Origin of the sequence: Pseudomonas parafulva NBRC 16636 = DSM 17004 (genome assembly GCF_000730645.1) — a bacterium.
GTDB lineage: Bacteria > Pseudomonadota > Gammaproteobacteria > Pseudomonadales > Pseudomonadaceae > Aquipseudomonas > Aquipseudomonas parafulva.
The window spans coordinates 1-57671 of record NZ_BBIU01000016.1; the positions used below are offsets into that span (position 1 = coordinate 1).

Below are 57671 nucleotides of genomic sequence, written 5' to 3' on the forward strand. Positions count from 1 at the left end.
TAACCCCGTTAATCGCTTAACTCATTGAATCTAAAGGAGTTTTGCGTTCCGTTGTCGCTGGAAGTGGGGCGCATTATAAGGTGATTCGAGAGGGCGTCAACCGTTTATTTCGGTGTATTGGAATAATAACGGTTGTAGCCGGGCTGAGGCGGCCACCTGCACGCCGTCACCCACCCCTGCCCCGCCCCCGCACAACCCGAGGCAGAACCCTGGAAACCACAGGAACCCTCAATACCATCAGCAAGGCGCCCACACATGCATAGATCGCCCACTCCCTCAGGTCCGAACGCACGATCCACAAATAGTGCAGCAGCCCCAGGCCGAGTATCACATAGACCGAGCGGTGCAGCCTTTTCCAGCGGGCGCCCAGCCGGCGTTGGCTGTAACGGTTCGAGGTAACCGCTAGCGCCAGCAGCCCAATGAACCCGAGCGTACCCACAATAATGTAGGGCCGTTTGCGCAGCTCAACTGCCAGCTGCCCCCAGTCCAGCCCCAAGATGAAGAACAGGTACGCCAGCACGTGCAACACGATGTAGGCAAATACCCACAACCCCAACTGTCGCCGGATCACCACCCAGCCCGCCCAACCGGTGATTCTCTGCAGGGGCGTCATGCTCAGCGTCACCAGCAGGAATGTCAGCGCACCAAGCCCAAGACGGTCCATCAAGATCTTGCCTGGGTCAGGGCCCAGCAGGTTCATCGCTGCCTCATACAGCCACCAACCCGGGAACAGGCAACCCACCGCGAAAATGGCCAGGCGTAACCAGGGGTAGCGCATCAGTAGTTCTTCCGCAGGTCGAGCCCGGCATACAACGACGCCACTTCATCGGCATAACCATTGAACATCTGTGTCTGCCGTACATTCGGGCTGAACAACCCGCTGGGCAGCCGCCGTTCACGTGCCTGGCTCCAGCGAGGGTGGTCCACAGTGGGGTTCACGTTGGCGTAGAAGCCATATTCATCGGGTGCGAGCCCTTCCCAAGTGGTGCCCGGCTGTTCGGCTACCAGGCTGATACGCACGATCGACTTGATGCTCTTGAAACCGTACTTCCACGGCACCACCAGGCGCAGAGGCGCACCGTTCTGGTTGGGCAGCTCACGGCCGTACATGCCGACCGCAAGAATCGCCAGCGGGTGCATTGCCTCATCCAGGCGCAGCCCTTCCCTGTAAGGCCAGTCGATCAGGGCGAAGCCGGACCGCTGCCCAGGCATGTGCTCCGGGTCTTTGAGTGTTTCGAAGCGCACGAAACGCGCTTTGGACGTTGGCTGCACCTGCTTGAGTATCTGGGCCAGCGGAAAGCCCAGCCAGGGTATGACCATCGACCATGCCTCCACGCAGCGCAACCGATAGATACGTTCCTCGAGCTGGTAGGGTTTGACGAAGTCTTCCAGTGCATAGCACCCAGGCTTGGCCACCTCGCCATCGACCACGATGCTCCAGGGCTCGGTTTGCAGGCTGTCGCCATTGGCCGCCGGGTCACCCTTGTCAGGGCCGAACTCATAGAAGTTGTTGTAATGGGTGGCGTCCTTGTAAGGCGTGATCGCCTCTGCGTCAGCCGTTACTGCCTGCCAGCGGGTATCGGGCAGTTTGTCGGTGAACCACCCTGGCGCGCTTCCGGCCTGGACATCGGCATAGCGCGAGGCTTCGGCCGCGCTCGCGCCGCGCGGCAAAGCGCCCAGGGCCAAGCCAGCCAGCGAACCGCCGACAAGCGCACGACGAGAAAGGTAGATGCCTTCGGGTGTGATCTCCGATGCCTTGCACTCGGAAGACCTGGGAAGCTTGATAAGCATGAGCGGCTCCACAGTACTGGATAACGGATGTACCAGTAGGACTATGGAGCCGGAGGGTTATTCCATCATTAAATGTTTGTCACGCCTTTCGCCGGCGTGCCCGCAGCAGGAACTGGATTGGCCCCGAGGCGGCATAGGCGAGGAAGATCAGCAACAGAATGCGCGGCGGGTCACTGAATACCACGGCAAACACCAGCACCACGGCAAGGATGGCCACGAATGGCACACGACCTTTCAGGTCCAGTTCCTTGAAGCTGTTGTACTTGATGTTGCTCACCATCAGCATGCCAGCAGCAGCCACCAGCAGCGCCACCAGGAACGAGAGCTTGGAGCCCTGGATACCATAGTCGCTGAAAGCCCAGACGGTACCGGCAACCACACCTGCAGCCGCCGGGCTGGCCAGGCCGATGAAGTAACGCTTGTCGGCCGTGCCCACCTGTGTATTGAAGCGCGCCAGGCGCAGCGCAGCGCCGGCCACATAGATGAAGGCGACCATCCAGCCGACCTTGCCCATGTCACCCAGTGCCCAGCCGAAGGCGAGCAGTGCCGGGGCCACGCCGAAGGCGACCATGTCGGACAGCGAGTCATACTCGGCGCCAAAGGCGCTTTGTGTGTTGGTCATGCGGGCCACGCGGCCATCGAGGCCGTCAAGCACCATGGCGACGAAAATCGCGATGGCGGCGAATGCGAAATACTTGCTCGCTTCGCGCGGGTCACCGGCACTGAGCGCGCTCTGGGCGCTCATCGAGCTGATGATGGAGTAGAAACCGGCAAACAGGTTGGCGGTGGTGAACAGGTTGGGCAGCAGGTAGATGCCACGGTGGCGCACCTTGCGCCCTTCGGCGTCATGCCCTTCTTCAACGTGCTCATCGACAGGTAGCAGGCTTTCGGCGTCGGAGGGCTTGTTCGGCTCTTCGGGACGTTCGCTCATGGAGGGTACCTTGCAACAGGGTGGAAAAGGTTCGACACGGGCCTGCTAAACAGGTTCTGACGGCAGGCCACTGGTCTGCTTTATACCAGAAGCTGGCTGCCAGAACGAAAAAACGCGGCCGAGGCCGCGTTTTTTAATCATTCGACAAACCTTAGTTCTTGGTCTTGTCGACGATTTTGTTAGCCGAGATCCACGGCATCATCGAACGCAGTTGCTCGCCGATGATTTCGATGCCGTGAGCGGCGTTGTTGCGGCGCTTGGCGGTCATCGATGGGTAGTTGGTAGCACCTTCGGAGATGAACATCTTCGCGTATTCGCCGTCCTGGATGCGCTTGAGTGCATTGCGCATGGCCTTGCGGGATTCTTCGTTGATGACTTCCGGGCCGGTGACGTACTCACCGTATTCGGCGTTGTTGGAGATCGAGTAGTTCATGTTGGCGATGCCGCCTTCGTACATGAGGTCAACGATCAGCTTCAGTTCGTGCAGGCACTCGAAGTAGGCCATTTCAGGCGCGTAGCCTGCTTCGACCAGGGTTTCGAAACCGGCTTTGACCAGCTCGACGGTACCGCCGCACAGAACAGCCTGCTCGCCGAACAGGTCGGTTTCGGTCTCGTCCTTGAAGGTGGTTTCGATGATGCCGGTACGGCCACCACCTACACCCGAAGCGTAGGACAGGGCAACGTTCTTGGCATTGCCGGAGGCGTCCTGGTAGATGGCGATCAGGTCAGGGATACCGCCGCCCTTGACGAACTCGGAACGCACGGTGTGGCCCGGTGCCTTCGGCGCGATCATGATCACGTCGAGGTCTGCACGCGGAACAACCTGGTTGTAGTGGATCGAGAAGCCGTGGGAGAAGGCCAGGGTAGCGCCCTTCTTGATGTTCGGCTCGATTTCGTTCTTGTACAGCGCGCCCTGGAACTCGTCCGGGGTCAGGATCATGACCAGGTCAGCCGCAGCGACAGCGGTGGCAACGTCGGCAACTTTCAGGCCGTGGGCTTCAGCCTTGGCAACGGTAGCCGAACCTTTACGCAGACCGACGGTAACGTCTACACCGGAGTCCTTCAGGTTGCACGCTTGTGCGTGGCCCTGGGAACCGTAGCCGATGATGGCGACTTTCTTGCCCTGGATGATGGAAAGGTCGCAGTCTTTATCGTAGAAAACTTTCATGAAATACCCCTGGTTATATCTCGGCCCCTGCGGAGCCATCGCTAATTTGTTGTTGAATTCAGATGCTGAGCACTTTGTCGCCACGGGCGATGCCGGTAACGCCGCTGCGCACGGTTTCGAGAATCGATGCGGTGCCGATGGCCTGGATGAAGCTGTCCAGTTTGTCGCTGGTCCCACTCAGTTGCACGGTGTACACACTGGCAGTGACATCGACGATCTGGCCACGGAAGATATCCGTGGTGCGCTTGATCTCGGCACGCTGGGCACCGGTGGCCTTGACCTTGACCAGCATCAGTTCGCGCTCGATATGGGCGCTTTCCGACAGATCGACCAGCTTGACCACCTCGACCAGCTTGTTCAGGTTCTTGGTGATCTGTTCGATCACTTCATCATGGCCAACGGTGGTCAGCGTCAGACGCGACAACGTCGGGTCCTCGGTCGGCGCCACGGTCAGGCTTTCGATGTTGTAGTTGCGCTGGGAGAACAGGCCGACCACACGGGACAAGGCACCGGGTTCGTTTTCCAGCAGCAGGGAAATGATATGCCGCATATCAGGTACGCTCCGTCTTGCTCAGCCACATGTCACGCATCGAGCCATCCTTGATCTGCATCGGATAGACGTGCTCGCTGCGGTCGATCGCGATGTCGATGAACACCAGGCGATCCTTCATCGCGAAGGCTTCCTCGAGCTTGGGCTTGAGGTCCTTCAGGCTGGTGATGCGGATACCCACGTGGCCATAGGCCTCGGCCAGCTTGATGAAGTCAGGCAGCGACTCGACATACGAGTGGGAGTGACGACCGTTGTAGGCCATGTCCTGCCACTGGCGCACCATGCCCAGCACGCCGTTGTTCATGTTCACGATCTTGACCGGCAGGCCATACTGCATGCAGGTGGACAGCTCCTGGATATTCATCTGGATGCTGCCTTCACCGGTAACGCAGGCCACGTCCTGGTCCGGGAAGTTGAGCTTGATGCCCATCGCCGCCGGAAAGCCAAAGCCCATGGTGCCCAGGCCACCGGAGTTGATCCAGCGGTTAGGCTTGTTGAAGCGATAGTACTGGGCAGCGAACATCTGGTGCTGGCCCACGTCCGACGTCACGAAAGCATCGCCGTTGGTCACTTCGCACAGGGTCTGGATGACCTTCTGCGGCTTGATGACGTTGCCATCGCCCTTGTCGTACGGGAACAGTTCGCCATCACCGCGCCATTCGTCGATCTGCTTCCACCAGGCGTCCAGCGAGGCCTTGTCAGGCTGCTCGCCGATTTCCTTGAGGATACCGAGCATTTCGCCCAGCACGCTGTCGACCGGGCCTACGATAGGCACATCGGCCTTGATCATCTTGGAGATCGAGGCAGGGTCGATGTCGATGTGGATGATCTTGGCGTTCGGGCAGAACTTGGCCGGGCCGTTGACCACACGGTCGTCGAACCGCGCACCGACTGCAAAGATGACGTCGGCATTGTGCATGGCCATGTTGGCCGTGAAGCTGCCGTGCATACCGAGCATGCCGAGGAACTGGCGGTCGGTACCCGGGAAGCCGCCCAAGCCCATCAGGGTGTTGGTGACCGGCAGGTTCAACGACTTGGCGATTTCCGTCAGGGCCTCAGAGCCACCACCCAGAATCACACCGCCACCGGCATAGACGATCGGGCGCTTGGCCGCCAGCAGCATTTCAGCAGCCTTGCGGATCTGCCCGGAGTGCCCACGGACGGCCGGGCTGTAGGAGCGCAGCTTGACCTTCTTCGGGTAGACGTACTCGAACTTTTCAGCCGGGTTGGTCATATCTTTTGGAATGTCGACCACGACCGGGCCTGGGCGACCGGATTGCGCCAGGTAGAACGCCTTTTTCAGAATCTCCGGGATCTCGGTGGGGTTCTTGATCATGAAGCTGTGCTTCACGATAGGCCGCGAGATACCGATCATGTCGGTTTCCTGGAAGGCATCGGTACCGACCATGGTGCTGGGCACCTGGCCAGACAGGATGACCATCGGGATCGAGTCCATGTAGGCCGTGGCGATGCCAGTGATGGCATTGGTCGCCCCCGGGCCGGACGTTACCAGCACCACGCCGGCCTTGCCGGTGGCGCGGGCGTAGCCGTCCGCCATATGGGTGGCCGCCTGCTCGTGACGAACCAGGATGTGCTCGACTTCCGGTTCTTTGAACAGCGCGTCATAGACATGCAGGAGAGCACCACCAGGGTACCCGTAGATGTGCTTAACGCCTTCGTCACGCAAGAAGCGGACGACCATCTCAGCGCCAGATAAAAGCTCCACGTTGTTCACCTCTAAAACGCCAGAATACCGCCCCAACCGGGCGGGTCTTAATAGGTTTACTGCCAAGCAGAGCATGAGCGAACGTCAGCACTGACTGAGCAAGTATTGGGAGCCCCCAGAGTGTTGCGGGGTTTTCCCACCCAGCGCGAGGTAACGCGTTGCGGGGTGTAACAGGTCGGCGCGGGTGTGCGCCTCATGATCTGCTCAGCGGGTCTGCTTCTGGCAGTCCCTCTAAAGCGGAGATTGGATTCTTGTGATTAAGCGCCTACAAGTCAAGAAAAATTATTGCCAATTTTTCCTCAAGATGAATTCCTGCCACCACTAAAAATCTCTTAAGCAGCAGAAATAATAAGATTTCCACAAAAAAGGGCCACAATCTGCGGCCCTTGAAGGAAAATTGGAAGAAATCAGGCTTTAGCAGCGATCAATTGGTCAAACACTGCCAGCAGCCGGCGCAGCTCCCGGCTTTGCTCGGGCCGGTCGGCAAACACGGTTTCGGCCATTACCAGAATGCCCGAGGCGTTGGGCAGCGGGTGGCCCAGCTCGATGATGATCTTCATGCGAGGCAGGAAAATCCATTGCATCCACTGCTCGAAGCTCAGGGTATCGACGGCGAACGGTACCGTGCTCTCCAGTGCCTCGTCACTCGGCGCTTCATCGCCCCACCAGCCCTGCACCTGCATTTCGCGCTCGATCAGCATCAGGTGATCAGCGATGTCGAGCACCCGCTGCTCGACTGTCACGAACTCACCCGCGCTTTCTGCCGCGCCAATGCAGCACCGGCACTGTCACCCTGCTTGTCGCGGGCCTGGGCAATGGTGTTCCACAACTCGGCCTGCAGGCTGGGGCGGCCATTGGCGTACGTCAGGGCGCGACGGGCCAGCTGCTCGGCTTGCGCCGCATCCCCCTGCGACAGACGCACCTGCGCCAGGCGGTAGAGCACCTGCGGCTCGCGCGGTGCAATGCGCTGCGCCCGCTCCAGGCTCGAGGCGGCGCCGTTGAAGTCGCCGCTGCCCTGCTGCGACTGGGCGGTGGTCAGCAAGGCCAGTACGGGGCCGTCCAACTGCTCGTCAGCCGAAAGCCCGCCACTGGTACTGCTGCGCGGGATGCCGGTCGGCGCGCTGCTGGCCTTGGGGGCGCTCATCGACGCGATGTCGAACGGCTCGTCGGCGATCGGGTTGGGGTCGGTGGCCACGGGCGCCGAGGCAGCCGGCTCCGAAGTGATCGGCCCTGCCGAAACAGGCCCGGTGCTGATGGGCGCTGCGCCGTTGGAGGCTGGGAAGGTCTGGATGCCGGAGGCACCCGCGCCCTGCGGGATCATCACGGTGACCCCGGAGTCTTCAGGCAGGGTTTGCGCTTGCGCGGTGCCCGCGTTGTAGCCGCCGGTCGGGCGTTTGGCCGTGACGCGTTCGCTATTGGATACGCGGGTACTGGAATCGACCACCGGGATATTGCCACGCGGGACGCTGGCGCACCCCTGGAGCACTGCCAGCGCCGTCACGGCAGGAAACAGCCACTTGTTCACGTCACACCTCTTCAATGCAGCCTGTGCTTAATTCATCCAGCCCTTGACCCAGTCCATGACCGACTCAGCCGGATTCTGCTCGCCGCCACAGGCCGCGCCGGCGGGCGGTTCGCTCCCGCGAATATACGGCATCTGCACCGCTCCCGGACAGCTGCTATCCGACCCCTGGCCGCTGTTGGGGTCGATCCACGCCTGCACCACGTTGTCGGGTTGGGGCATGTCCAGAGGCAGCGGGTCCGCCTTCTTCATGAAGCTGGTCCACACCTGCAGCGCACCCGTGGCACCTGTGAACGGGGTCTTGCCATTGTCGTCACGGCCCATCCATACCACCGCCAGCAGGTCCTGGCTGAAACCGGAGAACCAGCTGTCACGGGAATCGTTACTGGTACCGGTCTTGCCGGCCAGGGTCAGCGTGCGCGGCAGGGTGTTGTACACCGAGCGGCCAGTACCTTCGCGCATCACCCGCTGCATGGCGTTCTGCACCAGGTAGATGGCCGCCGGGTCGAAGGTTTGCTGGATCTGGAACGGGTAGCGCTTGAGCGGTTCGCCCTCAGCCGTGAGCACGCTGCGGATACCGCGCATTGGCGTGTTGAAGCCACCGTTGGCAATGGTCTGGTACATGGTCGCCACCTGCACCGGCGACATGCCGCCAGCGCCCAGCAGCATCGCGGGGAATGCTGGCCAGTCAACATCCACCCCGAGGCGACCGATGGTCTTGATCACGTTCGGCACGCCTACTTCCAGGCCAAGCTTGGCGGTGGACAGGTTGTAGGAGTTGGCCAGGCCCTGGTACAGGTAGATGGTGCCGTGTGGACGCCGGTCGTAGTTTTGTGGGCGCCATACCTGGCCGTTGGCGGCTTTGACCGAGAACGGCTCGTCCTGCACCCAGCTGGTGAGCGTGTACTTGCTGGGCTGCTCCAGCGCGGTGAGGTACACCGCCGGCTTGACCAGTGAGCCGATCGGGCGCACCGCATCGATCGCCCGGTTGAAGCCAGCGAAGCCCGCCTGGCGGCTGCCGATCATCGCCTGCACCTCACCGGTTTCCGGGTTGGTGACCACCATCGCCGACTCCACCTCATCGGCACCCTTGCGCCCGGCCAGGCGCTTGAAGGTCTCGTTCATCGAGGTTTCGGCCTTCATCTGCAGGATGGGGTCGAAGCTGGTGAAGATCCGCAGGCCTTCTTCGGTCAAGTCCTCATCGCGGTAATCCTGGCGCAACTGGCGCTTGACCAGGTCCAGGAAGGCCGGGAACGAGCTGTCGGCCAGGCTGCCGCGTGCGGTCACACCCAACGGCATCTTTTTCGCGGCATCCACTTCGGCCTGGCTGGCTACACCTTGTTCGGCAACCAGGTCGAGTACCAGGTTACGCCGGGCCAGTGCGCGGTCCGGGTAACGGCGCGGGTTGTAGTAGGACGGCCCTTTGACCATGCCGACCAGCAGCGCGATCTGGTGCAGCTTGAGCTCCGACAGCGGCTGGCTGAAGAAGAACTGGCTGGCCAGGCCAAACCCATGCACCGCACGCTGGCCGTCCTGGCCGACGAACACCTCGTTGAGGTAGGCCTCGAGGATTTCACGCTTGTCATAGTGCAGCTCAAGCAGCATGGCCATCATGGCTTCAGTGAGCTTGCGGCTCAGGCTGCGCTCGCTGGTGAGGTAGAAGTTTTTCACCAACTGCTGGGTGAGGGTACTGCCGCCCTGGCGCATCGAGCCGGACGAAGTATTGACCCACATGGCCCGGGCGATGGACTTGGGCGAGACACCGAAGTGGCTGTAGAAGTCGCGGTCCTCGGTGGCCACCAGGGTTTCGACCAGGTACTTGGGCACCTGGTCGATCTTGATCAGAATGCGGTCTTCGAGGTTTTTCGGGTAGATACCACCGATCATCAGCGGCTCCAGGCGCACCACGTCAACGGCCTTGCCGTTGGCGCCGGACAGGCCCGCCACATAGTCGCCGGAGAACCGCACCCGCACGAACTGTGCAGGCTCCATCCCCTCATAGAACTGGAAGCCACGGGTATTGAGGTCGACGGTGTTGCCGTTGACCGCTGCCGCGCCGGGGCCGTTGGCGGCACTTTCACGCCGGTAGCCCAGTGCATCGAGCTCGGTCAGGAAGTCGTCCTTGCTCAGCTTCTGCCCGGTGAATAGTTCCAGTGGCCGGGCATACACCTTGGCCGGGATCGTCCAGCGCTTGCCAGAAAACTTTTCCTGGACGACAGCATCGAGGTAAACCGCGAAGCCGGCGACGATCACCAGGGCCACCAGGCTGAGCTTCAAGGCCCAGCCCAGCCAGGCACGGGAGCGGCCGGTCGGGCGTTTTTGAGGGGTACGGGGATTTCGGGTTCGAGTCATGGCGGCGGATTATACGCACTTTACGGAGGCTGGGCAGACGGCCCGGCGGTAGGCAGGGACGGCACCATTGACCATAATGGCGCATTCGAATTCCCTGCCCCCGGAAGGATTGCCCGTGAGCCAAGCCCTGATCAATGCGCTGCAGAACCCCGCCCTGTACCCCCACCCCGTGGAGGGGTTCCAACTCATCGAGACGCATATCTCCTGGGTGCTGCTCACCGGCGAGTTCGCCTACAAGATCAAGAAGCCGATGAACTTCGGCTTTCTCGATTTCACCGGCCTGGACCAGCGCCAGCATTTTTGTAACGAAGAATTGCGCCTGAACCAGCGCCTGACCGAAGGCCTGTACCTGGACGTGCTGCCCATCACCGGCTCTGCCGAGGCCCCCCACCTGGGCGGGGAAGGCCAGGCTATCGAATATGCACTGAAAATGCGCCAGTTCCCCCAAGGCCAGATGCTGTCCACTCTGCAAGCCAATGGCGAACTGACCGCCGAACACATCGACCAGATGGCCCGTCAAATCGCAGAATTCCACCTGCAAGCCCCACGGGTACCGGTTGATCACCCACTGGGCACCCCAGACAGCGTCATGGCGCCCGTGGAACAGAACTTCGAGCAGATTCGCCCGTTCCTGAGTGACGCGGCCGACCTGCAGCAGCTTGACGCCTTGCAAGCCTGGGCGCGCAGCAGCTTTGATCGCTTGCACGGCCTGCTGGAGGAGCGCAAGGCCAATGGCTTCATCCGTGAGTGCCACGGCGATATCCACCTGGGCAATGCCACCTTGATCGACGGCAAGGTGGTGATTTTCGACTGCATCGAGTTCAACGAGCCCTTCCGCCTGACCGACGTCTATGCCGATACCGGTTTCCTGGCCATGGACCTTGAGGACCGTGGGCTCAAGAGCCTGGCGCGGCGCTTCATCAGCCAGTACCTGGAGCTGACCGGCGATTACGAAGGCCTGGAACTGCTTAATTTCTACAAAGCCTACCGTGCGCTGGTAAGGGCCAAGGTCGCCTTGTTCAGCATGCCTGCCGATGCCACCGGCGTGCAGCGCGCAACCACCCTGCGCACCTACCGCAATTACGCCAACCTGGCCGAAAGCTACAGCGCCATCCCTTCGCGCATGCTGGCCATCACCCACGGTGTATCGGCGGTGGGCAAAAGTCACGTCGCCATGCGCATGGTCGAAGCCCTCGGTGCCGTGCGTGTTCGCTCGGACGTAGAACGCAAGCGCCTGTTCGGTGAACAGCAGCAGGCGTCTACCGGCCAACTGAGCGCCGGCATCTATGATCAGGGGGCCAGTGCAGCCACCTATCAGCGCCTTCACCAGCTGGCCGCCACCATTCTGCGTGCAGGTTTCCCGGTAGTACTGGACGCCACCTACCTCAAGCGCGAACAACGCCAGGCTGCGGCAGAGGTGGCCAGCCAGACCGGCGTGCCGTTGCTGATCCTGGATTGCCAGGCCCCGGATGCGGTGATCGCCAGTTGGTTGCAACAGCGCCAGGCCGATGCCAGCGACCCGTCGGACGCCACCTTGGAGGTGATCAAGGCCCAGCAGGCCAGCCGCGAGCCGCTGGACGCCCAGGAAGCCGGGCACAGCATGCCCGTCGATACACAGGTTGGCAGCAGCATGGACCAGGTGATCGAGCAGATCCGCCAGCGCCTGCCAGGGCTCTAACCGCCCAATGCCCCTCGCCGGTACCGATGCCGGCGAGGCATCCCACGCAGCCTTGGCAAAAGGCCGCGCATTTTTCATCCCCCGCTACACTGCTCATTGACCTGCTCGCGATTTATCCACAGGACCCGTTCAGCCATCGCAAGGAGGCTTGATGAACGATGAGTTGCAGCACCTGAAAAACCTTGGCAAAACCTCTGCCCAATGGCTGCATGCAGCCGGCATCCACAGCGTATCCGACCTGCGCAGGCTCGGTGCAGTTGGCGCATATCAAGCGGTAAAGACACGAGGTTTTCGTGCATCCAAGGTGCTGCTGTACGCCATCGAGGGGGCTTTGCTGGACATGCACTGGAACGACCTGCCCCCTGAACGCAAGGAAGCCCTCAACCGCCAACTGGATGCCAAGGCCCCCGCACAAAAAAAAGCAAAATAATCGCAGAAAGGGGATTGACGCTGTAATGAGAATCGTTATGATTATCACAACTGGTCGCGAGACTGGTTGGATAACCTCAGAGCCCCTGGTTCGGACTCTCAGATTATCTCCTCATCAGGCTAATCACGGTTATTGACCCGGCACTTTGCCGGGTCTTTTTTTGCCCAGGATTTTTCAAAGCTGCCTACCCGGCAACGGATCAATCACCTACCGGGCAATGATCAGGGGATGCCCCCGCTCAGGATGCGCCTGCACCAGCACGTCGATCCCATATACCGCCTTCAATGCGGCCGGTGTCAGCACGGCCTGCGGCGTGGAGAATGCATGGCAGCGCCCCTGCTCCAACAACAGGATGCGGTCGCAGTAACGCGCCGCCAGGTTGAGGTCGTGCAGAATCACCAGCACTGCCGCCCCTTGGTCGGCGAAGCGGCGCACCGCATCCAGCGTGGTGTGCTGGTGCAAGGGATCGAGCATCGATGTGGGTTCATCGAGCAACAGGGTGGCGCCGTCCTGCCCCGGCCATAATTGCGCCAGCACCCGAGCAAGGTGCACCCGCTGGCGCTCGCCGCCCGACAGCGCCAGGTAGCTGCGATCGAGCAGGTGCAATGCATCTGCAGCCTGCAGCGCTGCCTCGACGATCTGCGCGTCTCGGCGCTGCCCGGTCGCGTGGGGCAGTCGCCCCATGGCCACCACTTCGTCCACCCTGAAGGCAAAGTCCAGGCTGGCGACCTGTGGCAACACGGCCAGCCGTTGTGCGCGAGCCTGCCCAGGCCAGTCGCCCAGCGCCCTTCCCTGCAAAGTCACGTGGCCACGGTCAGGCTGAAGTTCGCCGCACAGCACGCTCAGCAGGCTGCTCTTGCCGGCACCGTTGGGGCCGAGTACACCGACCACTTGCCCAGGCAGCAACTGCAGGTCAATGCCGTGCAACACCGGCTGGTTGCCCCGGCGCAGGTACAGGCCCTCGACTTGCAGCATCAGGTGCGCCCCCTAATCAGCAGAACCAGAAAAAACGGCGCACCGATAAAGGCGGTGACGATGCCGATGGGCAGTTCCGCTGGGGCGAGCAACAGCCGCGCAACAAGGTCGGCCAGCAGCATCAGCACACCGCCTGCCAGCAGTGAAGCGGGCAACACCACGCGGTGATCCGGCCCTGCCAGCAGCCGCACCAGGTGCGGCACAACCAACCCAACGAACCCGATCAGCCCCGCCGCAGCCACGGCTGCCCCGACGCCCAGCGCCGTACAGAACACCAGCTCGCGCTTCAGCCGCTCCACATCGATACCCAAATGGCGAGCCTCCGACTCACCCAGCAGCAATGCGTTGAGCGCCCCGGCCCGGCGCGGCAACCACGCCGCCACGGCGACAGCCACCAGCAGCAACGGCCACACCCGCTCGTAGCTGGCGCCATTGAGGCTACCAAGGTTCCAGAACGTCAGGGTGCGCAGGGTAGCGTCGTCTGCCAGGTAGCTGAACAGCCCCACGGCAGCCCCCCCGAGCGCCGTCATCGCGACGCCGGCCAGCAACATCGTGGCCACGCTGGTCTGACCGTCGCGTCGCCCTAGTCGATATACCAGTGCAGTGACGGCCAGCCCTCCCAGAAACGCACAGAGCGACAGCAGGTATGGGGCCAGCGCCTCTGGCATGCCCCCCAACCAACTGCCACCGACGATGGCCACCGCCGCCCCTACCGCAGCACCCGCCGCCACACCCACCAGCCCCGGGTCCGCCAACGGGTTGCGGAAAAGCCCCTGCATGGCGACCCCCGACAATGCCAGTACTGCACCTACTGCCAGGCCGAGCAGGGTACGCGGTACACGGATTTGCCCAAGGATCATCTGTGCTTGCTGCAAACCGTCCTCGGCGATAGGCAAACCCAGCAGGCGCAGGCCCGCGCGCAGGGTGTCCAGCAGGGGCAGGCTGACAGGCCCCAGCGCCAGGGACAGCCACACCGAGAGCAGGCACAGCCCGCCCAGGCAGACGAACAAGGTGCGGGGCCGAACACGCGGCCTCATGGGTTGGAGGGGGTTGGAGTTGCCGGGTAGAACGAGGTAGCCAATGCCTGCAGCGTGCTTGGCAGGCGCGGCCCCAACCCTCCCACGAGCAAGGTCGGGTCCAATGACACCAGGCGTTTCTCACGCACAGCGCGTGAAGCGGCCAGTGCCGGGTTTTCTTTCAGCAAGGCTTGTAGAGCCTGCTCATCGGCAAGCGCGCGATCGGAGAACACGATCACATCCGGGTCCAGGGCCGCCAGCGTTTCGTTGGAAAAGTTCTTGTAACCCTGGTGTTCTGCCAGGTTGCGCCCGCCCGCCTGAGTCAGTACCCAGTCCCCCGCAGTGCCTTGCCCTGCAACAAGCGGCTTGGCCCCGGCATGCCCGACCAACAGCAACACACCTGGTGCCGGCCGCTCGGCCTGGGCGTCACGCACCTGCGCGTGAAGGGCATCGAGCTGCTGACGGTAGTTTGCCGCCAAGGCCTGCGCCTGTGCCTGCGCACCCAGTAACTGGCCGAGCCGCGCGAGGTTCTGGTCCACCGCCTGTACCTCAGCCTTGCTTGAAAACAGCTCAACCTGCACACCGGCCTTGCGGATTTGCGTCAGCACCGGCGGCGGTCCCATTTCTTCGGTGCCCACCAGTACATCCGGGCGCAGGCTCAGGATGCCTTCAGCAGACAACTGCCGCTGATACCCTACACTCGGTAGCGCCTTCAACGACGGCGGGTGCTGGCTGGTGGTATCCACACCCACCAGGTGTGCCTCTCCGCCCAGTGCGCTGATCCACTCGCTCAAGGCCCCACCAGCGCTCACCCAGCGTTGGGGCAATTCAGCCGCCAGCCCATGGCCAGAAAGCACAAGGCCAGCGCACAGGGCGAGCGGAGCAAATAGAAAGCGCATCATCGGTTTCCTTTCAAAGGCTGGCCACACGCCTTGTAGCGCGGGGCATTACTGCGCACCATAGGCGGCCGGACGCAGTGAGAACGGGCCATTTGATAATGGTTCGCATTGAAGCGTCAAGCCACCTTCTGTATCACGAGCTTTTCGCCATGCATTACCTTTGCCCCTCCCAAGGCCTGGCCGAAGGCCAAAGCCGCGCTTTCAGCGTAGACGACCTGCTGTTGCTGGGTGTGCGACGACAAGGCCAGGTCTACCTGTACCGCAACAACTGCCCGCACCGGGGCATACCGCTCAACAGCCTCAAGGAGACCTTCCTCGATGACAGTGCCAGCCTTATCTATTGCACGCACCATGGCGCACTGTTTCTGATCGAAACCGGCGAATGCGTGGCCGGGCCCTGCGAGGGCGAGCAATTGCAAGCCCTGGGCTGCGTGGAAAACAGCCAGGGCATCTGGCTCAAGGTGTGAGCAGCACCGGCAGGCGCCGGTCGATGACAATGCCCTCGGCATCCAGGCGCGTGCCATAGGCCAGCACCTCCACCCCGGCGGCTACCGCCGCCTGCAGCGCTTCGGCGTAGGCTGCATCGATTTCCCGAGCCGGGCGCACCGCATCAATGCCGGTCAGGTTGACGCAATAAAACTGCACCGCCCGAATGCCTTGCCGTGCCAGGGTGGCCAGCTCGCGCAGATGCTTGGCACCCCGCTGGGTCACCGCGTCCGGGAACGCCGCCGTTGTACTGTCGGGGTAGCCCAGGGTGACGCTTTTCACTTCGACATAGGCCGGTGCGCCTTCAAACTCCAGGCGAAAGTCGATGCGGCTGCCCTCGTCGCCATAGGCCACTTCCCGGCGCAAGGCGGTGAACCCGGCCAGTTCCACGATGGTGCCTGCACGCAGGGCCTCTTCCACCAGCCCGTTGGCGCGTCCAGTGTTCACGCATGCCAGGCGGCCCTGGGGTGTTTCGCTGATTTCCCAGGTGCCTGGCAACTTGCGCTTGGGGTCGTTGGAGCGGCTGAACCACACCCGCCCACCTTCACCCATGCAATTGAGCATCGAGCCCGTGTTCGGGCAGTGGAGGGTCATCAGCTCGCCACTGGCTGTTTCGATATCCGCCAGAAACCGCTTGTAGCGGCGCAGCAGGCGGCCTTCTTCGAGTGCTGGAGAAAACCGCATCAGCCTTGCCAGCTCTGCAAGCCACGGGCGATTCGCTGCACGGCTTGTTCCAGACGCGCCAGGTTCTGGGTGTAGGCAAAGCGCACATGATGGCCGGCCAGGTGGCGACCAAAGTCCAGCCCCGGCGTGAAAGCGACGTGCTCGGTTTCCAGAAAATGCCGGCAGAAGGCGAATGCGTCCCCACCGAACGCACTGATGTCGGCGTACAGATAGAACGCGCCCTGGGGTTCAACGGCAATGCCGAAGCCCAATTCACGCAATGCCGGCAGCAGGTAATCCCGCCGGCGGGCAAACTCGGCGCGGCGCGTTTCGAAAATGGCCAGGGCTTCGGGTTCGAAACATGCCAGTGCCGCATGCTGAGCCATGCTGGGCGCACTGATGTAGAGGTTTTGCGCCAGTTTCTCGAGGTCGGCAACGGCCGCCGGCGGCGCCACCAGCCAGCCAAGGCGCCAGCCGGTCATACCGAAATATTTGGAAAAACTGTTCAGCACGAACGCCGAGTCATCCACCTCCAGCACGCTTGCGGCATCCATACCGTAGGTCAGGCCATGGTAAATCTCGTCCACCACCAGGTGCCCATGGCGCTCGCGTGTGGCACCGGCCAGGCTGGCCAGTTCGTCACGGCCCAGCACTGTACCCGTAGGGTTGGCAGGCGACGCCACCAGGGCGCCCACCGTGTTCTCGTCCCAATGCTGGTGCACCAGCCCCGCCGTCAACTGGTAGTTCACCTCTGGCCCCACGGGCACCAGCTGCGCCGCGCCCTCGACCAGGCGCAGAAAGTGGCGATTGCAGGGGTAGCCCGGGTCTGCCAGCAACCAGTGTTTGCCGGGGTCTACCAGCAAGCTGCTGGCCAGCAACAAAGCACCCGAACCGCCTGGGGTGATCAGGATGCGCTCGGGGTCGATGCTCAGGCCGTAACGCTGGCCATAGAAGCCGGCGATGGCCTGTCGCAGTGCGGGCAGGCCACGGGCCGCCGTGTAGCGGGTATGCCCCGCTGCCAGGGCCGCCTGGCCGGCCGCGACGATGGGGGCGGCCGTGGTGAAGTCCGGCTCGCCGATCTCCAGGTGGATCACATCATGGCCCTCTGCCTGCAGCTCGTTGGCCCGAGCCAGCAGCGCCATGACATGGAAGGGTTCGATGGCGCGGCTGCGCGCACTGTAGGGGTGAGCCATGTCCTTCTCTCAATTGCAGACTAAACTGCAGATTCTACCCCTGTGAACGATCGAACGTCCCGCTCGCGCGGCTGTCAGTAAGCAGGATCGGGCGGGGTAGCGCACCCCCGATGTATCTGGTAAGTTCGGCGGCTCGCAGTCGCAGGGCCGGCGGTCGCCGGAGACGGAGCATCCTGCGCATTGGATCAGATGAGTGAGAGGCGGTCTATTCATGTCCACCGTAGAAAAGCAAAAAACCGGTCAAACCATGTACGGTGTCGAGCCCTATAAAGAGACCAAAGGCGAAGAGTACATGGGCGAGCCCATGCGCATGCACTTCACCAAGATTCTCACTGGCTGGAAGCAGGAGCTGATGATCGGCGTCGACAAGACCGTCGACCATATGAAGGAAGAGGCAGCCAACTTCGCGGACCCTGCAGACCGTGCATCCCAGGAAGAGGAATTTGCCCTGGAACTGCGCAACCGCGACCGCGAGCGCAAGCTGATCAAGAAAATCGACAAGACCCTGCAAAAGATTCAGGACGAAGAGTACGGCTGGTGTGAATCCTGCGGCATCGAAATCGGCCTGCGCCGTCTCGAGGCCCGCCCGACCGCCGATCTGTGCTTCGACTGCAAGGAAATTGCCGAGAAGAAGGAAAAGACTGTCGGCAAAGGCTGACCGTCTTTTCATCCGAACAGGGCGCATCATGCGCCCTGTTTCATTTATATGCCCAGCCAGACCATGACCGACTCCCGATACATTGGGCGCTTCGCCCCAACGCCCAGTGGTTTTCTCCATTTCGGCTCGCTGGTGGCTGCCCTCGCCTCCTGGCTCGACGCACGTGCAGTCAACGGCCGCTGGCTGCTGCGCATGGAAGACACCGACCCCCCAAGGGAAATGCCCGGCGCCCGCGATGCCATCCTGCAGACCCTGGAGCGTTACGGCCTGGAGTGGGACGGCGAAGTGGTATTCCAGAGCGAGCGGCATGAGGCTTATGCCAATGTGGTTGACCGCCTGTTCAACATGGGGCTGGCGTATGCCTGCACCTGCTCGCGCAAGCAGCTGGAAGGCTACAACGGCATCTACCCGGGCTTTTGCCGTAACGCCGGGTACAGCCGCGAGGGCGCGGCCATCCGGCTGCGCGTACCCGAGCTGATCTACCGCTTCACCGACCGGGTACAAGGGCCGTTCCAGCAGCATCTGGGCCGTGAGGTGGGGGACTTCGTGATCCAGCGCCGTGATGGCTTGTACGCCTATCAACTGGCCGTGGTACTGGACGATGCCTGGCAGGGGGTGACCGACATCGTGCGCGGTGCCGACCTGCTCGACAACACCCCGCGCCAGCTTTACCTGCAAGAGTTGCTGGGCTTTTCGCAACCGCGCTACCTGCACATTCCGCTGATCGTGCAGCCGGATGGGCACAAGCTGGGCAAGTCGTACCGCTCGCCGCCATTGCAGGCCGAGCAGGCCACCCCGCTGTTGCTGCGGGCGCTGCGGGCACTGGGGCAAGAGGCGCCCCCTGAACTGCTGTTGGCCACACCGGCGCAGGTGTTGGCAGTGGCCCGCGAGCAATGGCGGCCGCAGGCAATCGCGCAGCGGACCACGGTGCCCGAAGCGGATTTACACTAGCCGGCCATGTGGTTCCGCGGGGGCGGGCTCGCCCGCGACCGGCCCGCCACACGCAAGCCACACAGAAATAAAAAGCCCAGCAAATTCAAACCCTTGGCTAACACCATCGATTCCCGCTAGCATCCGCCCAGCCATTTGCGCCAATAATAGGTTCACGCCCTCAGCGCCCAACCCTCGAGGCCAGCATGTACATCTATCGTTTGGTCCTGCTTCTGGTCGTGGGGATCTACCTGTTCTCCCCGGCCATCATGGACTGGTGGATCGAACCGACCGGAGCCTGGTACCGCCCCTACCTGCTCTGGCTGATCCTGATCGTCGTCACCTTCATCCTGCAGAGCCAACGAGATGCCGATGAGCTTTAGCCTCACCCAGATGATCCTGATCAGCGCCGGCTACCTCATGGTGCTGTTCGGCGTGGCCTGGGTCAGCGAGCGGGGGCTGATCCCGCGCTCGATCATCCGCCATCCACTGACCTACACCCTGTCGCTGGGCGTCTACGCCAGCGCCTGGGCGTTCTACGGTTCGGTGGGGCTCGCCTACCAATACGGTTATGGTTTTCTGGCCTGTTACCTGGGGGTTTCGGGGGCATTCCTGCTGGCGCCTGTGCTGCTGTACCCGATTCTGAAGATCACCCGCACCTACCAGCTGTCTTCGCTGGCCGACCTGCTGGCGTTTCGTTTCCGCAGTACCTGGGCGGGCGCCCTCACCACCGTCATCATGCTGATCGGCGTACTGCCATTGCTGGCCCTGCAGATCCAGGCGGTGGCGGACTCCATCAGTATCCTCACGGGTGAACCGGTCAAGGCCAGGGTAGCCCTGGCATTCTGTGCATTGATCACCTTGTTCACCATCTTTTTCGGCTCACGGCACATTGCCACCCGCGAAAAGCACGAAGGCCTGGTGTTCGCCATCGCCTTCGAGTCGGTGATCAAGCTGCTGGCCCTGGGCGGTATCGGCCTGTACGCCCTGTATGGCGTGTTCGGTGGCCCGCACGGGCTGGAAGTGTGGCTGCTGCAGAACCAGACGGCCCTGGCCGCCCTGCACACACCGCTGCAGGAAGGCCCATGGCGCACCCTGCTGCTGGTGTTCTTCGCCTCGGCCATCGTCATGCCGCACATGTACCACATGGCGTTTACTGAAAACCTCAACCCGCGCTCGCTGGTCAGTGCCAGCTGGGGCCTGCCCCTGTTCCTGCTGCTGATGAGCCTGGCGGTGCCACTGGTGCTGTGGGCCGGGCTGCGCCTGGGGGCCAGTACCAACCCGGAATACTTCACCCTGGGGCTAGGCATTGCTGCCAATAACCAGGCCCTGGCGTTGCTGGCCTATGTGGGCGGGTTGTCGGCGGCCAGTGGCCTGATCATCGTCACGACCCTGGCGCTGTCGGGTATGGCCCTCAACCACCTCGTACTGCCGCTGTACCAGCCGCCGGCCGAGGGCAACATCTACCGCTGGTTGAAGTGGACTCGCCGGGCGCTGATCGTTGCCATCATCACCGCCGGCTTCATGTTCTACCTCACCCAGAGCAACCACCAGAGCCTGGCCAACCTCGGCATCGTCGCCTTCGTCGCCACCTTGCAGTTCCTGCCAGGCGTGCTCTCGGTGCTGTACTGGCCTACGGCCAACCGTCGCGGGTTCATTGCCGGGCTGCTGGCCGGCACCCTGGTATGGATGGGCACCATGCTGTTACCGCTGCTGGGTAACCTGCAAGGCTTCTACATCCCGCTGCTGGACATGATCTACGTACTGGATGACACCAGTTGGCACATGGCCGCCATCGCTTCGCTGGCCGCCAACGTGCTGCTGTTCACCCTGATCTCGCTGTTCACCAACGCCAGTAACGAGGAGATGGGCGCGGCCGAAGCCTGCGCCGTGGACAACGTACGCCGCCCTCAGCGCCGCGAGCTGCACGCCGCCTCCCCGCAGGAATTCGCCACCCAGCTGGCCAAACCCCTGGGTGCCAAGGCCGCGCAAAAAGAGGTGGAGCAGGCGTTGCGCGACCTGTACCTGCCGTTCGACGAGCGCCGCCCGTATGCGCTGCGCCGTTTGCGCGATCGCATCGAGGCCAACCTGTCAGGCCTGATGGGGCCGAGCGTGGCGCAGGACATGGTCGAGACGTTCCTGCCCTACAAGTCCGGTAACGATAACTACGTGACCGAGGACATCCACTTCATCGAAAGCCGGCTCGAGGACTACCACTCACGCCTCACCGGCCTTGCCGCCGAACTCGACGCCCTGCGCCGCTACCATCGCCAGACCTTGCAAGAGCTGCCCATGGGTGTTTGCTCGCTGGCCAAGGACCAGGAGATCCTGATGTGGAACAAGGCCATGGAGGAGCTGACCGGCATCGCCGCCAAGCATGTGGTGGGTTCGCGCCTGATCACCATCGACGAACCCTGGCGCGGGTTGCTGCTGGGCTTCATCAACGTCCCCGACGAACACCTGCACAAGCAGCGCCTGGCCCTCGATGGCCAACCGCGCTGGCTGAACCTGCACAAAGCTGCCATCGACGAGCCGCTGGCCCCGGGTAACAGCGGCCTGGTGCTGCTGGTGGAAGACCTCACCGACACCCAGGCGCTGGAGGACAAGCTGGTGCACTCCGAGCGCCTGGCCAGCATCGGCCGCCTGGCGGCGGGTGTGGCGCACGAAATCGGCAACCCCATCACTGGCATTGCCTGCCTCGCCCAGAACCTGCGCGAAGAGCGCGAAGGCGACGGCGAAATCATCGAGTTGTCCAGCCAGATCCTTGAACAGACCAAGCGTGTCTCGCGCATCGTGCAGTTGCTGATGAGCTTTGCCCATGCGGGCGGCAGCCACCAGAACAGCGAGGAGCCCGTGTGCCTGGCGGAGGTGGCGCAGGACGCCATTGGCCTGCTGGCCCTGAACCGGCGCAATTTCGAGGTGCAGTTCTTCAACCTGTGCGACCCGGACCACTGGGCCGAAGGCGACCCACAGCGCCTGGCGCAGGTACTGATCAACCTGCTGTCCAACGCCCGTGATGCTTCGCCGCCCGGCAGCGCCGTGCGGGTGCGCAGTACCGCGTGCGAGCACACCGTTGACCTGATCGTCGAAGACGAAGGCAGCGGTATCCCGAAGAACATCATGGACCGCCTCTTCGAACCGTTCTTCACCACCAAGGACCCGGGCGAGGGAACCGGACTGGGGCTCGCGCTGGTCTATTCCATCGTGGAAGAGCATTATGGACAAATTACCATCGACAGCCCGGCCGACACCGAACGGCAACGTGGCACACGGATCCGCGTGACCCTGCCCCGGCATGTCGTAGCGACGTCCCCTGACATTCGAGACCGTCGAGAGAATTGAATCAATGCCGCATATTCTGATCGTCGAAGACGAAACCATCATCCGCTCGGCCCTGCGTCGCCTGCTTGAGCGGAACCAGTACCAGGTCAGCGAAGCCGGCTCGGTGCAGGAAGCCCAGGAACGCTTCAGCATTGCCACCTTCGACCTGATCGTCAGCGACCTGCGCCTGCCCGGCGCCCCTGGCACGGAGCTGATCAAGCTTGGGCAGGGTACCCCGGTACTGATCATGACCAGCTACGCCAGCCTGCGCTCGGCCGTGGATTCGATGAAGATGGGTGCGGTTGACTATATCGCCAAGCCGTTCGATCACGACGAAATGCTCCAGGCCGTAGCACGCATCCTGCGCGACCGGCAGAACGCCCCGGCACCTGCGCCGGTGGCTGAGCCACGGCCCGCGGCCGGCAAGGCGGCGGCCGCAGACAAGAGCGCAGCGGCCTCGGCCAATGGCGAGATCGGCATCATCGGCTCGTGCCCGCCGATGCAGGACATGTTCAGCAAGATCCGCAAGGTGGCACCCACCGATTCCAATGTACTGATCCAAGGTGAATCGGGTACCGGCAAAGAGCTCGTTGCCCGCGCCCTGCACAACCTGTCGCGCCGCGCCAAGGCACCGATGATTTCGGTGAACTGCGCCGCCATCCCCGAAACGTTGATCGAGTCCGAGCTGTTCGGCCACGAAAAAGGCGCGTTCACTGGCGCCAGCGCCGGCCGGGCTGGCCTGGTAGAAGCGGCGGACGGCGGCACACTGTTCCTTGACGAAATCGGCGAGCTGCCCCTGGAAGCCCAAGCCCGCCTGCTGCGGGTGCTGCAAGAAGGTGAAATTCGCCGGGTGGGTTCTGTGCAATCGCAGAAGGTGGACGTTCGCCTTATCGCCGCCACGCACCGTGACCTGAAGAACCTGGCCAAGGCCGGCCAGTTCCGTGAAGACCTTTATTACCGCCTGCACGTTATCGCCCTGAAGCTGCCGGCCCTGCGCGAGCGCGGCAGCGATGTGAACGAAATCGCCAGTGCCTTCCTGGCACGGCAAAGTGCCCGTATTGGCCGTGACGACCTGCAGTTCTCGCCAGAGGCCGAGCAAGCCATCCGTCATTACAGCTGGCCGGGCAACGTGCGGGAGCTGGAAAACGCGGTCGAGCGGGCGGTGATCCTCAGCGAGAGCCCGGAGATCTCCGCAGAGCTGCTGGGCATCGACATCGAGTTGAGCGATCTTGAAGAAGATGAACTGCTGGACAACGCACTGACCGTCGCCAGCGCCGGCAATGCCAGCCATGAGCCTACCGAGGACTTGTCATTGGAAGACTACTTCCAGCATTTCGTGCTGGAGCACCAGGACCACATGACCGAAACCGAGCTGGCACGCAAGCTTGGTGTCAGCCGCAAGTGCCTGTGGGAACGCCGCCAGCGCCTGGGCATTCCGCGGCGCAAGAGCAACGCAACCAGCGAGTGACCCCATCACCGCGGGTGCCTGCCGGGTATGCTCCCCGATAGGCACTCGCGACTTTCCCCCCTGCAGGTCCCTTCCCCACACTACCCACCGTAAAAATCTGTTACCTACCCCCTGCCGACGTAACAGTAACGAGGCGTTCGGTAACGAAATTTCTACATTTCACCCGCCCCCGCTCCCCGCGAAAAACCCCAAACCCCCGTATTTACTGGCGCTGCCAAAGTTGGCACGGCTCCTGCTATATGCTTAGTACAAAAACAATAACAAGCACTGCAACCCACAATAAGAACAAGACGAAACGGCTCACGCACAATAAGAACAAGACGGCGGAGGCGCAGCTAACTGATTCTTTTGGAGAGGATGGATGTTTGGGGCTTGCCCCACGATCAGGCAGAGAACAACAAAAACTGCACTAAAAAGCAGCGCCTGAACTGATTGGATCGACAGATCAACATGGCATCAGCGACCAAAGCAATCCGTTTGCTCTTTACCCCTGGTTTGGGGGTGGTCCACAAGCTTCGAGCTTGATGGCAGGGCACTCAACAAAAACAAGAAGCCCGTACAAAAACAATAAGAGCACGCAACGACTTCTTGGGGAGCTTAGGCTCCCCTTGTCGTTTCTACCCTTCTGGCAGGCATTCTGCGACCGCCTACACCATCCCGTCAGTAAATGCTAGAATCCCCGCCCATCATGCGGCCATTCTCTTATCCTTGGCCGAACATTCCTTCAAACAGTGCATCCCATGCTGAAGAAGCTGTTCCAGTCGTTCCGCCCGCCCGTGACGGGCCAGCATCACAGGCGCACCACGCCTGAGGTGATCAACAAGAGCCAGCATTCGCTGCAGCGCCACCAGTTCAGTCGCCACGCGGTCAATATCGTGGAGCGCCTGCAAAGCGCCGGCTACCAGGCTTACCTGGTGGGTGGCTGTGTCCGCGACCTGATGCTAGGCATCACACCCAAAGACTTCGACGTCGCTACCAGCGCCACGCCCGAGCAGGTGCGGGCCGAGTTCCGCAATGCGCGCATCATCGGCCGGCGTTTTAAATTGGTTCACGTGCACTTTGGCCGTGAAATCATCGAGGTCGCCACGTTCCGTGCGCCGCACTCCGAGGACGACCAGAGTGACAGCCACCGTTCGTCGCATAATGCCAACGGCCGCATTCTGCGCGACAACGTATACGGCACCCTGGAGGAAGACGCGCAGCGCCGCGACTTCACCATCAATGCCTTGTACTACGACCCGGTCAGCGAGCGCATCCTGGACTACGCCAACGGCGTGCACGATGTGCGCAATCGCCTGTTGCGCCTGATCGGCGACCCCACCCATCGCTACCAGGAAGACCCTGTACGCATGCTGCGTGCTGTGCGCTTCGCAGCCAAGCTCGACTTCGGCATCGAAAAACATACCGTGCAGCCTATCCGCGAACTGGCTCCGCTGCTGCGGGAAATCCCGCCAGCGCGCCTGTTCGAAGAAAGCCTGAAGCTGTTCCTGTCCGGCCACGGCGCGCTCGCCTTTGAAATGCTGGTAGATCTGCAGCTTTTCGAGCCGCTGTTCCCCGCCAGCGCGCATGCCTTGGACGAACGCCCCACCTACACCCACACGCTGATCAGCCAGGCACTCAACAATACCGACCTGCGCGTCAAACAAGGCAAACCGGTCACCCCGGCGTTCCTGTTCGCCGCGCTGTTGTGGCCTGCCCTACCAGCCCGTGTACTGCACCTGCAAAGCCAGGGTGTGCCGCCTATTCCGGCCATGAACGGCGCGGCCCACGACCTGATCGCCGAGCAGTGCGCGCGCATTGCCATCCCCAAGCGCTTCACCCTGCCTATTCGCGAAATCTGGGACATGCAGGAGCGCCTGCCGCGACGCAGTGGCAAGCGTGCCGACATGCTGCTGGACAACCCGCGCTTCCGCGCCGGTTACGACTTCCTGCTGCTGCGGGAAAGTGCCGGTGAAGAAACCGACGAGCTCGGCCAGTGGTGGACTGACTACCAGGACGCCAACGACAGCGAACGTCGCGACATGATCCGAGACCTTGGCAGCCGGGACGAAGCCGGCGGTACGCGCAAACGCAAACGTAGCGGCAGCAAACGCAAGCGTGGTGGCGAAGAGGCATTCGAGTGACAGTTCGCGCCTACATCGGCCTGGGCAGTAACCTGGACGCACCCGCACACCAGTTGCGCAGTGCGTTGCAGGCACTTGGCGAGATCGCGACAAGCCGCCTGGTCTCGGCCTCGGCGTTGTACACCAGCGACTCCTTGCTGCCCGGCCAGCCGCGTTACACCAACGCCGTTGCCGCGCTGGACACCGCCCTGGCGCCCCTGGCCCTGCTCGATGCGTTGCAGGCCATCGAGAACGACCAGGGCCGCGTACGCAAGGAACGCTGGGGCCCGCGTACGCTGGACCTGGATATCCTGCTGTTCGGCGACCAGGTGCTCGACCTGCCGCGCCTGCAAGTACCCCACTACCATATGCATGCACGGCCTTTCGTGCTGTACCCCTTGGCTGAGCTGGTACCCGCCGATTTTCAGCTGGCCGATGGCCGCCGCCTCGCACAACTGCTTGAGGCGTGCCCGTACGCGGGGCTGGAACGCCTGTAACCAGTGCCCTTCGCCGCCCATACGCGGCCCGGTAACGCCAGTAACACCCTGATCGTAACAATGCGGTAACAGGGTGATTGACTTCCCCCACCTCGCTCACGACTATAGGCGTCCCGTGTGGCACCCTGATGCCGCGCACCCGTATAAACCCGTATCTAGGCCCGGACGGACCTGTGCCCGAACATCACACGCGATGATGTGCCGCTCCGGAAAATGACTACACAGGTTGAACGCAGTCGTTTCCTACAGCGCCTGAACGAGGAATTTTCTACATGCCTGAAGTAACCCTTTCCACCCTCAATGGCCTCAAAGCCAAGGGTGAAAAAATCACCATGCTGACCTGCTACGACGCGACGTTCGCCAAGGCCGCCAGCCAGGCCGGTGTCGAAGTGCTGCTGGTGGGCGACTCCCTTGGCATGGTCCTGCAAGGCCACGACAGCACCCTGCCGGTCAGCACCGCAGACATGGCCTACCACACAGCCTGCGTGAAACGGGGCAACCACGGCGCGCTGATCCTTGCCGACCTTCCGTTCATGGCACATGCCACTCCGGAAGCGGCCTTTACCAACAGCGCCGCCCTGATGCAGGCAGGTGCACATATGGTCAAGATCGAGGGCGCCGCATGGTTGGCCGAAACCATCACCCAGCTGGCCCAACGGGGCGTGCCGGTGTGCGCCCACCTGGGCCTGACGCCGCAGACCGTCAACGTTCTGGGCGGCTACAAGGTGCAAGGCCGTGAGGAAGCCCAGGCGGCCCAGCTGCGGGCCGATGCCAAAGCCCTGGAGCAGGCAGGCGCCGCCATGCTGTTGCTTGAGTGCGTGCCCAGCGAACTGGCTGCGCAGATCACCCAGGCCGCCGGCGTGCCGGTTATCGGCATTGGTGCGGGCAGCGCCACTGACGGGCAGGTGCTGGTGCTGCACGATATGCTGGGGTTGTCGCTCAGTGGCCGGGTGGCCAGGTTCGTTAAAAACTTCATGCACGGCCAGCCAGATATCGACAGCGCCCTTGCAGCCTATGTGCAGGCAGTCAAACAGGTCAGCTTCCCAGCCAGCGAACACGGGTTCAGCGCATGAATACAGTCAAGACCGTTCGCGAACTGCGCGCAGCCGTGGCCAGGGCCCGCAGCGAAGGCAAGCGTGTCGGGTTCGTGCCCACCATGGGCAACCTGCACAGCGGCCACGCCGCGCTGGTGGTAAAGGCCGCGCAGTGCGCCGATTTCGTGGTGGCGAGCATCTTCGTCAACCCGCTGCAATTCGGCGCCAATGAAGACCTGGACACGTACCCGCGCACCTTGGCTGCAGACCAGCAGCTGCTGGTGGAATCGGGTTGCAACCTGCTGTTCGCCCCAGCCGTTCAGGAGATGTACCCCGACGGCGCCAGCGTGCAGACCCGGGTCAGCGTACCGCAGCTGTCCGAAGGCCTGTGCGGCGCCAGCCGGCCAGGCCACTTCGAAGGTGTGGCCACCGTGGTCAGCAAGCTGTTCAACATGGTGCAGCCGGACCTCGCTGTTTTCGGCGAAAAGGACTACCAGCAGTTGGCGGTGATACGCGCCATGGTCCGCGACCTGAACATGCCCATCCAGATCATCGGCCAGCCAACCGTACGCGCCGAGGATGGCCTGGCACTGTCCTCACGCAATGGCTACCTCACGCCGGAGCAGCGGGCTCAAGCCCCCGCCCTGTACCGTATTCTGCAGCACCTGGGCGCGGCCATCGCGCGTGGGCAGCGCGATTTCGCGACGCTGACAGCCGACGGGCAAGCGCAATTGAACGCGGCCGGCCTGCGGCCGGACTACCTGGAAGTGCGTCATGCCGTGAGCCTGCGCCCGGCGCTGCCCGATGACCGCGACCTGGTGCTGATCGCCGCCGCTTACCTGGGCACCACCCGGCTGATCGATAATCTCTACCTGCATGTTGAAGACAAAACCGCGTAGGTGTCTTTTCGGATTGGCCTTACACCTGGGTAAGGCCTTTCCTACAGCCGCCCTGACGCGCTGCCGGCCCTGCAAAAGCTTCATCCAAATCCCCCGGTGATACCCATTCCCAGCGCGAGGCCTTTGCCTATAATGGTGCCAGTCTGAACGCGGCAATGACTGCCGTGTCCAAGGCAACACAATGCACAAGGGACCCCGCGCAATGGCGTATTACCGTAACCCACACGATGTCACGGCCCTGCCCGCCTGGCAGGCGCTTCAGCAACACCGCGATGCCATGCAAGGTTTCAGCATGCGTGAGGCATTCGCCGCCGATCCCCAGCGTTTCGAGCAGTTTTCCCTGAGCTCCTGTGGCCTGTTCCTGGACTACTCGAAAAACCTGATCACCGAGCAAACCCGCGACCTGCTGGTGAACCTGGCCAAGGAAGTGGGCCTGCAGGACGCCATCACCTCGATGTTCAATGGCGAGATCATCAACGCATCCGAAGGCCGCCCGGTGTTGCACACCGCACTGCGCCGCCCGGTCGGCGACAAGCTGAGCGTCAACGGCGTGAACGTCATGCCGGAAGTGCACAAAGTGCTCAACCAGATCACCGAACTGGTCGGCCGCATCCACGACGGCCTGTGGCGCGGCTACAGCGAAAAACCGATCACCGATGTGGTCAACATCGGTATCGGTGGCTCCTTCCTCGGCCCGGAGCTGGTGTCCGAAGCGTTGCTGCCCTACGCCCAGCGGGGGGTACGCTGCCATTACCTGGCCAATATCGACGGCAGCGAATTCCACGAGCTGTCGGCCAGCCTGCGTGCCGAAACCACCCTGTTCATCGTCTCGTCCAAGTCGTTCAACACGCTGGAAACCTTGAAAAACGCCATGGCGGCGCGTACTTGGTACCTGGCCCAGGGCGGCTCGGAAGCCGAGCTCTACCGCCACTTCATCGCCGTATCCAGCAACAAGGCTGCGGCCGTGGCCTTCGGTATCCGGGAAGAAAACATCTTCCCGATGTGGGACTGGGTGGGTGGGCGTTATTCCCTGTGGTCGGCCATCGGCCTGCCCATTGCACTGGCCATCGGCACTGCCAACTTCAAGGAACTGCTGTCTGGCGCCTACACCATGGACCAGCATTTCCAGACCGCGCCGTTCGAGAAGAACATGCCGGTGCTGCTGGCCTTGCTTGGCGTTTGGTACGGCAACTTCTGGGGCGCCAGCAGCCACGCGATCCTGCCCTACGACCACTACCTGCGTAATATCACCAAGCACCTGCAGCAGCTGGACATGGAGTCCAACGGCAAGAGCGTGCTGCAGGATGGCTCACCGGTGAAGACCGAAACCGGCCCGGTGATCTGGGGGGGTGTGGGCTGCAACGGCCAGCATGCCTATCACCAGTTGCTGCACCAGGGCACCCACTTGATCCCCGCCGATTTCATTGTCCCGGTGGTGAGCTTCAACCCGGTCGCCGACCATCATCAATGGCTTTACGCCAACTGCCTGTCCCAGAGCCAGGCCCTGATGCTCGGCAAAACCCGTGAAGAAGCCGAAGCAGAACTGCGAGCCAAGGGCATGGACGAAGCAGACATCGCCAAACTGGCGCCGCACAAGGTCATCCCGGGCAACCGCCCAAGCAACACGTTGGTGGTCGAACGCATCAGCCCTCGCCGCCTGGGTGCGCTGGTAGCCATGTACGAGCACAAGGTGTTCGTGCAGAGCGTGGTCTGGGGTATCAACGCCTTCGACCAGTGGGGCGTGGAGCTGGGTAAAGAGTTGGGCAAGGGTGTTTACGAGCGCCTGGTCGGCAGCACTGAAACCACCGCTGACGATGGCTCCACTCAGGGCCTGATCAACTACTTCCGCGGCCGCCATCGCGGCTAGTCCCTACCTGTTCCCACCGGTGCCCCACAGGCTTTTGTAGCTGTGTGTTGCAACCGGTGGGAGCAGGTTGAACACCCCCTTCCACTACACTGTCTTATCGAATAGCCGTTGCCGTCCATCGCCCCTTACAAGAGCAGGACCACCGCCATGTTCGATCTGCGCAAATACCCGCAAGCCCTGGCCGTCAGCCAGGCAGCCGCTTTATCCCCAGACGACTACCGCCGCCTCTACCGCCAGTCGGTCGACGACCCAGACACCTTCTGGGCCGAACAAGCCAAGCGCCTGCACTGGATCAAACCCTGGCAGCAGGTGCAGCAGTGTGACCTGAACACGGGCGATGCCCGCTGGTTTGCAGGCGGCCAGCTCAACGTCAGCTACAACTGCATTGATCGCCACCTGGCCCAGCGCGGGGATCAGACTGCCCTGCTGTGGGAGGGTGACGACCCGGCCGATGCCAAGGCCATCACCTACCGCGAACTGCACCTGCACGTGTGCCGCCTGGCCAATGCCTTGAAAGCGCGCGGCGTGAAAAAGGGCGACCGCATCTGCATCTACATGCCCATGATCCCTGAGGCGGCCTTTGCCATGCTGGCCTGTACGCGCATCGGCGCAGTGCATTCGGTGGTATTCGGCGGCTTTTCCCCGGATGCATTGCGTGACCGTATTCTGGATGCCGACTGCCGTACCGTCATCACCGCCGACGAAGGCGTGCGCGGTAGCAAACGCATCCCCCTCAAACAGAACGTCGACAAGGCCCTGGCCAGCTGCCCCGGCGTAAGCACAGTGGTTGTGGTACAGCGCACGGGCGGCGAGGTTGACTGGAGCGAGGGCCGCGACCTCTGGTACCACCAGGCTACCGAGCACGCCGGTGACCACTGCCAGCCCGAAGCCATGGATGCGGAGGACCCATTGTTCATCCTCTACACCTCCGGCAGCACGGGTAAACCCAAGGGTGTACTGCATACCACCGCCGGTTATCTGCTGCAGGCGGCCCTGACCTTCAAGGTGGTGTTCGACTACCGCGACGGCGATGTGTTCTGGTGCACGGCCGATGTGGGCTGGGTGACCGGTCACAGCTACATTGTCTATGGCCCACTGGCCAACGGTGCCATTTCGCTGATGTATGAAGGCGTGCCCAACTACCCGGACAGCTCACGGTTCTGGCAGGTGGTGGACAAGCACCAGGTGAATATCTTCTATACCGCGCCTACGGCCTTGCGCGCCCTGATGCGCGAAGGCTCAGCGCCATTGCAAGGCACCTCACGCCAGAGCCTGCGGCTGCTGGGTACCGTTGGCGAGCCGATCAACCCGGAGGCTTGGCAGTGGTACTTCGAGGAAGTCGGGCAGCAGCGCTGCCCCATCGTCGACACGTGGTGGCAAACCGAGACCGGCGGCATCATGCTTACCCCGCTGCCCGGCAACCCCACCCTCAAACCGGGTTGCGCCACCCAGCCCATGTTCGGCGTGCAACCTGTGCTGCTGGATGAGCAGGGCCAGGTCATCGAAGGGCCCGGGGCGGGCCTGCTGGTCATCAAGGCCAGCTGGCCGGCGCAAATCCGCAGCGTCTACGGCGACCACACACGCATGGTCGAGACCTACTTCAAACCGATGCCGGGTTACTACTTCACCGGCGACGGCGCCCGCCGCGACGCCGACGGTGACTACTGGATCACCGGGCGCATCGATGATGTGATCAACGTCTCGGGGCACCGCATCGGCACCGCCGAGGTGGAGAGCGCGCTGGTGCTGCATGACAGCGTTGCCGAAGCCGCCGTGGTCGGCTACCCCCATGACCTCAAGGGCCAGGGCGTTTATGCCTTCGTCACTACCATGAACGGGGTTACACCGGGTGATGCATTGAAGGCAGAACTGCTGGCATTGGTCAGCAAGGAGATCGGCAGCTTCGCACGGCCCGAATTGATCCAGTGGGCACCCGCACTGCCCAAGACCCGCTCGGGCAAGATCATGCGGCGTATACTGCGCAAGATCGCCTGCAACGAACTGGATAGCCTGGGGGATACCTCCACCCTGGCCGACCCAGGCGTGGTACAGGGCTTGATCGACACCCGTCTCAATCAGTAACCGGCGGCCACCTGGCCGCCCTGCACCCCAGATCGCCATGGAAGCCCTACGCCGCCGCATTGAAAAACAGGTCATGAGCCTTACCGGGCTGGCTTTGGGCCAGCTCGACCTGGAGTCACCCAAGGGCGACCCTGGCCTGTTCGGCCCCCACAGCCTCTGCTGGCGGGTGCATGGCGACTTCCCGAGCATGCTGGTGGGCGGCATCAGCGCCCTGATGCTGCAATTGCTGCACCCTCTGGCGCTGGCCGGCGTGTGGGACCATTCCAATTTCCGTCATGACCTGCTGGGCCGGCTGCGGCGCACCAGCCAGTTCATCTCTGGCACTACGTTCGGCGCCACCGCCGATGCCGAATGGCTGATAGAGAAGGTGCGCCAGATTCACCTGCAGGTCACCGGCCATGCGCCTGATGGCCGCCCTTACGCCGCCAGCGACCCACAATTGCTGACCTGGGTGCACGTGGCCGAAGTGAGCAGCTTTCTGGCGGCGCACCTGCGCTACCGCGACCCGCACCTGTCAGTTGCTGACCAGGACGCGTACTACGGCGAAATCGCACTGGTCGCGGAGCGCCTAGGGGCCCGCGACGTACCACGCACCTGCCGGCAGGTGGAGGATTATCTCCAGCATATGCGCCCTCAGCTCAGCTGCGATGCACGCAGCCACGAGGTGGTCCGCATCCTGCTCGATGCCCCAGCCCCTAGCCGCCTGGCGCAACCGGTGGGCAAACTGATGCTGCACGCCGGCATCGACCTGATGCCTGCCTGGGCGCAGCAATTATTGGGCCTGGAGCACGGCCCCCTGCAGCAGCGCATGATCCGGCTGGGCCTGCAACGCACCGCGCCAGTGCTGCGCTGGGCGATGCGCGATGGCTCGGCCCACCGCGCCCGCAGGCGCATGGGCATTGAGTAAGCGCTGCCGCCCGCTCAGCGGAACTGATTTAACGTGCCATACTCCAACCACCCCCTGCCCGCACAGACGAAGCGATACATGTACAAAGGATTGATGCGCGCCGCTGGCGCACTGCTGGCCTTGGTCGCCCTCTACAGCCTGCTCGGCTTCTTCATCCTCCCCGGTGTAGCCCTGCGTATCGCCAATCAACAACTGGCCCAGTACGCCACCGTACCAGCGCACCTGCAACGGCTCGAATTCAACCCGTTCAGCCTGGAACTTACCCTGTGGGGCCTGCAGATCGGTGAACCGGGCAAGGAACAGCTGGCCTTCGAGAAGCTCTACGCCAACCTGTCACTGGACAGCCTGTGGACCGGCGCCCTGCACCTGGAGGCAGTGGAACTGGCCAAGCTGCGCAACGAGGTGCTGTTCGCCAAGGACGGCACGCTCAACCTGGCGCGCCTGTTCAAGCTCCCCGCCGGCGACGCCAAGGCAGATGAGCCACCGGGCAAGCCGTTCCCCCTGCGTATTGGCAGCATCAAGCTTGAACAAGGCTACCTGCGCTTCGAGGACCAGCGCCCAAGCGAGCCCATCGAGTTTCTCTACGACAACATGAACCTGGAGCTGAAGAACCTCAGCACCCTGCCCGACGACAATGCCGACATGACCTTGGTTGCGAACGGCCCCAACGGCGGACGCATCGATTGGCAAGGCACCCTCAGCCTGTCCCCCATCGCTTCCGAAGGCACGTTGAAGGTCACCGATGGCAAGATGAAGTTGTTCTGGCCTTACGTGCGCGATGCTGTTCCGCTTGTGCTCGAGGACGGCAAGCTGAGCCTGAATACGCACTACCGCCTGAACCTGGCAAAAAAGACCGAGTTGGTGCTGGAAAACGCCTCGCTGCGGATTGCACCGTTCGCCATCAAGGCCCCCGATGGACGCCCCCTGGCGCGCCTGGCCAACCTGGATTTGAGTGAAACCACAGTCGACCTGGTCAAGCAGCGGGTGACCGTTGGCAAGGTCCGCAGCGACAAGCTGGAAACCTGGGCCGCCCTGGAAAAGGACGGCCAGCTCGACTGGCAGAAGCTGTTCGCCAGCCAGCCGGCCAAGGCCACGCCCAAGGAAAAGGCCGAACCGGCGGCTGCCGGGCCCGCCCCTGAACAGCCGGCCGCTACCCAGCCCAGCACGCCTTGGCAGGTGCTTCTGAAGGACGTGCAGTTGCGCAATTACCTGGTGCACCTGGCCGACCGCACCCAGAAGGAACCGGTGGCCCTCGACCTAGGCCCGCTCAATGCCGACTTGCAAGGCTTCGACAGCCTCAACAAGACGCCCTTCAAGGTCAGGCTCGACACCGGGGTCGGCAAGCAAGGCAAGCTGCAGGCCAGCGGGCAGGTGAACCTGGCGCCGGTATGGGCAAAACTGGACGTAAACACCCACGATATCGACCTGCGCCTTGCGCAAGCCTACATCAGCCCTTACATCCTGCTGGAGCTGCGCAGCGGCATGCTAGCCAGCGACCTCAAGGTGGATCTGAAGAACACTGCCCCGCTGGCCTTGACGGTCACGGGCAAGGCGCAGGTGAGCCAGTTGCACACGCTGGATACCATCAAGAGCCGTGACTTCGTGAAATGGCAAGAAGTCGACGTTGATGGGCTCTCTTACGTGCACGGTGATGCGCTGTCGATCGACAAGGTCACCCTGCAACAGCCTTATGCGCGCTTCATCATCAACGAGGACCGCACCACCAACATCAACGACCTGCTGATTCCACAGCCAGCCAGCGCCCCGGCGACGGTACAGGCCAAGCCTGCTGCTGCCAGCAAAGGCGACAAGCCGCTGGGTGTGCATATTGGCCAGATCGTGATCAACGACGGTTCGGCGAATTTCGCCGACCTCTCCCTCACGCCCAACTTCGCCACGGCTGCGCAACAGTTGAACGGGCAAATCGGCACCATTGATAACCGTAAACCGCTGCCCGCCAAGGTGGAAGTCCAGGGCAAGGTCGACCGCTACGCACCGGTCACCATCAAAGGTGCCCTCAACCCGTTCGACCCACTCGCAAGCCTGGATATCGCTACCAGCTTCAAGCGCGTGGAGTTGACCACCCTCACCCCCTACTCAGGCAAGTTCGCAGGCTATCGCATTCGCAAGGGCCGGCTGAACCTGGACCTGCATTACCTGATCACCAAGGGCCAGCTGAAGGCCGAGAACAAGGTGGTGGTGGAGCAATTGCAGCTTGGGGAGAAGGTCGACAGCCCGGATGCCGTCGACTTGCCAATCCGGCTGGCGGTAGCGCTTTTGAAAGACACCCAAGGCAAGATTTCCATCGAGCTGCCGGTGTCGGGCGACCTCAACAACCCACAGTTCAGTGTAATGCCCATCGTCTGGCAGACCTTGCGTAACCTGGTGCTGCGCGCGGCCCAGGCGCCGTTCAAGTTCATCGGCGGGCTGATCGCCGGCGGCGGTTCGCAAGACCTCGGCACCGTGGCCTTCGCACCCGGTTCCAGCGAGTTGGGCGGTGATGCCCAGGCGTCACTGGACAAGCTAGCCGAAGCGTTGAAAAAACGCCCGGAATTGCGCCTTGAGATCGAGGGTACCAGCGCCCAGGCCAGTGACGGGCCGTTGATTGCCCAGCAGCGCCTGGAGCGTGAGTACCAGGCAACCTGGTACAAGATCCTGCAGCGGCGCGGCGACAAGGTACCGGCCAACGCCTCGATGCTGGCGGTAGACGATGGCGACAAGCCGGCAATGCTCGAGGGCATCTACCGCACCCGCCTGAAACAGCAGCCACCCGCCGAGTGGGAACAGCTTGGGCGTGACGAACGGGCGGCACGGCTGCGCGAGGCGGTGATCAAGTCGTGGTCGGAAAGCACCGCATTACTGCGCACGTTGGGCCAGGAGCGAGCCAGCAGTATCAAGGATTACCTGGTGGACAAGGGCAAGCTGCAAGATGACCGGGTGTATTTCATTGATACCAGCCTTGGCAAGCCGGAGCAGGATGGGCGGGTTGTGACACCGCTGCATCTGGATGCGGAGTAACGGGTTGGCCAACTAGACCGTAAACCAAGCAGGCAAAAAAAATCCGATACCAGAAGCTGGTATCGGATTTTTTGTTTAGCCAAATCCATTTGGCCAGCGGGACAATCCTTATTCTGCTTTCAGGCCGTCGGCAGAGACTGCCTTGACGCCTTTGATTTTCTTGGTGATGGCAACGGCCATCTCTTTCTGGGAGTCGGTTACCGCTACGTCCGAAGACAGCGATACCACACCCTTGTTGGTTTCGACTTTGATGTCGCTACCTGGAATGCCTTTTTCGGTCAGCAGATCAGCTTTGACCTTGGTGGTGATCCAGGTGTCGGAAGTAGCTTCTTTGGCTTTGGTGGCCTCACCAGCTGCAAGCATCATTGGCGCTTGAGTGGCCTGGGCTGCGAAAGCGGCGTTAGCCATGGTCAGGGTCAGAGCGGTAGCAGTAGCGGCAGCGATGGCGAACTTCTTCATGTGAGTCACTCCTGTTTTTCGAAAGGTCTGCGCCCTGTGTCCTGGCGGCAGATACAAGACTAGTTGCAGGGGCTGTGCCAGCTTTCAGAATTGTTATTTCTGCTTATATATCAATTACTTACATAAAGTAACGAATCGCCTGTATCGTGCATTCTGCAATCTGCACGATAAAACTGCATGCAAGATGCAAGTCCGCTAAAGGTTCCGCAGCGGTCATAAAAAAAGGGCCCCGATCGGGGCCCTTTTCTACCGCGTTGTCGCTATTCAGACGCCGGAAGCTTTCGCCGCAGCTACGTCTTTGATCGACAGCTTGATACGGCCGCGGTTGTCCACGTCCAGTACCAGTACTTCAACTTCCTGGCCTTCCTTGAGGATGTCGGTCACTTTCTCGACGCGGGCATCGCTCAGCATCGAGATGTGAACCAGACCGTCCTTACCAGGCAGGATGTTCACGAACGCGCCGAAGTCGACGATGCGCTCAACCTTGCCCACGTAGATCTTGCCGATCTCGGCCTCGGCCGTGATACCAAGGACGCGCTGTTTGGCAGCTTCTGCCGCTTCCTTGGTTTCGCCGAAGATCTTGATCGAGCCGTCGTCTTCGATATCGATCGAAGCCTTGGTCTCCTCGCAGATGGCGCGGATGGTGGCGCCGCCTTTACCGATGACGTCACGGATTTTGTCGGTGTCGATCTTCATCGCGATCATGGTCGGGGCGTTGGCCGACAGCTCGGTGCGCGACTGGCCAATGATCTGGTTCATCTGGCCGAGGATATTCAGGCGCGCTTCCAGGGCCTGGCCCAGGGCGATTTCCATGATCTCTTCGGTGATGCCGTTGATCTTGATGTCCATCTGCAGCGCAGTAACGCCTTTGGCGGTACCGGCTACCTTGAAGTCCATGTCACCCAGGTGGTCTTCGTCGCCCAGGATGTCGGTCAGAATGGCGAATTTTTCGCCTTCCTTGACCAGGCCCATGGCGATACCGGCAACCGGCGCCTTCATCGGCACACCGGCGTCCATCAGGGCCAGGGAGGCACCGCAGACCGACGCCATGGAGCTGGAACCGTTGGACTCGGTGATTTCCGACACCACACGGATGGTGTACGGGAACACGTCAGCAGCAGGCAGCATGGCCTGAACCGAACGACGGGCCAGGCGGCCGTGGCCGATTTCACGACGGCCAGCACCCCCCATGCGGCCACACTCACCTACCGAGAACGGCGGGAAGTTGTAGTGCAGCATGAAGGGGTCTTTTTTCTCGCCTTCGAGGGTGTCCAGCAGTTGGGCGTCACGGGCAGTACCCAACGTGGCAACGACCAGGGCCTGGGTTTCGCCACGGGTGAACAGCGCCGAACCGTGAGTTTTTGGCAGCACGCCAACTTCGATGTTCAGCGGGCGCACGGTCTTGGTGTCGCGGCCATCGATGCGTGGCTTGCCGTTTACGATGTTCTCGCGAACGGTGCGGTATTCGATTTCGCCGAAGATGTCTTTTACTTCAGACGCCGAAGGCTGGCCTTCTTCACCGGAGAACTTGGCCACAGCCTGGTCACGCAGCTCACCCAGGCGCGCATAACGGTCGGCCTTGACGGTGATGGTGTAACCCTGCGAAACCGCTTCGCCGAATTCGGCGCGGATGGCATTGAGCAGTGCAGTGTTGGCAACCGCAGGTTTCCAGTCCCAGGTCGGCTTGCCGGCTTCTGCAGCCAGCTCCTTGACTGCCTGGATCACAGCCTGGAATTCGTCGTGGGCGAACAGTACGGCGCCCAGCATCTGGTCTTCGGTCAGCTCTTGGGCTTCCGACTCAACCATCAGTACGGCATCGGAGGTACCAGCAACGACCATGTCCAGGCTCGAGGCAGCCAGTTGCTCGTAGGTCGGGTTCAGCAGGTAGCCGGTGCTCTCATGGAAAGCAACGCGGGCAGCGCCGATCGGGCCTTCGAACGGAATGCCGGAAATGGCCAGGGCAGCCGAGGTACCGATCATCGCAGCGATGTCCGGGTCGGTCTTCTTGCTGGTGGAAACCACGGTGCAGACGACCTGCACTTCGTTCATGAAGCCTTCCGGGAACAGCGGACGGATCGGGCGGTCGATCAGGCGCGAGGTCAGGGTTTCTTTCTCGGAAGGACGGCCTTCACGCTTGAAGAAACCGCCTGGGATCTTGCCAGCGGCGTAGGTTTTTTCCTGATAGTGAACCGAGAGCGGGAAGAAGCCCTTGCCTGGGTCGGCTTGCTTGGCACCGACCACGGTCACCAGCACGGTGACGTCGTTGTCGACGGTAACCAGCACGGCGCCGGTTGCCTGACGGGCAATGCGGCCCGTTTCGAGAGTAACGGTCGATTGACCGAACTGGAATGTCTTGATTACCGGGTTCACGGTTTCCTACCTTCTTCAGTGGCTCTTGGGGGAACTGGTTTCTTGCGAATGCTTGGGCAGCAGGGGGAATCGGCCCCGTCGACCGTCCAGATACAACACGAGGCTGGGAGCCTGGCGCCAAGCGGATAACCGCTCAGCATTGCCAGGCTGCCAACCTCGAATATATGCAAGGCGTGCCCCTCGGCAAGGCTGGATAACAGCCTTGCCGAGGCCTGCGGCACGCCATGCACACCACCAACCAGGCCGTTATTAACGACGCAGGCCCAGGCGAGCGATCAGCGCGCTGTAACGGGTGGTGTCTTTGCCCTTCAGGTAGTCCAGCAGCTTACGACGCTGGTTAACCATACGAATCAGACCACGACGGGAGTGGTGGTCTTTGTCGTTGGCCTTGAAGTGGCCTTGCAGCTTGTTGATGTTGGCGGTCAGCAGAGCAACCTGCACTTCCGGGCTACCGGTATCGCCGGCGGCTTGCTGGTGTTCGGCAACGATCTTAGCTTTTTCTTCAACGCTGAGGGCCATGAGGCTTCTCCTGATTAAACGGACCCCGCGAACGGGTTCCAATAGGCCAGGGACTGCTCCCTGTATCAATAAAAGAGGTGTGACCGTGCCTACTGACAGCCAACCTCGGTTCCGCAGGTTCGGGCACATGCCCTGGCCTGTGGTTTCGGTCATTCCGACCGAATCAGTCGACGCGGCGCAATGCGCCCGTCTTCGCTCACCTCACCGATACCGATGAAGCGGGCATTGTGATCCTGTACCCGGACCATGCCGAATTGCGGCGCGTCCGGAGCGCGTACTGCCTGGCCGTGCAGCCAGTAGAACGCGCTGTGCTCGGACAAGCACACCAATGGCCAGTCCAGCAGGCCGCTGTCCGATGGCATCAGGAAGCGGTCGAGCGCTTCGTTACCGCCTTCGGCGTGGGCCTGTTCGAGCTGCTCGAGGGTTACCGTCTGGGCCAGGGCAAACGGCCCGGCCTGGGTCCTGCGCAGTTCGGCGACATAGGCACCGCAACCCAGGGCCTCACCGATATCCTCCACCAGAGTGCGGATATAAGTGCCCTTGCTGCAACCTACGCTCAGCCGTGCACGGGTGCCTTCGCACTCGAGCAACTCAAGCCGGCCAATAGTAACAGAACGCGCCTCGCGCTCCACTACCTCTCCTGCACGCGCCAGCTTGTAAAGGGGTTGCCCGTCACGCTTGAGCGCCGAGTACATCGGCGGTATCTGGCTGATCGGCCCGCGAAAACGCGGCAGCACGCCTTCGATATCGGCACGACCAACGGTTACCTCGCGGGTCTGCAGTACCTCACCTTCGGCGTCGCCGGTGTTGGTAGTCTGGCCCATCTGCATGACGGTTTCGTAGCCCTTGTCGGAATCGAGCAAGTACTGCGAAAACTTGGTGGCTTCGCCAAAGCACAGCGGCAGCACACCGGTTGCCAGGGGATCAAGGCTGCCGGTGTGGCCGGCCTTCTCGGCATTGAGCAACCAACGCACCTTTTGCAAGGCGGCGTTGGACGTAAAGCCCAAAGGCTTGTCCAGCAGAATGATGCCGCTGACATTGCGGCGGATACGTTTGACCTGGGCCACCGCTTACTCCTTGGTGTCCGGCTCGTCGGCATCCTTGTGCAGGCGGTCTTCGGCCACTGCACGTTCGATCAGCGCCGACAGGTGAACACCACGGCTGACGCTTTCATCGAAATGGAAATGCAGCTGCGGCACGCTGCGCAGTTGCATGGAGCGGCCCAGGTGCAGGCGCAGGAAGCTGGCTGCGCTGTTCAGCGCCTTCAGCGACTGCTGCACGGCGTCGGGGGTTTCCTCGCCCATCACGGTGATGAACACCTTGGCATGGCCCAGGTCGCGACTGACGTCAACAGCAGTGATGGTGACCAGACCGACGCGCGGGTCCTTGACTTCACGGCGGATCAGCTCGGCCAGCTCGCGCTGCATCTGATCGCCAATGCGTTGGGTACGGCTATATTCTTTGGCCATTCTTGTTACCTGTAACTTAAAGCGGCAAACGCCCGGTCAGACCAATGCCTGACCGGGCGCTACCTGAAGAGGTGCTGCAAGCCGCCCCGTAGAAGGGCTGCCCGCAACGTGCCCGCCCTTAAAGGGTACGAGCCACCTGGACTTTCTCGAAGACTTCGATCTTGTCGCCGACCTTAACGTCGTTGTAGCTCTTCACGCCAATACCGCACTCCATGCCGTTACGCACTTCGGCAGCATCGTCCTTGAAGCGACGCAGCGATTCCAGCTCGCCTTCGAAGATCACAACGTCCTCGCGCAGTACGCGGATAGGGCGGTTGCGGTACACGGTACCCTCGATGACCATACAGCCAGCGATGGCGCCGAACTTCGGCGAGCGGAACACGTCACGCACTTCGGCAACGCCCAGGATGTTCTCGCGAACATCGCTGCCGAGCATGCCGGTCAGGGCTTTCTTGACGTCTTCGATGATGTCGTAGATCACGTTGTAGTAACGCATATCCAGACCTTCCTGCTCGACAATCTTGCGCGCACCGGCATCGGCACGCACGTTGAAGCCGAACAGTACTGCATTCGAAGCCAGCGCCAGGTTGGCGTCGCTTTCGGTGATACCACCTACACCACCACCGATCACGCGAACCTGCACTTCGTCGTTGCCCAGGCCGCCAAGCGAGCCGTTCAACGCTTCGAGCGAACCACGCACATCGGTCTTGAGCACGATGTTGAGGGTTTTCTTCTCTTCTTGACCCATGGTCTCGAAGATGTTTTCCAGCTTGCCAGCGTGAGCGCGGGCCAGCTTGACCTCGCGGTACTTGCCTTGACGGAACATGGCAACTTCGCGGGCTTTCTTCTCGTCAGCCACCACCGACAGCTCGTCACCGGCTTCCGGGGTACCGTCCAGGCCGAGGATTTCGACCGGGATCGACGGGCCGGCTTCCTTAACAGGCTTGCCGTTCTCGTCGAGCATGGCACGCACGCGGCCATAGTTGGAGCCGCACAGCACCATATCGCCCTGGCGCAGGGTACCGTCCTGAACCAGGATGGTGGCCACTGGGCCGCGGCCCTTGTCCAGGCGCGATTCGACGACTACACCACGACCTGGCGCGGTCGGGGTTGCGGTCAGTTCGAGGATCTCGGCCTGCAGCAGGACGGCTTCGAGCAGTTCATCGACACCGGTACCCATCTTCGCCGAAACCTTGACGAACGGAGTGTCACCACCCCAGTCCTCGGAGGTCACGCCTTCGACGGCCAGTTCGTTACGGATGCGATCGAGGTCAGCACCTGGCTTGTCGATCTTGTTCACCGCAACCACCAGCGGTACGCCAGCAGCCTTGGCGTGCTGAACGGCTTCGCGGGTCTGAGGCATCACGCCGTCGTCCGCCGCCACCACCAGGATGACGATGTCGGTGGCCTTGGCACCACGGGCACGCATCTGGGTGAACGCTGCGTGGCCCGGGGTATCGAGGAAGGTGACCATGCCGCGGTCGGTTTCCACATGGTAGGCACCGATGTGCTGGGTGATACCACCGGCTTCGCCAGCGGCAACCTTGGCACGACGGATGTAGTCGAGCAGCGAGGTCTTGCCATGGTCGACGTGACCCATGACGGTAACCACCGGCGCACGCGACTCGGACTGGCCTTCGAACTTCAGCGATTCGGCCAGGGAGTCTTCCAGGGCGGTATCGCTGACCAGGGTGACCTTGTGGCCCAGCTCTTCAGCGATCAGCTGTGCGGTTTCCTGGTCGAGCACCTGGTTGATGGTAACCGGGGTACCCATCTTGAACATGAACTTGACCACTTCAGCGCCCTTGACGGACATCTGGTTGGCCAGCTCGGAGACGGTGATGGTCTCGCCGATGGTCACGTCACGGATGACGGGGCCAGTCGGGTTCTGGAAGCCGTGCTGGTTACGCTTCTTCAGCTTGCCTTTGCCACCACGGCCACGACGAGCGCCATCGCTCTCTTCGTCGGTGGTGCGCGGCGCTGCACGCGGCGTAGGCGCCTTTTCCTTCTCTTTTACCTTGACCTTGATCGACACACGCGGCGCCTCACCACGACGACGGTCGTCATCACGGGTACGGCTTTCGTTGCGACGGGTCTCGTCCTTCTTGCGCTCGGCAGCACGGGCTGCGGCGTCTTCGGACGCAGGGGCGTCGGCAACTGCCGGTGCAGCAGCGGCCGGTGCCGGTGCCGGTTTGGCGGCCGGTGCAGGAGTAGCGGCAGGCGCCTCAGCGGCCTGACGGCGCGCCTGCTCCTCGTTGCGCTGACGGACTTCGGCCTCGACCTTGTCACGTGCAGCGTTTTCAGCCGCACGGCGCTCTTCCAGCTCACGCTTCTGCTCAGCCTGGATTTCTTCCGGGCTGCGCTGCACGAATACTTTCTTCTTGCGTACTTCTACGCTGATGCTCTTGCTACCGGCGACACGCAGCGTGCTGGTGGTTTTGCGCTGCAAGGTAATCTTGCGCGGCTCTTCCGCCTTGCTCTTGTGGCTGCTCTTCAAATGAGTCAGCAGGGTCTGCTTCTCATTGTCGGTCACTACCTGACCGGCGTCGGTGTGCGGCAGACCTGCCTCACGCATCTGCTGCAGCAGGCGCTCTACCGGTGCCTCGACCTCTTGGGCCAGTTCTTTCACCGTGACTTGCGTCATGCACTTCTCTCCTCAGGCCGCGCCTAATTACTCGAACCAGTGGGCTCGGGCGGCCATGATCAACTTGCCGGCACGCTCTTCGTCGATGCCGTCGATGTCGAGCAGATCGTCGATCGACTGCTCGGCCAGGTCTTCGCGGTTAACCACGCCGCGCACCGCCAGTTCCGCTGCCAGGTCCTTGTCCATGCCCTCGAGGGAGAGCAGGTCTTCAGCTGGATGTGCGTCTGCCAGTTTTTCTTCGGTAGCGATGGCCTTGGTCAACAAACGGTCCTTGGCCCGAGCGCGGAGCTCATTGACGATATCTTCGTCAAAGCCATCGATGTTGAGCATTTCTTCCAACGGTACGTAGGCAATTTCTTCGAGGCTGGTGAAGCCTTCGTCGACCAGCACTTGGGCCAGCTCCTCGTCGACTTCCAGCTCGTCAATGAAATTGCGCAGGATGTCACCGGTTTCGGCCTGCTGCTTGGCCTGGATGTCCTTCTCGGTCATCACGTTCAGGGTCCAGTCGGTCAACTGACTGGCCAGGCGAACGTTTTGACCACCACGACCAATGGCTTGGGCCAGGTTGTCTTCGGCAACGGCGATGTCCATGGCATGGGCATCTTCATCAACGATGATCGCCGCGACTTCAGCCGGCGACATGGCGTTGATGACGAACTGCGCCGGGTTATCATCCCACAGGACGATATCCACACGCTCACCACCCAGCTCCCCGGATACAGCCTGGACGCGCGACCCACGCATGCCGATACAGGCGCCTTGCGGATCGATACGCTTGTCCTTGGAGCGGACGGCGATCTTGGCTCGCGAACCCGGATCACGGGAAGCAGCCATGACTTCAATGAGGCCTTCAGCGATTTCCGGCACTTCAATGCGGAAAAGCTCGATCAGCATCTGTGGCGCAGTACGCGACAGGATCAGCTGAGGGCCACGGTTTTCGGTGCGAATTTCCTTCAGCAGTGCACGCAGGCGCACACCGACACGGAAGGTTTCGCGGGCAATGATGTCTTCGCGGGCCAGCAGCGCCTCGGCGTTGTTGCCAAGGTCGACGATGACGTTATCGCGCGTCACCTTCTTCACGGTGCCGGAGATGATTTCGCCAACGCGCTCGCGATAGGCATCCACCACCTGGGCGCGCTCGGCCTCACGGACCTTCTGCACGATGACCTGCTTGGCGGTCTGGGCGGCGATACGGCCGAACTCGATGGACTCGATCTTTTCCTCGATCACGTCACCGACCTTGGCAGCCGGGTGAGTGTCCTTGATCTTGTCGAGCCAGGTTTCGATGGCCGGGTCGTCCAGGTCGGCTTCGTCGACCACGGTCCAGCGGCGGAACGTCTCGTAGCTACCGGTGTGGCGGTTGATTTCCACACGCAGATCCACTTCGTCTTCAAAACGTTTTTTGGTTGCGGTAGCCAGGGCCACCTCCAGCGCTTCGAAAATGACGCCGGGGGGTACACCTTTTTCGTTGGATACCGATTCAACAACCAGCAGTACTTCTTTGCTCATCGTACGCCTCGCCTTGCGCAAGCCATTAGGCCCGGATAATCCGTCGGGCCCGGCACGTCTCAGTCAAAACTGGGAATAATATTGGCCTTGTCGATCGAATCGATCGGCAAAAGGAACTCCTGGTTGTCCACCTGGACCACCACATCCTGCTCCTCCACACCACGGAGAAGGCCCTGGAAGTTACGACGACCCTCGAAGGGTGAGCGCAGCTTGATCTTCACTTGTTCGCCGGCATGCGAGGCAAACTGTTCCAGAGTGAACAGTGGGCGATCCATGCCGGGAGAAGACACCTCGAGGGTGTACTCACTGCTGATTGGATCTTCCACATCGAGGATGGCACTGGCCTGACGGCTGACCGCTTCGCAGTCATCCACCAAAATGCCGTCTTCCTTGTCGATGTAGATGCGCAGTACCGAATGCTTGCCTTGGGAAACGTACTCGATCCCCCAGCACTGATAGCCCAGACCCTCGACAACCGGGGCCAACAAGGCCTGCAACTGTTCTAGCTTGCTCGACACCTGAACCCCCTCGTGCATGCTGTGCAAATAAAAAATGGGCGAAGCGCCCATCCCTGAAAGCGCCGTTGGACAACGACGCCTGAACTGTTCGGTTAGCAAAAAGCCCCTGAAAAGGGGCTCCGCTGAAGCTGGTTGCGGGGGCTGGATTTGAACCAACGACCTTCGGGTTATGAGCCCGACGAGCTACCAAGCTGCTCCACCCCGCGACAAAGCTGGGGCGAAAGTATAAGACCTAACCCGCTTGAGGGTCAATTCCAAACCGTCGCCTACAAGAAAGCCCGCTAAAGCGGGCTCTCAAGCTTTAATTGGTACCGAGAAGGGGACTCGAACCCCTACACCCTATGGGCACAACCACCTCAAGGTTGCGTGTCTACCAATTCCACCACCTCGGCAATACTACTTGAAACCCGTTACTTCTGCTCTTCTGCCGGAGGAGGTACATCACCCGAATTCGGAGTGGCTTCGCTCTTCTGTTGTTGGAGCACCGGTACATCATCATTGACTGCCGGTTTTGGCTGCTCTTTCACTTCTAGCACTGCCGGATCTGGAAGACCTGCTTGGCTAAGCTGGTGAGCTTGTTGCTTCGCGAAGTATCCTAACCCAAGTGCTGTCAAAAAGAAAGTGGCAGCGAGTATAGCAGTTAATTTACTTAGGAAGGTGGCAGAGCCCTGACTTCCGAAGACGGTATTGGAAGCGCCGGCACCAAACGATGCACCTGCTTCCGCCCCCTTGCCCTGTTGCAACAGTACCAGCACTACGAGCGACAGCGCTGCCAACAGATGAAAAACGACGATGACTGTTTCCAGCATTTTTTCAGTTTCCTGCGGCGCGACAAATTGCACCGAATTCGTCTGCGTTCAGGGAAGCGCCACCAATGAGGCCCCCATCGATATCCGGCATGCCGAACAGTTCGGCCGCATTGGCCGCCTTCACGCTGCCGCCGTAGAGCAACTGCACCTTCGCAGCCACTTCAGCATCTTCCGCCGCCAGCTGACCGCGGATGGCGGCGTGCACATCCTGAGCCTGCTGAGGCGTGGCCGTAAGGCCAGTACCAATGGCCCATACAGGCTCATAGGCAATTACTGCATTGGCAAAAGCGGCAACACCGAAAGCTTCGATGATACTGCTTAGTTGACGCCCGACAACTTCGAGCGTTTTGCCAGCTTCGCGCTCCTCCAGGGTTTCCCCTATGCACAGCACGGGCTTCAAACCTTTGGCCTGGGCCGCTGCAAACTTGCGGTTGAGTACTTCATCACCTTCGCCCATTACTTGGCGACGCTCTGAATGACCCACCAACACCAACTTGCAACCTGCTTCAACCAGCTGTTCCGGAGCAACTTCCCCGGTCAGCGCGCCCTGTTCGGGCAGTACTGCAGAATTCTGTGCGCCGACGATAATATGTGTACCCGCCAGGCCATCAACCACTTGGTGGATGAACAAGGCTGGCGGAAATACCGCGACTTCCACTTCGCTCGGCAGGGCGAGATTGCTCAAGCCCTCGGTCAGCTCAGCGACGCTGGCGCGGGTACCGTGCATCTTCCAGTTACCAGCTACCATAGGGCGACGCATGCTTTACCTCGTCGGTCAAAGTGGGCGCAGATCTTACCCAACCAGATCCGCGCTGGCAAGCGCCTTCAGGCACAAACTTCGCTGACCAATTTCGCCAGCGCCTCGGCATGCTGACGCACCTGCGCCTCGTCCTCGCCCTCGACCATCACCCGCACCAGCGGCTCGGTGCCGGACTTGCGCAACAGCACCCGCCCGCGCCCCGCCAGGGCCTCGGTGACCTGCGCAGCGGCCTCTTTTACTGCCGGGTGCTCCAGCGGGTCGACCTTGCCTGCACCGAAGCGCACGTTGATCAACACCTGAGGGCATTTGCGCAGCGCCTGACGCGCCTGGGCCAGGGTTTCGCCGCGGCGCTTGAGCGCCATCAGCACCTGCAGCGCGGCAATGATCGCATCGCCCGTGGTGGTGTAGTTGCAGCACACCACGTGGCCGGAATTCTCCCCCCCCACCAGCCACTCGCGCTCAAGCAGTTCGGCCATGACATAGCGGTCGCCGACCTTGGCCCGCACGAACGGAATGTCCAGGTCCTTGAGCGCCAGCTCCAGGCCCAGGTTGCTCATCAGCGTGCCTACCACCCCGCCCTGCAGCTTGCCGCGGTCCTGCAGGTCACGGGCAATGATGAACAGCAGCTCGTCGCCATCGACGATGGCACCGGTGTGGTCAACCATCAGCACGCGATCGCCGTCGCCGTCGAACGCGATACCCAGGTCAGCATGCCCCACCAGCACCGCAGCCTGCAGCGATTCGATGTGGGTCGAGCCACAGCCTTCGTTGATGTTCAGGCCATCGGGCTGGGCATGCAGCACGGTCACATCGGCACCCAGTTCGCGGAATACGCTGGGCGCCACCTTGTAGGTAGCCCCGTGGGCGCAATCCACCACCAGCTTGAGGCCGGCAAAGCTGGTGCTGCTGGGCACGCTGCTCTTGCAGAACTCGATGTAGCGCCCGGCGGCATCGTTGATGCGCGATACCTTGCCCAGCTTGCTCGACTCGACCACGGTCATGGGCTGGTCGAGCAGTTCCTCGATCATCAGCTCGACCTCATCGGGCAGCTTGGTGCCCTGGCCCGAGAAGAACTTGATGCCGTTGTCGTCATGCGGGTTGTGCGAAGCACTGATGACGATACCGGCCTCGGCGTGGAACGTGCGCGTGAGGTAGGCGATGGCAGGCGTTGGCATGGGGCCCAGCAGCATCACATCAGCGCCGGCGGCAGACAGCCCCGCCTCGAGCGCGGACTCGAACATGTAACCGGAAATGCGCGTGTCCTTGCCGACCAGTACACGGCAATTGCCCTGCTTGCGGAAGGCCATGCCAGCGGCCCAGCCAAGCTTCAGCATGAAGTCAGGGGTGATCGGGTATTCCCCGACGCGGCCACGAATGCCGTCGGTACCAAAGTATTTTCTGCTCATAGAAACTCCAGAGTTCTTATTCGGCGCCTTGCACCGCAGCGATCATGCGCACCACATCGACGGTTTCGGCCACATCATGGACCCGGAGGATGCTTGCCCCCTTGGTCATGGCCAACGCCGCCAGCGCCAGGCTGCCGTACAAGCGCTCGCCGACCGGACGCTCCAGCGTCAGGCCGATCATGCTCTTTCTCGACACACCCACCAGCAGTGGGCGGCCCAGGCGATAGAGCGCTTCCATATGTTTGAACAGGCTGAGGTTGTGCGCCAGCGTCTTGGCGAAGCCAAAGCCCGGGTCAAGGATGATTCTGCTGGCATCGATGCCAGCGGCCGCGCAGGCTGCCATGCGCTGTTCAAGGTAGCGCGCGACGTCCTCGGTCACATTGTCGTAATGGGGGTCGTCCTGCATGTTACCGGGCTCGCCGCGCATGTGCATCAGGCAAACAGGCAAGCCGGTATCGGCAGCAGCATCCAGTGCGCCATCGCGCTCCAGGGCACGCACGTCATTGATCAGCCCGGCACCAAGGCGCGCGGCTTCGCGCATCACTGCCGGGGTGGAAGTATCCACTGACACCACCACGTCCAGCCGGCTGTTGATGGCCTCGACCATGGGCGCCACCCGCTCAAGCTCCTCGGTAACCGATACCGGACGTGCACCGGGCCGGGTCGACTCCCCGCCGATGTCGATCAGCGTGGCGCCGGCCGCGACCATGGCTTCAGCATGGCGCAGGGCTTCGTCACGCTGGCTGAACCGGCCGCCGTCGGAAAAGGAGTCAGGGGTGATGTTGAGAATACCCATGACATGGGTACGCGACAAATCAAGAACCCGGTTGCCGCAAGGCAACCGGGTCGGGTACTGCACTGAGCTCATAGCTGCCCTTAGTTTTGCGCCGCCGGACCACCGATTGGCGACTCGGGGCGGTCACCCTGAGGCGCTGCCGGGGTGCCTGAAGTGGAGTCGTCATCCCAGTCACGCGGCTCGCGGGGGGTACGGCCGGCCATGATGTCATCGATCTGCTCGGCGTCGATGGTCTCGTACTTCATCAGCGCTTCGGTCATCGCATCGAGCTTGTCGCGGTTTTCGGTCAGGATCTGCTTGGCGGTGGCGTAGCAATGATCGATGATGCTGCGCACTTCGGAGTCGATCAACTTGGCCGTTTCGCCGGAGACGCTGGCCTGCTGGCTACCTGCACTGCGGCCCAGGAACACCTCGCCCTCTTCCTCTGCATACATCAGCGGGCCCAGCTTCTCGGACAGGCCCCACTTGGTGACCATGTTCCGGGCGATCTGGCTGGCGCGCATGATGTCGTTGGACGCGCCGGTGGTGACACCGTCGAAGCCCAGGGTCATCTCCTCAGCGATACGGCCACCGTACAGGGAGCAGATCTGACTGATGAGCGCGCGCTTGGAGAGGCTGTAGCGGTCCTCTTCCGGCAGGAACATGGTTACACCCAGGGCGCGACCACGGGGGATGATGGACACCTTGTAAACCGGGTCGTGCTCAGGCACCAGGCGACCGACGATGGCATGACCCGCTTCGTGGTAGGCGGTGTTCTGCTTTTCTTTCTCGGACATGACCATGGTCTTGCGCTCGGCGCCCATCATGATCTTGTCTTTGGCCAGCTCGAACTCTTTCATGTCCACCAGGCGCTTGTTGGCGCGCGCGGCGAACAGCGCAGCTTCGTTGACCAGGTTGGCAAGGTCTGCACCGGAGAACCCGGGTGTACCGCGGGCAATCACGGCCGGGTTGACGTTGTCGCCAATCGGCGCCTTGCGCATATGCACTTTGAGAATCTGTTCACGGCCACGGATATCCGGAAGGCCAACCACCACCTGGCGGTCGAAGCGGCCAGGGCGCAGCAGTGCCGGGTCCAACACATCGGGGCGGTTGGTGGCAGCAATGACGATGATGCCATCGTTCATTTCAAAGCCGTCCATCTCGACCAGCAACTGGTTGAGGGTTTGCTCACGCTCGTCGTGACCGCCGCCCATACCGGCGCCACGGTGGCGGCCGACAGCGTCGATCTCGTCGATGAAGATGATGCACGGGGCGTGCTTTTTGGCCTGCTCGAACATGTCGCGCACACGGCTGGCGCCGACACCCACGAACATCTCCACGAAGTCCGAACCGGAAATGGTGAAGAACGGTACCTTGGCTTCGCCGGCGATGGCCTTGGCCAACAGGGTTTTACCGGTACCGGGTGGGCCGACCATCAGCACGCCGCGAGGAATGCGGCCGCCAAGGCGCTGGAACTTGCCAGGGTCACGCAGGAACTCGACCAGCTCGCCGACCTCTTCCTTGGCCTCGTCGCAACCCGCGACGTCAGCCAGGGTGGTCTTGACCTGGTCTTCGGACAGCAGCCGTGCCTTGCTCTTGCCGAAGCTCATGGGGCCGCCCTTGCCGCCCGCACCGCCTTGCATCTGGCGCATGAAGAACATGAACACGGCAATGATGACCAGGATCGGGAAGCTGGCAACCAGCAATTGCGTCCAGATGCTCTGCTGCTCAGGCTGTTTGCCTTCGACAGTGACGTGGTTGTCTACCAGGTCGCCGATCAGGCCATTGTCGGTAATGGCCGGGCGCACGGTCTTGAAGCTGTCGCCGTCGGAGCGCTTGCCGGTGATGATGTAGCCGTCGACGGTCACTCGCTCGACCTTGCCATCCTTGACCTGCTGGATGAAGTCGGAATAGTTGAGGGTCTGCGGCTCGTTAGGGCTTGAGAAGTTGTTCATCACCGTCACCAGGACAGCTGCGATGATCAACCAGAGGATCAGATTCTTTGCCATGTCGTTCAATTCGCTACCCTCTGAGGCCGGCGCACGACGCAGCCGTGCCTCGCATGATATTCATCGCCCTAACTTACTACATTACCTACGCAACCGCAGGCACCGTCTGTAACCCTTTGTGAAATCCAGACTACACGAAGTTCGGACGATCCTGACGCAGTGGCCGATTGGAATTAACTATCGGCCACCCCGCTTCAAACCTTGTCATGCTCCTTTGAAACCCTTGCCCAGCAAGTACTGTTCGCGCGAGCGGTCCCGCGACGACGACGGCTTGCGCATTTGCACCTTGTCGAACTTGCTGCGCACGTCCTTGAGGTACACGTCGAAGCCCTCACCCTGGAAGATCTTGATCAGGAAGTCCCCACCGGGCTTGAGCACGCGGGTCGCCAGATCCAGGGCCAGCTCGCAGAGGAACATGGCACGTGGCATGTCCACTTCGGGCGTACCACTCATATTGGGGGCCATATCGGAAATCACAAGGTCCACGTGCGAATCGCCGACAGCCTCGAGAATGCGCTGCAAGACTTCATCGTCGGTGAAATCGCCGTGAATGAAGGTGACATCGGGGATCGAGTCCATTTCAAGGATGTCAGAGGCGATCAACCGGCCCTGGCCACCAATCAGACGACTGGTCACCTGCGACCAGCCACCCGGGGCGGCCCCCAGGTCGATTACGCTCATGCCAGGGCGGATCAGCCGGTCCTTTTCCTGGATCTCGAGCAGTTTGTAACTGGCCCGCGAACGGTAGCCATCCTTTTGCGCCTGTTTGACGAAAGGGTCGTTGAAATGTTCGCGCAGCCAGTTGGCGCTGCTTTTGGAACGTTGTACCACGGGGCACCTCGATGATATGCGTCGTGATTGACTGGGCGGACCCGGGGGCCCTCGGGTAAAATGCCTGTCAATTTTACAGAATCAGACGGAAAGGGTCAGATTATGCCGCTCAATAACGAGCAGAAGAAGCAATACAAGTCCATTGGTCATGACCTGAAGCCGGTCCTGATCGTTGCTGGCAACGGTTTGAATGAAGGCGTGGTAGCCGAACTTGAGCGCGCGCTGGTCGACCATGAGCTGATCAAGGTCGAGATTCGTTCGGAAGACCGCGAGGAACGCGCCGAAACCATCGCCGCGCTATGCAAGGCCGGCCGTGCCGAACTGGTGCAGACCATCGGCAAGAAAGCCCTGATCTACCGCAAGAACCCACAGCCGAACAAGCAGCTGTCCAACATCCACCGTTACAAGTAACGGCAAGGTTGCTTGTGGGAACAAGCGTCTTCCCAACGCGTTGGCGCTTCGCGCATCGCCGGCAAGCCGGCTCCCACAAAAGCCCGGCAGCGGGCTGCGCCTAGCGGCGCGGCCTGACCGGAACGGGCTGGGCCACCAGCACGATGCCGGAAAAACCCAATACCAGAAAACAGAACATCTGCCAGCGCTCGCCCACCGAAATGCCGTAGCGCAGGGTGTAGTACCCCACGCACGCCCCCAGGCCGAGCAACAGCATCTGGCCACGGAACTGCCGCCACCAGGCCGCCAGGCCGTCCACCCTCGCCAGCACCGCCAGCTGGGTCAACAAGCCTAGCAACGCCACCCCGATCAACCAACGGTCGATCTGGCCGGCGATGTCCTGCACCAGCAGCGGCGCCAGGCCACTGACCTTCAGCGCAGGCACCAGCCCTACATGGAACACCCACAGGCCGCCAACCCAGAACACCTGGGCCAGCTGCCAGAGGATCCCCTCCAGGGATGGCGCCCGCAGGCGCCGGTCAGATGTGCTGGACTTCGACAATCTCGTACTCGACCGTGCCGCTTGGCGTCTTGATGACGACGACGTCGCCTTCTTCCTTGCCGATGATGGCCTTGGCGATCGGGGCGCCGCTCGAGAGCTTGCCCTGTTTCACGTCAGCTTCATCTTCACCGACGATCTGGTACTTCACTCGCTCGTCGGTCTCGGTGTTGGCCAGCTCGACGGTAGTGCCGAAGATGACTTTGCCGGTGTGCGGGATGGTCTTCACGTCGATGATGACCGCGTTCTGCAGGCGGCCTTCGATATCGCGGATACGCGCTTCAACCATGCCCTGCTCTTCCCGCGCGGCATGGTATTCGGCGTTTTCCTTCAGGTCGCCCAGCTCGCGCGCTTCACCAATGGCCTGGCTCAGGCGCGGGCGCTCGGTCTTGCTCAGAAACAGATGTTCCTCTTCCAGGGCGCGTGCGCCCTGGACGGTCATCGGGTACTTGATAATGCTCATGCTTTCATTCCTGCATGCAGATCCTGCAAGCGACGAACGGTCTTTTCCGGACCGAATTTCAGCGCTTCACAGATGGCTTCACCGGCCGCAATGGTCGTGGTGCAGTAAATTTTGTGCTGCAGCGCGTTGCGACGAATCGAGTAGGAATCGGCGATCGACTGGCGGCCTTCGGTGGTGTTGATGATCAGCGACACCTCGTCGTTCTTGATCATGTCGACCACGTGCGGGCGGCCTTCGGTTACCTTGTTCACGCGGCGCACTTTAAGGCCCGCCGCTTCGATAACCTTGGCGGTACCCGCCGTTGCAACCACTTCGAAGCCCAGGGCGATCAGGTCGCGGGCAACGCCAGCCACCTGTGGCTTGTCGTCGTCACGCACGCTGATGAACGCGGTACCACCGGTCGGCAGCACTTCGCTGGCACCCATCTGGGCTTTGGCGAACGCTTCACCGAAGGTATCACCAACACCCATGACCTCACCGGTCGATTTCATCTCAGGGCCGAGGATCGGGTCAACCCCCGGGAACTTGGCGAACGGGAAGACGGCTTCCTTGACGCTGTAGAAGTTCGGGATGATTTCCTGAGTGAAGCCAAGCTCCTTCAAGGTTTTGCCGGCCATGACGCGGGCCGCGATCATGGCCAGGGAAGTGCCGATGCACTTGGACACGAACGGCACGGTACGCGAGGCGCGCGGGTTGACTTCGATCACGTAGATCTTGTCGCCCTGCAGGGCCAACTGCACGTTCATCAGGCCGACGACACCCAGCTCAAGGGCCATCTTGGCAACCTGTACGCGAACTTCGTCCTGCACTTCCTTGCTCAGCGAGTAAGGTGGCAGCGAGCACGCCGAGTCACCGGAGTGAACGCCGGCCTGTTCGATGTGCTGCATGATGGCGCCGATGACCACGTCGGTGCCGTCGCACACGGCGTCCACGTCCATCTCGATGGCGCAGTTGAGGAAGTGGTCCAGCAGTACCGGGCTGTCGTTCGACACCTGCACCGCTTCACGCAGGTAGCGCTTGAGCTCGTCCAGTTCGTAGACGATCTCCATGGCGCGACCACCCAGTACGTAGGACGGGCGCACCACCAGTGGGTAACCGATGCTGCCAGCTGCGCTGATGGCCTCTTCTTCGCTGCGCACGGTCGCGTTTGGCGGCTGCAGCAGGTTCAGGCGCTGAACCATCTGCTGGAAGCGCTCACGGTCTTCGGCGCGGTCGATGGCGTCAGGGCTGGTACCGATGATCGGTACGCCGGCCTCTTCCAGGGCGCGGGCCAGCTTCAGCGGGGTCTGGCCACCGTAGTGGACGATCACGCCTTTCGGTTTCTCGACGCGGCATACTTCCAGCACGTCTTCCAGAGTGAGCGGCTCGAAGTACAGGCGGTCCGAGGTGTCGTAGTCGGTGGAAACGGTTTCCGGGTTGCAGTTGACCATGATGGTCTCGTACCCGTCTTCGCGCAGCGCCAGTGCCGCGTGCACACAGCAGTAGTCGAACTCGATACCCTGGCCGATACGGTTAGGGCCGCCACCCAGAATCATGATCTTGTCGCGGGTCGACGGGTTGGCCTCGCACTCTTCCTCATAGGTGGAGTACAGGTAGGCGGTGTCGGTGGCGAACTCGGCGGCGCAGGTGTCGACGCGCTTGTACACCGGGAACACTTCCAGCTTGTGGCGGTGACGGCGCAGGTTCTTGTCGGTGATGCCCAGCAGCTTGGCCAGGCGCTGGTCCGAGAAGCCCTTGCGCTTGAGGCGCAGCATGTAGTCCTTGTCAATTGCCGACAGGGCCAGGGTCTTGACCTTCTCTTCTTCCTTGATCAGGTCTTCCATCTGTACCAGGAACCACAGGTCGATGCCGGTCAGTTCGAAGATCTGCTCGATGGTCATGCCCGAACGCATGGCGTCAGCGACGTACCAGATACGCTCGGCGCCCGGCACGGTCAGCTCGCGCTTGAGAATGCCGGCAGCTTCAGGGCTGGCCAGGTCCACTTTCGGGTCCAGGCCGCAGGCGCCGACTTCCAGGCCGCGCAGGGCTTTCTGCAGGGATTCCTGGAAGGTACGGCCGATGGCCATGACTTCACCCACGGACTTCATCTGGGTCGTCAGGCGAGCATCGGCTTTCGGGAATTTCTCGAAGGCGAAGCGTGGCAGCTTGGTGACCACGTAGTCGATCGACGGTTCGAAGGACGCCGGGGTGCGGCCGCCGGTGATGTCGTTCTGCAGTTCATCAAGGGTGTAGCCGATGGCCAGCTTGGCAGCGATCTTGGCGATCGGGAAGCCGGTAGCCTTGGAGGCCAGGGCCGACGAACGGGAAACCCGCGGGTTCATCTCGATGACGACCATGCGGCCGGTGTTCGGGCAGATACCAAACTGCACGTTGGAACCGCCGGTTTCCACACCGATTTCACGCAGCACCGCCAACGAGGCGTTGCGCATGATCTGGTATTCCTTGTCGGTGAGGGTCTGCGCCGGGGCTACGGTAATCGAGTCACCGGTGTGCACGCCCATCGGGTCGAAGTTCTCGATCGAGCAGACGATGATGCAGTTGTCCTTCTTGTCGCGGACCACCTCCATCTCGTATTCCTTCCAGCCGATCAGCGATTCGTCGATCAGCAGTTCCTTGGTTGGCGACAGGTCCAGACCACGGGTGCAGATTTCTTCGAACTCTTCACGGTTGTAGGCAATGCCGCCACCGGTGCCGCCCATGGTGAACGAGGGGCGAATGATGCAAGGGAAGCCCAGCTTCTCCAGCACCGCATTGGCCTCTTCCATGCTGTGGGCGATGCCCGAGCGCGGGCACTCCAGGCCGATGTCTTTCATGGCCTTGTCGAAGCGCGAGCGGTCTTCGGCCTTGTCGATGGTGTCAGCGTTGGCACCGATCATCTCCACGCCGAACTTTTCCAGCACGCCGTGGCGCTCCAGGTCCAGGGCGCAGTTCAGTGCGGTCTGGCCACCCATGGTCGGCAATACCGCGTCCGGGCGTTCCTTCTCGATGATCTTGGCCACCGACTGCCACTTGATCGGCTCGATGTAGGTGGCGTCGGCCATGGCCGGGTCGGTCATGATGGTGGCGGGGTTGGAGTTCACCAGGATGACGCGGAAACCCTCTTCGCGCAGGGCTTTACACGCCTGGGCGCCGGAGTAGTCGAATTCGCAGGCCTGGCCGATCACGATCGGGCCAGCGCCGAGAATCAGGATGCTTTTGATGTCTGTACGTTTTGGCATGGTGGTCACTCAAATCCGGGGTCAGTCGGCAAGCCGCTTTGAACAATCTGGGTCAGGCGCTGCCGGGCGCAGCAGAGCGGGCCCGGGGCCTTGAAGCAGGATGCTCAGCGGCGCTTGGCCATGGCATCGGTGAAACGATCGAACAGTGGCGCGACATCGGTCGGGCCCGGGCTTGCCTCAGGGTGGCCCTGGAAGCTGAACGCGCTCTTGTCGGTGCGCTCGATGCCCTGCAGGGTACCGTCGAACAGCGACTTGTGGATGGCGCGCACATTGCCGGGCAAGGTCGCTTCGTCAACGGCAAAGCCATGGTTCTGGCTGGTGATCATGACCACGCCGGTGTCCAGGTCCTGGACCGGGTGGTTGGCACCGTGGTGGCCATGGCCCATCTTCACGGTCTTGGCGCCGGAGGCCAGGGCCAGCAGCTGGTGGCCCAGGCAGATGCCGAAGACCGGGATGTCGGTTTCAAGGATTTCCTTGATGGCCTGGATGGCGTAGTCGCAAGGCTCGGGGTCGCCAGGGCCGTTGGACAGGAACACGCCATCAGGGTTGAGCGCCAGCACTTCGCTGGCCGGGGTCTGGGCCGGCACCACGGTGACGCGGCAGCCGCGGGCAACCAGCATGCGCAGGATGTTCAGCTTGACGCCGTAGTCGAAGGCCACCACGTGGTACGGCAGGTCGGCAGCGTCAAGGGTGGGGTGGCTGTCGGTTTTCAGTTCCCACACGCTGGACCGCCACTCGTAGCGTTCCTTGGTAGAAACGACCTTCGCCAGGTCCATGCCCTTGAGGCCTGGGAAACCACG

The 57671-nt window shown here is 61.9% G+C and carries 49 protein-coding genes and 2 tRNA genes (1 of these 51 running past the window's edge); 17 read left to right on the plus strand and 34 right to left on the minus strand.

The window, feature by feature from the left end; genetic code table 11:
* Positions 1-166: 166 nt before the first annotated feature.
* The 9 genes from msrQ to mrcB form a co-directional block, all read right to left on the minus strand.
* Positions 167-778 carry a protein-methionine-sulfoxide reductase heme-binding subunit MsrQ gene (msrQ, locus tag PPA02S_RS11525; RefSeq protein WP_028632590.1) on the minus strand — a complete coding sequence of 204 codons (612 nt, stop codon included), beginning with the start codon at positions 776-778 and terminating at the stop codon, positions 167-169.
* Positions 778-1791, minus strand: coding sequence for a protein-methionine-sulfoxide reductase catalytic subunit MsrP (gene msrP / locus PPA02S_RS11530; protein ID WP_028632591.1), 1014 nt, complete (start codon positions 1789-1791; stop codon positions 778-780). Before msrP ends, msrQ begins: the two co-directional genes overlap by 1 nt.
* Positions 1792-1870: 79 nt before the next feature.
* Entirely contained in the window at positions 1871-2722 is an 852-nt protein-coding gene (gene pssA / locus PPA02S_RS11535; protein ID WP_028632592.1) for a CDP-diacylglycerol--serine O-phosphatidyltransferase, read from the minus strand.
* A gap of 151 nt (positions 2723-2873) precedes the next feature.
* The gene (ilvC, locus tag PPA02S_RS11540) at positions 2874-3890 is read right to left on the minus strand and encodes a ketol-acid reductoisomerase (protein ID WP_003250043.1); all 1017 of its coding nucleotides are present in this window, start codon (positions 3888-3890) and stop codon (positions 2874-2876) included.
* A gap of 58 nt (positions 3891-3948) precedes the next feature.
* Complete coding sequence (gene ilvN / locus PPA02S_RS11545; protein WP_003250040.1) at positions 3949-4440, minus strand: acetolactate synthase small subunit; 492 nt, start codon at positions 4438-4440, stop codon at positions 3949-3951.
* Between the two features lies 1 nt (position 4441).
* Positions 4442-6166, minus strand: coding sequence for an acetolactate synthase 3 large subunit (locus tag PPA02S_RS11550; protein WP_028632593.1), 1725 nt, complete (start codon positions 6164-6166; stop codon positions 4442-4444).
* A gap of 407 nt (positions 6167-6573) precedes the next feature.
* Positions 6574-6909 (minus strand): YqcC family protein, encoded by a 336-nt coding sequence (locus PPA02S_RS11555; protein ID WP_028632594.1) that lies wholly within the window; start codon positions 6907-6909, stop codon positions 6574-6576.
* Entirely contained in the window at positions 6906-7691 is a 786-nt protein-coding gene (locus PPA02S_RS11560; RefSeq protein WP_028632595.1) for a tetratricopeptide repeat protein, read from the minus strand. Before PPA02S_RS11560 ends, PPA02S_RS11555 begins: the two co-directional genes overlap by 4 nt.
* A gap of 27 nt (positions 7692-7718) precedes the next feature.
* On the minus strand, positions 7719-10040 hold the full coding sequence (gene mrcB / locus PPA02S_RS11565; protein WP_028632596.1) for a penicillin-binding protein 1B: 2322 nt from the start codon (positions 10038-10040) through the stop codon (positions 7719-7721).
* 115 nt (positions 10041-10155) lie between these two features.
* On the opposite strand from mrcB, the gene PPA02S_RS11570 reads away from it, so the two are divergent.
* Positions 10156-11718: a bifunctional aminoglycoside phosphotransferase/ATP-binding protein gene (locus PPA02S_RS11570; RefSeq protein WP_028632597.1), complete on the plus strand. Its 1563-nt coding sequence runs from the start codon at positions 10156-10158 to the stop codon at positions 11716-11718.
* A 151-nt stretch (positions 11719-11869) separates the two neighbouring features.
* Positions 11870-12148, plus strand: coding sequence for a TfoX/Sxy family protein (locus tag PPA02S_RS11575; RefSeq protein ID WP_028632598.1), 279 nt, complete (start codon positions 11870-11872; stop codon positions 12146-12148).
* 207 nt (positions 12149-12355) lie between these two features.
* Here the strand turns inward: PPA02S_RS11575 and PPA02S_RS11580 are convergent, their stop codons facing one another.
* The 3 genes from PPA02S_RS11580 to PPA02S_RS11590 are packed head-to-tail and all read right to left on the minus strand — an operon-like array spanning position 12356 to position 15041.
* Positions 12356-13123, minus strand: a complete 768-nt coding sequence (locus tag PPA02S_RS11580) for a heme ABC transporter ATP-binding protein (protein ID WP_028632599.1) — start codon at positions 13121-13123, stop codon at positions 12356-12358.
* A complete protein-coding gene (locus PPA02S_RS11585; protein WP_161629580.1) occupies positions 13123-14106 on the minus strand; it encodes a FecCD family ABC transporter permease in 984 nt (327 codons plus the stop codon). The genes PPA02S_RS11580 and PPA02S_RS11585 overlap by 1 nt, the downstream gene beginning before the upstream one ends.
* A 50-nt stretch (positions 14107-14156) precedes the next feature.
* A complete protein-coding gene (locus PPA02S_RS11590) occupies positions 14157-15041 on the minus strand; it encodes a heme/hemin ABC transporter substrate-binding protein (protein WP_028632601.1) in 885 nt (294 codons plus the stop codon).
* Positions 15042-15187: 146 nt separating this feature from the next.
* On the opposite strand from PPA02S_RS11590, the gene PPA02S_RS11595 reads away from it, so the two are divergent.
* Positions 15188-15505, plus strand: a complete 318-nt coding sequence (locus PPA02S_RS11595; RefSeq protein ID WP_028632602.1) for a Rieske (2Fe-2S) protein — start codon at positions 15188-15190, stop codon at positions 15503-15505.
* Here the strand turns inward: PPA02S_RS11595 and sfsA are convergent.
* A complete protein-coding gene (sfsA, locus tag PPA02S_RS11600) occupies positions 15495-16208 on the minus strand; it encodes a DNA/RNA nuclease SfsA (protein ID WP_028632603.1) in 714 nt (237 codons plus the stop codon). The genes PPA02S_RS11595 and sfsA overlap by 11 nt on opposite strands.
* Positions 16208-17380: a pyridoxal phosphate-dependent aminotransferase gene (locus PPA02S_RS11605; RefSeq protein ID WP_028632604.1), complete on the minus strand. Its 1173-nt coding sequence runs from the start codon at positions 17378-17380 to the stop codon at positions 16208-16210. Before PPA02S_RS11605 ends, sfsA begins: the two co-directional genes overlap by 1 nt.
* 211 nt (positions 17381-17591) lie before the next feature.
* Between PPA02S_RS11605 and dksA the strand changes: the two genes are divergently transcribed.
* The 13 genes from dksA to PPA02S_RS11670 all read left to right on the plus strand — a co-directional run bounded on the left by dksA (position 17592) and on the right by PPA02S_RS11670 (position 36163).
* The gene (dksA, locus tag PPA02S_RS11610; RefSeq protein ID WP_028632605.1) at positions 17592-18038 is read left to right on the plus strand and encodes an RNA polymerase-binding protein DksA; all 447 of its coding nucleotides are present in this window, start codon (positions 17592-17594) and stop codon (positions 18036-18038) included.
* Between the two features lie 63 nt (positions 18039-18101).
* Positions 18102-18989 (plus strand): tRNA glutamyl-Q(34) synthetase GluQRS, encoded by an 888-nt coding sequence (gene gluQRS / locus PPA02S_RS11615; protein WP_028632606.1) that lies wholly within the window; start codon positions 18102-18104, stop codon positions 18987-18989.
* A gap of 185 nt (positions 18990-19174) precedes the next feature.
* A complete protein-coding gene (locus PPA02S_RS23035; RefSeq protein ID WP_003250005.1) occupies positions 19175-19351 on the plus strand; it encodes a hypothetical protein in 177 nt (58 codons plus the stop codon).
* Positions 19335-22310, plus strand: coding sequence for a sensor histidine kinase (locus PPA02S_RS11625; protein WP_028632607.1), 2976 nt, complete (start codon positions 19335-19337; stop codon positions 22308-22310). Before PPA02S_RS23035 ends, PPA02S_RS11625 begins: the two co-directional genes overlap by 17 nt.
* Positions 22311-22314: 4 nt before the next feature.
* A complete protein-coding gene (locus PPA02S_RS11630; RefSeq protein WP_028632608.1) occupies positions 22315-23757 on the plus strand; it encodes a sigma-54-dependent transcriptional regulator in 1443 nt (480 codons plus the stop codon).
* A 740-nt stretch (positions 23758-24497) separates the two neighbouring features.
* Entirely contained in the window at positions 24498-25880 is a 1383-nt protein-coding gene (locus PPA02S_RS11635; RefSeq protein WP_028632609.1) for a polynucleotide adenylyltransferase PcnB, read from the plus strand.
* The gene (folK, locus tag PPA02S_RS11640; RefSeq protein WP_028632610.1) at positions 25877-26356 is read left to right on the plus strand and encodes a 2-amino-4-hydroxy-6-hydroxymethyldihydropteridine diphosphokinase; all 480 of its coding nucleotides are present in this window, start codon (positions 25877-25879) and stop codon (positions 26354-26356) included. The genes PPA02S_RS11635 and folK overlap by 4 nt, the downstream gene beginning before the upstream one ends.
* Before the next feature lie 272 nt (positions 26357-26628).
* Entirely contained in the window at positions 26629-27429 is an 801-nt protein-coding gene (gene panB / locus PPA02S_RS11645) for a 3-methyl-2-oxobutanoate hydroxymethyltransferase (RefSeq protein WP_028632611.1), read from the plus strand.
* On the plus strand, positions 27426-28289 hold the full coding sequence (panC, locus tag PPA02S_RS11650; RefSeq protein ID WP_028632612.1) for a pantoate--beta-alanine ligase: 864 nt from the start codon (positions 27426-27428) through the stop codon (positions 28287-28289). Before panB ends, panC begins: the two co-directional genes overlap by 4 nt.
* Positions 28290-28491: 202 nt before the next feature.
* Complete coding sequence (pgi, locus tag PPA02S_RS11655; RefSeq protein ID WP_028632613.1) at positions 28492-30156, plus strand: glucose-6-phosphate isomerase; 1665 nt, start codon at positions 28492-28494, stop codon at positions 30154-30156.
* A 147-nt stretch (positions 30157-30303) separates the two neighbouring features.
* Positions 30304-32238, plus strand: coding sequence for an acetate--CoA ligase (acs, locus tag PPA02S_RS11660; RefSeq protein ID WP_028632614.1), 1935 nt, complete (start codon positions 30304-30306; stop codon positions 32236-32238).
* Between the two features lie 37 nt (positions 32239-32275).
* Positions 32276-33145, plus strand: coding sequence for an oxygenase MpaB family protein (locus tag PPA02S_RS11665; RefSeq protein WP_028632615.1), 870 nt, complete (start codon positions 32276-32278; stop codon positions 33143-33145).
* Positions 33146-33223: 78 nt separating this feature from the next.
* Positions 33224-36163: a DUF748 domain-containing protein gene (locus tag PPA02S_RS11670; RefSeq protein WP_028632616.1), complete on the plus strand. Its 2940-nt coding sequence runs from the start codon at positions 33224-33226 to the stop codon at positions 36161-36163.
* A gap of 108 nt (positions 36164-36271) precedes the next feature.
* Here the strand turns inward: PPA02S_RS11670 and PPA02S_RS11675 are convergent, their stop codons facing one another.
* The 16 genes from PPA02S_RS11675 to rlmE all read right to left on the minus strand — a co-directional run bounded on the left by PPA02S_RS11675 (position 36272) and on the right by rlmE (position 52241).
* A complete protein-coding gene (locus tag PPA02S_RS11675) occupies positions 36272-36622 on the minus strand; it encodes a BON domain-containing protein (RefSeq protein WP_028632617.1) in 351 nt (116 codons plus the stop codon).
* A gap of 264 nt (positions 36623-36886) precedes the next feature.
* Positions 36887-38992 (minus strand): polyribonucleotide nucleotidyltransferase, encoded by a 2106-nt coding sequence (pnp, locus tag PPA02S_RS11680; RefSeq protein ID WP_028632618.1) that lies wholly within the window; start codon positions 38990-38992, stop codon positions 36887-36889.
* Positions 38993-39241: 249 nt separating this feature from the next.
* Positions 39242-39511: a 30S ribosomal protein S15 gene (gene rpsO, locus PPA02S_RS11685; protein ID WP_023533188.1), complete on the minus strand. Its 270-nt coding sequence runs from the start codon at positions 39509-39511 to the stop codon at positions 39242-39244.
* 149 nt (positions 39512-39660) lie between these two features.
* The gene (gene truB, locus PPA02S_RS11690; RefSeq protein WP_028632619.1) at positions 39661-40578 is read right to left on the minus strand and encodes a tRNA pseudouridine(55) synthase TruB; all 918 of its coding nucleotides are present in this window, start codon (positions 40576-40578) and stop codon (positions 39661-39663) included.
* Positions 40579-40581: 3 nt separating this feature from the next.
* Positions 40582-40980 carry a 30S ribosome-binding factor RbfA gene (gene rbfA, locus PPA02S_RS11695; protein WP_028632620.1) on the minus strand — a complete coding sequence of 133 codons (399 nt, stop codon included), beginning with the start codon at positions 40978-40980 and terminating at the stop codon, positions 40582-40584.
* Between the two features lie 118 nt (positions 40981-41098).
* Positions 41099-43624 (minus strand): translation initiation factor IF-2, encoded by a 2526-nt coding sequence (gene infB / locus PPA02S_RS11700; RefSeq protein WP_028632621.1) that lies wholly within the window; start codon positions 43622-43624, stop codon positions 41099-41101.
* Between the two features lie 27 nt (positions 43625-43651).
* Positions 43652-45133, minus strand: coding sequence for a transcription termination factor NusA (gene nusA / locus PPA02S_RS11705; protein WP_028632622.1), 1482 nt, complete (start codon positions 45131-45133; stop codon positions 43652-43654).
* Positions 45134-45192: 59 nt separating this feature from the next.
* On the minus strand, positions 45193-45651 hold the full coding sequence (gene rimP, locus PPA02S_RS11710) for a ribosome maturation factor RimP (RefSeq protein ID WP_033694237.1): 459 nt from the start codon (positions 45649-45651) through the stop codon (positions 45193-45195).
* Positions 45652-45780: 129 nt separating this feature from the next.
* Positions 45781-45857 (minus strand) — tRNA-Met (locus PPA02S_RS11715).
* 100 nt (positions 45858-45957) lie between these two features.
* Positions 45958-46043: transfer RNA gene (locus PPA02S_RS11720), tRNA-Leu, on the minus strand.
* Positions 46044-46061: 18 nt separating this feature from the next.
* Complete coding sequence (secG, locus tag PPA02S_RS11725; RefSeq protein WP_028632623.1) at positions 46062-46460, minus strand: preprotein translocase subunit SecG; 399 nt, start codon at positions 46458-46460, stop codon at positions 46062-46064.
* A gap of 4 nt (positions 46461-46464) precedes the next feature.
* Positions 46465-47220, minus strand: a complete 756-nt coding sequence (gene tpiA / locus PPA02S_RS11730; protein WP_028632624.1) for a triose-phosphate isomerase — start codon at positions 47218-47220, stop codon at positions 46465-46467.
* Between the two features lie 65 nt (positions 47221-47285).
* The gene (gene glmM / locus PPA02S_RS11735) at positions 47286-48626 is read right to left on the minus strand and encodes a phosphoglucosamine mutase (protein WP_028632625.1); all 1341 of its coding nucleotides are present in this window, start codon (positions 48624-48626) and stop codon (positions 47286-47288) included.
* 16 nt (positions 48627-48642) lie between these two features.
* Complete coding sequence (folP, locus tag PPA02S_RS11740) at positions 48643-49494, minus strand: dihydropteroate synthase (RefSeq protein ID WP_028632626.1); 852 nt, start codon at positions 49492-49494, stop codon at positions 48643-48645.
* 8 nt (positions 49495-49502) lie between these two features.
* Positions 49503-51410 (minus strand): ATP-dependent zinc metalloprotease FtsH, encoded by a 1908-nt coding sequence (ftsH, locus tag PPA02S_RS11745; RefSeq protein ID WP_028632627.1) that lies wholly within the window; start codon positions 51408-51410, stop codon positions 49503-49505.
* A 204-nt stretch (positions 51411-51614) separates the two neighbouring features.
* Positions 51615-52241, minus strand: coding sequence for a 23S rRNA (uridine(2552)-2'-O)-methyltransferase RlmE (gene rlmE, locus PPA02S_RS11750; RefSeq protein ID WP_028632628.1), 627 nt, complete (start codon positions 52239-52241; stop codon positions 51615-51617).
* A 102-nt stretch (positions 52242-52343) separates the two neighbouring features.
* Here rlmE and yhbY point away from each other — a divergent pair, with 102 nt between their 5' ends.
* Positions 52344-52652 (plus strand): ribosome assembly RNA-binding protein YhbY, encoded by a 309-nt coding sequence (gene yhbY, locus PPA02S_RS11755; protein WP_028632629.1) that lies wholly within the window; start codon positions 52344-52346, stop codon positions 52650-52652.
* Positions 52653-52752: 100 nt separating this feature from the next.
* Here yhbY and PPA02S_RS11760 read toward each other — a convergent pair whose 3' ends face one another.
* The 4 genes from PPA02S_RS11760 to carA all read right to left on the minus strand — a co-directional run.
* Positions 52753-53193: an MFS transporter gene (locus PPA02S_RS11760; protein ID WP_080667825.1), complete on the minus strand. Its 441-nt coding sequence runs from the start codon at positions 53191-53193 to the stop codon at positions 52753-52755.
* Entirely contained in the window at positions 53171-53653 is a 483-nt protein-coding gene (greA, locus tag PPA02S_RS11765) for a transcription elongation factor GreA (protein ID WP_174435883.1), read from the minus strand. Before greA ends, PPA02S_RS11760 begins: the two co-directional genes overlap by 23 nt.
* Positions 53650-56871 (minus strand): carbamoyl-phosphate synthase large subunit, encoded by a 3222-nt coding sequence (gene carB / locus PPA02S_RS11770; protein ID WP_028632632.1) that lies wholly within the window; start codon positions 56869-56871, stop codon positions 53650-53652. The genes greA and carB overlap by 4 nt, the downstream gene beginning before the upstream one ends.
* A gap of 104 nt (positions 56872-56975) precedes the next feature.
* Positions 56976-57671: the 3' portion of a glutamine-hydrolyzing carbamoyl-phosphate synthase small subunit gene (gene carA, locus PPA02S_RS11775; protein ID WP_028632633.1), read on the minus strand. It continues 441 nt past the right edge of the window; 696 of the gene's 1137 nt are visible here — the last part of the coding sequence; its start codon lies beyond the right edge, outside the window; it ends in the stop codon at positions 56976-56978.

Excerpts from the sequence above, each read along its gene's own strand:
- msrQ (WP_028632590.1), bottom strand. The coding sequence starts at position 778 with ATGCGCTACCCCTGGTTACGCCTGGCCATTTTCGCGGTGGGTTGCCTG.
- msrP (WP_028632591.1), bottom strand. The coding sequence starts at position 1,791 with ATGCTTATCAAGCTTCCCAGGTCTTCCGAGTGCAAGGCATCGGAGATC.
- pssA (WP_028632592.1), bottom strand. The coding sequence starts at position 2,722 with ATGAGCGAACGTCCCGAAGAGCCGAACAAGCCCTCCGACGCCGAAAGC.
- ilvC (WP_003250043.1), bottom strand. The coding sequence starts at position 3,890 with ATGAAAGTTTTCTACGATAAAGACTGCGACCTTTCCATCATCCAGGGC.
- ilvN (WP_003250040.1), bottom strand. The coding sequence starts at position 4,440 with ATGCGGCATATCATTTCCCTGCTGCTGGAAAACGAACCCGGTGCCTTG.
- mrcB (WP_028632596.1), bottom strand. The coding sequence starts at position 10,040 with ATGACTCGAACCCGAAATCCCCGTACCCCTCAAAAACGCCCGACCGGC.
- PPA02S_RS11575 (WP_028632598.1), top strand. The coding sequence starts at position 11,870 with ATGAACGATGAGTTGCAGCACCTGAAAAACCTTGGCAAAACCTCTGCC.
- PPA02S_RS11580 (WP_028632599.1), bottom strand. The coding sequence starts at position 13,123 with ATGCTGCAAGTCGAGGGCCTGTACCTGCGCCGGGGCAACCAGCCGGTG.
- PPA02S_RS11590 (WP_028632601.1), bottom strand. The coding sequence starts at position 15,041 with ATGATGCGCTTTCTATTTGCTCCGCTCGCCCTGTGCGCTGGCCTTGTG.
- PPA02S_RS11595 (WP_028632602.1), top strand. The coding sequence starts at position 15,188 with ATGCATTACCTTTGCCCCTCCCAAGGCCTGGCCGAAGGCCAAAGCCGC.
- sfsA (WP_028632603.1), bottom strand. The coding sequence starts at position 16,208 with ATGCGGTTTTCTCCAGCACTCGAAGAAGGCCGCCTGCTGCGCCGCTAC.
- PPA02S_RS11605 (WP_028632604.1), bottom strand. The coding sequence starts at position 17,380 with ATGGCTCACCCCTACAGTGCGCGCAGCCGCGCCATCGAACCCTTCCAT.
- dksA (WP_028632605.1), top strand. The coding sequence starts at position 17,592 with ATGTCCACCGTAGAAAAGCAAAAAACCGGTCAAACCATGTACGGTGTC.
- gluQRS (WP_028632606.1), top strand. The coding sequence starts at position 18,102 with ATGACCGACTCCCGATACATTGGGCGCTTCGCCCCAACGCCCAGTGGT.
- PPA02S_RS23035 (WP_003250005.1), top strand. The coding sequence starts at position 19,175 with ATGTACATCTATCGTTTGGTCCTGCTTCTGGTCGTGGGGATCTACCTG.
- PPA02S_RS11625 (WP_028632607.1), top strand. The coding sequence starts at position 19,335 with ATGCCGATGAGCTTTAGCCTCACCCAGATGATCCTGATCAGCGCCGGC.
- PPA02S_RS11630 (WP_028632608.1), top strand. The coding sequence starts at position 22,315 with ATGCCGCATATTCTGATCGTCGAAGACGAAACCATCATCCGCTCGGCC.
- PPA02S_RS11635 (WP_028632609.1), top strand. The coding sequence starts at position 24,498 with ATGCTGAAGAAGCTGTTCCAGTCGTTCCGCCCGCCCGTGACGGGCCAG.
- panB (WP_028632611.1), top strand. The coding sequence starts at position 26,629 with ATGCCTGAAGTAACCCTTTCCACCCTCAATGGCCTCAAAGCCAAGGGT.
- panC (WP_028632612.1), top strand. The coding sequence starts at position 27,426 with ATGAATACAGTCAAGACCGTTCGCGAACTGCGCGCAGCCGTGGCCAGG.
- pgi (WP_028632613.1), top strand. The coding sequence starts at position 28,492 with ATGGCGTATTACCGTAACCCACACGATGTCACGGCCCTGCCCGCCTGG.
- acs (WP_028632614.1), top strand. The coding sequence starts at position 30,304 with ATGTTCGATCTGCGCAAATACCCGCAAGCCCTGGCCGTCAGCCAGGCA.
- PPA02S_RS11665 (WP_028632615.1), top strand. The coding sequence starts at position 32,276 with ATGGAAGCCCTACGCCGCCGCATTGAAAAACAGGTCATGAGCCTTACC.
- PPA02S_RS11670 (WP_028632616.1), top strand. The coding sequence starts at position 33,224 with ATGTACAAAGGATTGATGCGCGCCGCTGGCGCACTGCTGGCCTTGGTC.
- PPA02S_RS11675 (WP_028632617.1), bottom strand. The coding sequence starts at position 36,622 with ATGAAGAAGTTCGCCATCGCTGCCGCTACTGCTACCGCTCTGACCCTG.
- rpsO (WP_023533188.1), bottom strand. The coding sequence starts at position 39,511 with ATGGCCCTCAGCGTTGAAGAAAAAGCTAAGATCGTTGCCGAACACCAG.
- rbfA (WP_028632620.1), bottom strand. The coding sequence starts at position 40,980 with ATGGCCAAAGAATATAGCCGTACCCAACGCATTGGCGATCAGATGCAG.
- infB (WP_028632621.1), bottom strand. The coding sequence starts at position 43,624 with ATGACGCAAGTCACGGTGAAAGAACTGGCCCAAGAGGTCGAGGCACCG.
- nusA (WP_028632622.1), bottom strand. The coding sequence starts at position 45,133 with ATGAGCAAAGAAGTACTGCTGGTTGTTGAATCGGTATCCAACGAAAAA.
- secG (WP_028632623.1), bottom strand. The coding sequence starts at position 46,460 with ATGCTGGAAACAGTCATCGTCGTTTTTCATCTGTTGGCAGCGCTGTCG.
- tpiA (WP_028632624.1), bottom strand. The coding sequence starts at position 47,220 with ATGCGTCGCCCTATGGTAGCTGGTAACTGGAAGATGCACGGTACCCGC.
- glmM (WP_028632625.1), bottom strand. The coding sequence starts at position 48,626 with ATGAGCAGAAAATACTTTGGTACCGACGGCATTCGTGGCCGCGTCGGG.
- folP (WP_028632626.1), bottom strand. The coding sequence starts at position 49,494 with ATGAGCTCAGTGCAGTACCCGACCCGGTTGCCTTGCGGCAACCGGGTT.
- ftsH (WP_028632627.1), bottom strand. The coding sequence starts at position 51,410 with ATGGCAAAGAATCTGATCCTCTGGTTGATCATCGCAGCTGTCCTGGTG.
- yhbY (WP_028632629.1), top strand. The coding sequence starts at position 52,344 with ATGCCGCTCAATAACGAGCAGAAGAAGCAATACAAGTCCATTGGTCAT.
- greA (WP_174435883.1), bottom strand. The coding sequence starts at position 53,653 with ATGAGCATTATCAAGTACCCGATGACCGTCCAGGGCGCACGCGCCCTG.
- carB (WP_028632632.1), bottom strand. The coding sequence starts at position 56,871 with ATGCCAAAACGTACAGACATCAAAAGCATCCTGATTCTCGGCGCTGGC.